The sequence below is a fragment of the Bradyrhizobium stylosanthis genome, assembly GCF_001641335.1.
GTDB lineage: Bacteria > Pseudomonadota > Alphaproteobacteria > Rhizobiales > Xanthobacteraceae > Bradyrhizobium > Bradyrhizobium stylosanthis.
Window position 1 is genome coordinate 1 of record NZ_LVEM01000010.1, and the last position, 55,809, is coordinate 55,809.

General features: G+C 62.1%; 59 protein-coding genes and 1 pseudogene (1 of these 60 only partly in view). 22 read left to right on the forward strand and 38 right to left on the reverse strand.

Features of this window, described 5'->3' with window-relative positions; all coding sequences use genetic code 11:
- The 5 genes from A7X65_RS39245 to A7X65_RS39265 form a co-directional block, all read right to left on the reverse strand.
- Nucleotides 1–546 (reverse strand): amidohydrolase family protein (locus tag A7X65_RS39245; protein ID WP_167358345.1); only part of this gene is annotated, 546 nt, incomplete at its 3' end.
- An 11-nt stretch (nt 547–557) separates the two neighbouring features.
- Nucleotides 558–1,289 carry a maleate cis-trans isomerase family protein gene (locus tag A7X65_RS39250; protein WP_063694771.1) on the reverse strand — a complete coding sequence of 244 codons (732 nt, stop codon included), beginning with the start codon at nt 1,287–1,289 and terminating at the stop codon, nt 558–560.
- A gap of 9 nt (nt 1,290–1,298) precedes the next feature.
- Nucleotides 1,299–2,075, reverse strand: a complete 777-nt coding sequence (locus A7X65_RS39255; RefSeq protein WP_063694772.1) for an ABC transporter ATP-binding protein — start codon at nt 2,073–2,075, stop codon at nt 1,299–1,301.
- Nucleotides 2,075–2,926: an ABC transporter permease gene (locus A7X65_RS39260; RefSeq protein WP_063694773.1), complete on the reverse strand. Its 852-nt coding sequence runs from the start codon at nt 2,924–2,926 to the stop codon at nt 2,075–2,077. The genes A7X65_RS39255 and A7X65_RS39260 overlap by 1 nt, the downstream gene beginning before the upstream one ends.
- Nucleotides 2,910–3,914: an ABC transporter substrate-binding protein gene (locus A7X65_RS39265; RefSeq protein ID WP_063694774.1), complete on the reverse strand. Its 1,005-nt coding sequence runs from the start codon at nt 3,912–3,914 to the stop codon at nt 2,910–2,912. The genes A7X65_RS39260 and A7X65_RS39265 overlap by 17 nt, the downstream gene beginning before the upstream one ends.
- Nucleotides 3,915–4,112: 198 nt before the next feature.
- On the opposite strand from A7X65_RS39265, the gene A7X65_RS39270 reads away from it, so the two are divergent.
- Both A7X65_RS39270 and A7X65_RS39275 read left to right on the forward strand, forming a co-directional pair.
- Nucleotides 4,113–4,820 (forward strand): GntR family transcriptional regulator, encoded by a 708-nt coding sequence (locus tag A7X65_RS39270; protein ID WP_063694775.1) that lies wholly within the window; start codon nt 4,113–4,115, stop codon nt 4,818–4,820.
- Between the two features lie 2 nt (nt 4,821–4,822).
- A complete protein-coding gene (locus A7X65_RS39275; protein WP_063694776.1) occupies nt 4,823–5,572 on the forward strand; it encodes an aspartate/glutamate racemase family protein in 750 nt (249 codons plus the stop codon).
- Here A7X65_RS39275 and A7X65_RS39280 read toward each other — a convergent pair.
- A complete protein-coding gene (locus tag A7X65_RS39280; RefSeq protein WP_063694777.1) occupies nt 5,569–6,960 on the reverse strand; it encodes an amidase in 1,392 nt (463 codons plus the stop codon). The genes A7X65_RS39275 and A7X65_RS39280 overlap by 4 nt on opposite strands.
- 88 nt (nt 6,961–7,048) lie before the next feature.
- Between A7X65_RS39280 and A7X65_RS39285 the strand changes: the two genes are divergently transcribed.
- Genes A7X65_RS39285 through A7X65_RS39300 form a run of 4 tightly spaced genes read left to right on the forward strand, consistent with a single transcriptional unit; the run spans nt 7,049 to nt 10,909 of the window.
- Entirely contained in the window at nt 7,049–8,143 is a 1,095-nt protein-coding gene (locus A7X65_RS39285) for an ABC transporter ATP-binding protein (protein WP_063694778.1), read from the forward strand.
- Between the two features lie 31 nt (nt 8,144–8,174).
- Nucleotides 8,175–9,221 carry an ABC transporter substrate-binding protein gene (locus A7X65_RS39290; RefSeq protein ID WP_063694779.1) on the forward strand — a complete coding sequence of 349 codons (1,047 nt, stop codon included), beginning with the start codon at nt 8,175–8,177 and terminating at the stop codon, nt 9,219–9,221.
- A 9-nt stretch (nt 9,222–9,230) separates the two neighbouring features.
- A complete protein-coding gene (locus tag A7X65_RS39295; RefSeq protein WP_063694780.1) occupies nt 9,231–10,094 on the forward strand; it encodes an ABC transporter permease in 864 nt (287 codons plus the stop codon).
- Nucleotides 10,094–10,909, forward strand: coding sequence for an ABC transporter permease (locus A7X65_RS39300; RefSeq protein WP_063694781.1), 816 nt, complete (start codon nt 10,094–10,096; stop codon nt 10,907–10,909). The genes A7X65_RS39295 and A7X65_RS39300 overlap by 1 nt, the downstream gene beginning before the upstream one ends.
- Here A7X65_RS39300 and A7X65_RS39305 read toward each other — a convergent pair whose 3' ends face one another.
- Nucleotides 10,910–11,245, reverse strand: coding sequence for a hydroxyisourate hydrolase (locus A7X65_RS39305; RefSeq protein ID WP_063694782.1), 336 nt, complete (start codon nt 11,243–11,245; stop codon nt 10,910–10,912). It lies immediately after the preceding gene.
- A 26-nt stretch (nt 11,246–11,271) separates the two neighbouring features.
- On the opposite strand from A7X65_RS39305, the gene A7X65_RS39310 reads away from it, so the two are divergent.
- Entirely contained in the window at nt 11,272–12,468 is a 1,197-nt protein-coding gene (locus tag A7X65_RS39310) for an MFS transporter (protein ID WP_063694783.1), read from the forward strand.
- A pseudogene (locus A7X65_RS39315) lies at nt 12,449–13,808 on the forward strand (amidase). The gene A7X65_RS39310 and the pseudogene A7X65_RS39315 overlap by 20 nt, the downstream one beginning before the upstream one ends.
- A gap of 459 nt (nt 13,809–14,267) precedes the next feature.
- Here A7X65_RS39315 and dctA read toward each other — a convergent pair.
- Both dctA and A7X65_RS39325 read right to left on the reverse strand, forming a co-directional pair.
- Entirely contained in the window at nt 14,268–15,653 is a 1,386-nt protein-coding gene (dctA, locus tag A7X65_RS39320; protein WP_063694784.1) for a C4-dicarboxylate transporter DctA, read from the reverse strand.
- A 54-nt stretch (nt 15,654–15,707) separates the two neighbouring features.
- Nucleotides 15,708–16,781 (reverse strand): 4-oxalomesaconate tautomerase, encoded by a 1,074-nt coding sequence (locus A7X65_RS39325; RefSeq protein WP_063694785.1) that lies wholly within the window; start codon nt 16,779–16,781, stop codon nt 15,708–15,710.
- A 118-nt stretch (nt 16,782–16,899) separates the two neighbouring features.
- On the opposite strand from A7X65_RS39325, the gene A7X65_RS39330 reads away from it, so the two are divergent.
- A complete protein-coding gene (locus A7X65_RS39330) occupies nt 16,900–17,832 on the forward strand; it encodes a LysR family transcriptional regulator (protein WP_063694786.1) in 933 nt (310 codons plus the stop codon).
- An 83-nt stretch (nt 17,833–17,915) separates the two neighbouring features.
- On the opposite strand, the gene aroQ is transcribed toward A7X65_RS39330, so the two are convergent.
- The 11 genes from aroQ to A7X65_RS39385 are packed head-to-tail and all read right to left on the reverse strand — an operon-like array spanning nt 17,916 to nt 26,192.
- On the reverse strand, nt 17,916–18,365 hold the full coding sequence (gene aroQ / locus A7X65_RS39335; protein WP_063694787.1) for a type II 3-dehydroquinate dehydratase: 450 nt from the start codon (nt 18,363–18,365) through the stop codon (nt 17,916–17,918).
- A 13-nt stretch (nt 18,366–18,378) separates the two neighbouring features.
- A complete protein-coding gene (locus A7X65_RS39340) occupies nt 18,379–19,125 on the reverse strand; it encodes an amino acid ABC transporter ATP-binding protein (protein WP_063694788.1) in 747 nt (248 codons plus the stop codon).
- A gap of 57 nt (nt 19,126–19,182) precedes the next feature.
- Entirely contained in the window at nt 19,183–20,010 is an 828-nt protein-coding gene (locus tag A7X65_RS39345; protein WP_063694789.1) for a transporter substrate-binding domain-containing protein, read from the reverse strand.
- 51 nt (nt 20,011–20,061) lie between these two features.
- Nucleotides 20,062–20,718: an amino acid ABC transporter permease gene (locus A7X65_RS39350; protein ID WP_063694790.1), complete on the reverse strand. Its 657-nt coding sequence runs from the start codon at nt 20,716–20,718 to the stop codon at nt 20,062–20,064.
- Between the two features lie 11 nt (nt 20,719–20,729).
- Nucleotides 20,730–21,398, reverse strand: coding sequence for an amino acid ABC transporter permease (locus A7X65_RS39355; protein ID WP_063694791.1), 669 nt, complete (start codon nt 21,396–21,398; stop codon nt 20,730–20,732).
- A 51-nt stretch (nt 21,399–21,449) separates the two neighbouring features.
- The gene (locus A7X65_RS39360) at nt 21,450–22,304 is read right to left on the reverse strand and encodes a shikimate dehydrogenase (RefSeq protein WP_063694859.1); all 855 of its coding nucleotides are present in this window, start codon (nt 22,302–22,304) and stop codon (nt 21,450–21,452) included.
- Between the two features lie 15 nt (nt 22,305–22,319).
- Nucleotides 22,320–23,147, reverse strand: coding sequence for a shikimate dehydrogenase (gene aroE / locus A7X65_RS39365; protein ID WP_063694792.1), 828 nt, complete (start codon nt 23,145–23,147; stop codon nt 22,320–22,322).
- 3 nt (nt 23,148–23,150) lie between these two features.
- Nucleotides 23,151–24,377 carry a CaiB/BaiF CoA transferase family protein gene (locus A7X65_RS39370; protein WP_063694793.1) on the reverse strand — a complete coding sequence of 409 codons (1,227 nt, stop codon included), beginning with the start codon at nt 24,375–24,377 and terminating at the stop codon, nt 23,151–23,153.
- Entirely contained in the window at nt 24,374–24,844 is a 471-nt protein-coding gene (locus A7X65_RS39375; protein WP_063694794.1) for a MaoC family dehydratase, read from the reverse strand. Before A7X65_RS39375 ends, A7X65_RS39370 begins: the two co-directional genes overlap by 4 nt.
- A gap of 12 nt (nt 24,845–24,856) precedes the next feature.
- On the reverse strand, nt 24,857–25,243 hold the full coding sequence (locus A7X65_RS39380) for a VOC family protein (RefSeq protein WP_063694795.1): 387 nt from the start codon (nt 25,241–25,243) through the stop codon (nt 24,857–24,859).
- A 4-nt stretch (nt 25,244–25,247) separates the two neighbouring features.
- Nucleotides 25,248–26,192: a ketopantoate reductase family protein gene (locus tag A7X65_RS39385; RefSeq protein WP_063694796.1), complete on the reverse strand. Its 945-nt coding sequence runs from the start codon at nt 26,190–26,192 to the stop codon at nt 25,248–25,250.
- Between the two features lie 102 nt (nt 26,193–26,294).
- Between A7X65_RS39385 and A7X65_RS39390 the strand changes: the two genes are divergently transcribed.
- On the forward strand, nt 26,295–27,275 hold the full coding sequence (locus A7X65_RS39390) for a LysR family transcriptional regulator (protein WP_063694797.1): 981 nt from the start codon (nt 26,295–26,297) through the stop codon (nt 27,273–27,275).
- Between the two features lie 1,280 nt (nt 27,276–28,555).
- Here A7X65_RS39390 and A7X65_RS39395 read toward each other — a convergent pair.
- The 3 genes from A7X65_RS39395 to A7X65_RS39405 form a co-directional block, all read right to left on the reverse strand.
- Entirely contained in the window at nt 28,556–28,771 is a 216-nt protein-coding gene (locus A7X65_RS39395; RefSeq protein ID WP_245324070.1) for a helix-turn-helix domain-containing protein, read from the reverse strand.
- A gap of 355 nt (nt 28,772–29,126) precedes the next feature.
- Entirely contained in the window at nt 29,127–29,519 is a 393-nt protein-coding gene (locus tag A7X65_RS39400) for a VOC family protein (protein ID WP_063694799.1), read from the reverse strand.
- Between the two features lie 20 nt (nt 29,520–29,539).
- Entirely contained in the window at nt 29,540–29,896 is a 357-nt protein-coding gene (locus A7X65_RS39405; protein ID WP_063694800.1) for a response regulator, read from the reverse strand.
- Between the two features lie 489 nt (nt 29,897–30,385).
- Here A7X65_RS39405 and A7X65_RS39410 point away from each other — a divergent pair, with 489 nt between their 5' ends.
- Complete coding sequence (locus A7X65_RS39410) at nt 30,386–30,619, forward strand: hypothetical protein (RefSeq protein ID WP_063694801.1); 234 nt, start codon at nt 30,386–30,388, stop codon at nt 30,617–30,619.
- Nucleotides 30,620–30,805: 186 nt separating this feature from the next.
- Here the strand turns inward: A7X65_RS39410 and A7X65_RS43760 are convergent, their stop codons facing one another.
- The 13 genes from A7X65_RS43760 to ku all read right to left on the reverse strand — a co-directional run bounded on the left by A7X65_RS43760 (nt 30,806) and on the right by ku (nt 44,823).
- Nucleotides 30,806–30,943, reverse strand: a complete 138-nt coding sequence (locus A7X65_RS43760; protein WP_347336402.1) for a hypothetical protein — start codon at nt 30,941–30,943, stop codon at nt 30,806–30,808.
- Nucleotides 30,944–31,086: 143 nt separating this feature from the next.
- A complete protein-coding gene (locus A7X65_RS39420) occupies nt 31,087–31,518 on the reverse strand; it encodes a pyridoxamine 5'-phosphate oxidase family protein (RefSeq protein ID WP_063694803.1) in 432 nt (143 codons plus the stop codon).
- A 167-nt stretch (nt 31,519–31,685) separates the two neighbouring features.
- On the reverse strand, nt 31,686–31,874 hold the full coding sequence (locus A7X65_RS39425) for a hypothetical protein (RefSeq protein ID WP_145658324.1): 189 nt from the start codon (nt 31,872–31,874) through the stop codon (nt 31,686–31,688).
- A gap of 95 nt (nt 31,875–31,969) precedes the next feature.
- The gene (locus tag A7X65_RS39430) at nt 31,970–32,152 is read right to left on the reverse strand and encodes a hypothetical protein (protein WP_063694805.1); all 183 of its coding nucleotides are present in this window, start codon (nt 32,150–32,152) and stop codon (nt 31,970–31,972) included.
- A gap of 911 nt (nt 32,153–33,063) precedes the next feature.
- Nucleotides 33,064–35,610 carry a response regulator gene (locus tag A7X65_RS39435; RefSeq protein ID WP_245324072.1) on the reverse strand — a complete coding sequence of 849 codons (2,547 nt, stop codon included), beginning with the start codon at nt 35,608–35,610 and terminating at the stop codon, nt 33,064–33,066.
- Entirely contained in the window at nt 35,607–37,097 is a 1,491-nt protein-coding gene (locus A7X65_RS39440) for an ATPase domain-containing protein (RefSeq protein ID WP_208608650.1), read from the reverse strand. Before A7X65_RS39440 ends, A7X65_RS39435 begins: the two co-directional genes overlap by 4 nt.
- Nucleotides 37,098–37,651: 554 nt before the next feature.
- Nucleotides 37,652–37,831 (reverse strand): hypothetical protein, encoded by a 180-nt coding sequence (locus tag A7X65_RS39445; protein WP_063694806.1) that lies wholly within the window; start codon nt 37,829–37,831, stop codon nt 37,652–37,654.
- Nucleotides 37,828–38,106 (reverse strand): hypothetical protein, encoded by a 279-nt coding sequence (locus A7X65_RS39450; RefSeq protein ID WP_245324073.1) that lies wholly within the window; start codon nt 38,104–38,106, stop codon nt 37,828–37,830. Before A7X65_RS39450 ends, A7X65_RS39445 begins: the two co-directional genes overlap by 4 nt.
- A 10-nt stretch (nt 38,107–38,116) precedes the next feature.
- Nucleotides 38,117–38,416: a hypothetical protein gene (locus A7X65_RS43485; RefSeq protein ID WP_082885235.1), complete on the reverse strand. Its 300-nt coding sequence runs from the start codon at nt 38,414–38,416 to the stop codon at nt 38,117–38,119.
- Nucleotides 38,417–38,492: 76 nt separating this feature from the next.
- Nucleotides 38,493–38,948, reverse strand: a complete 456-nt coding sequence (locus A7X65_RS39455; RefSeq protein WP_063694807.1) for an Hsp20 family protein — start codon at nt 38,946–38,948, stop codon at nt 38,493–38,495.
- A 432-nt stretch (nt 38,949–39,380) separates the two neighbouring features.
- The gene (locus A7X65_RS39460) at nt 39,381–39,845 is read right to left on the reverse strand and encodes a fasciclin domain-containing protein (protein WP_063694863.1); all 465 of its coding nucleotides are present in this window, start codon (nt 39,843–39,845) and stop codon (nt 39,381–39,383) included.
- Between the two features lie 296 nt (nt 39,846–40,141).
- Entirely contained in the window at nt 40,142–43,279 is a 3,138-nt protein-coding gene (locus A7X65_RS39465; RefSeq protein WP_167358346.1) for an acetoacetate--CoA ligase, read from the reverse strand.
- Nucleotides 43,280–43,896: 617 nt separating this feature from the next.
- Nucleotides 43,897–44,823: a non-homologous end joining protein Ku gene (ku, locus tag A7X65_RS39470; protein WP_063694809.1), complete on the reverse strand. Its 927-nt coding sequence runs from the start codon at nt 44,821–44,823 to the stop codon at nt 43,897–43,899.
- 167 nt (nt 44,824–44,990) lie between these two features.
- On the opposite strand from ku, the gene A7X65_RS39475 reads away from it, so the two are divergent.
- Genes A7X65_RS39475 through A7X65_RS39485 form a run of 3 tightly spaced genes read left to right on the forward strand, consistent with a single transcriptional unit; the run spans nt 44,991 to nt 46,561 of the window.
- The gene (locus tag A7X65_RS39475) at nt 44,991–45,368 is read left to right on the forward strand and encodes a hypothetical protein (RefSeq protein WP_063694810.1); all 378 of its coding nucleotides are present in this window, start codon (nt 44,991–44,993) and stop codon (nt 45,366–45,368) included.
- Nucleotides 45,369–45,386: 18 nt separating this feature from the next.
- Complete coding sequence (locus A7X65_RS39480; RefSeq protein ID WP_063694811.1) at nt 45,387–45,836, forward strand: hypothetical protein; 450 nt, start codon at nt 45,387–45,389, stop codon at nt 45,834–45,836.
- A gap of 2 nt (nt 45,837–45,838) precedes the next feature.
- Entirely contained in the window at nt 45,839–46,561 is a 723-nt protein-coding gene (locus A7X65_RS39485) for an SOS response-associated peptidase (RefSeq protein WP_063694812.1), read from the forward strand.
- Between the two features lie 38 nt (nt 46,562–46,599).
- On the opposite strand, the gene A7X65_RS42380 is transcribed toward A7X65_RS39485, so the two are convergent.
- The gene (locus tag A7X65_RS42380; RefSeq protein ID WP_145658318.1) at nt 46,600–47,025 is read right to left on the reverse strand and encodes a hypothetical protein; all 426 of its coding nucleotides are present in this window, start codon (nt 47,023–47,025) and stop codon (nt 46,600–46,602) included.
- A 240-nt stretch (nt 47,026–47,265) separates the two neighbouring features.
- Nucleotides 47,266–48,231, reverse strand: a complete 966-nt coding sequence (locus tag A7X65_RS41210; RefSeq protein WP_156528453.1) for a sensor histidine kinase — start codon at nt 48,229–48,231, stop codon at nt 47,266–47,268.
- A gap of 365 nt (nt 48,232–48,596) precedes the next feature.
- On the opposite strand from A7X65_RS41210, the gene A7X65_RS43490 reads away from it, so the two are divergent.
- The 8 genes from A7X65_RS43490 to A7X65_RS39530 form a co-directional block, all read left to right on the forward strand.
- Nucleotides 48,597–48,869, forward strand: a complete 273-nt coding sequence (locus tag A7X65_RS43490; protein WP_063694813.1) for a hypothetical protein — start codon at nt 48,597–48,599, stop codon at nt 48,867–48,869.
- 1,262 nt (nt 48,870–50,131) lie between these two features.
- On the forward strand, nt 50,132–50,869 hold the full coding sequence (locus A7X65_RS39500; RefSeq protein WP_063694814.1) for a DUF72 domain-containing protein: 738 nt from the start codon (nt 50,132–50,134) through the stop codon (nt 50,867–50,869).
- 137 nt (nt 50,870–51,006) lie between these two features.
- Nucleotides 51,007–51,573, forward strand: a complete 567-nt coding sequence (locus A7X65_RS39505) for a c-type cytochrome (RefSeq protein WP_063694815.1) — start codon at nt 51,007–51,009, stop codon at nt 51,571–51,573.
- On the forward strand, nt 51,570–52,580 hold the full coding sequence (gene coxB, locus A7X65_RS39510; RefSeq protein WP_430644010.1) for a cytochrome c oxidase subunit II: 1,011 nt from the start codon (nt 51,570–51,572) through the stop codon (nt 52,578–52,580). Before A7X65_RS39505 ends, coxB begins: the two co-directional genes overlap by 4 nt.
- Nucleotides 52,577–54,490 carry a cytochrome c oxidase subunit I gene (gene ctaD / locus A7X65_RS39515; protein WP_082885239.1) on the forward strand — a complete coding sequence of 638 codons (1,914 nt, stop codon included), beginning with the start codon at nt 52,577–52,579 and terminating at the stop codon, nt 54,488–54,490. Before coxB ends, ctaD begins: the two co-directional genes overlap by 4 nt.
- Nucleotides 54,487–55,089: a cytochrome c oxidase subunit 3 gene (locus A7X65_RS39520; RefSeq protein WP_063694816.1), complete on the forward strand. Its 603-nt coding sequence runs from the start codon at nt 54,487–54,489 to the stop codon at nt 55,087–55,089. The genes ctaD and A7X65_RS39520 overlap by 4 nt, the downstream gene beginning before the upstream one ends.
- Entirely contained in the window at nt 55,071–55,430 is a 360-nt protein-coding gene (locus A7X65_RS39525; RefSeq protein WP_156528454.1) for a hypothetical protein, read from the forward strand. Before A7X65_RS39520 ends, A7X65_RS39525 begins: the two co-directional genes overlap by 19 nt.
- 23 nt (nt 55,431–55,453) lie before the next feature.
- Nucleotides 55,454–55,809, forward strand: partial view of a cytochrome c oxidase assembly protein gene (locus A7X65_RS39530; protein ID WP_145660034.1) — the 5' portion only. Its footprint extends 478 nt past the window's final position; only the first 356 of its 834 coding nucleotides appear in the window; its start codon is at nt 55,454–55,456; its stop codon lies off the right edge, out of view.

A 55,809-nucleotide genomic window follows, 5' to 3' on the forward strand; every position in this document is an offset into this window, starting at 1 on the left:
CCTCCTCGCGTCCTCGCGGCGCGCGACCTCGAACACCTCGAGCAGCTGCTTGTCGGAGAGCACGAGGTCGTCATAGGTCATGAACACCTTGAACGAGGTATAGCCGTCCTTGACCAGGGCCGGCAGTTCCTGCCCGAGCACGACCGCAGTCGGATCGGAGATGATGAGGTGGAAGGCGGTGTCGATATAGCATTCGCCCTCGGCGAGCTTGCGATAATTCTCGACGCAGGTCCGTAGCGACGTCCCCTTCTCCTGCAGCGCAAAGGGCAGCACCATGGTGTTGCCGCCGGCGGCCGCCGCGCGCGTCGCCGAGGCGAAGTCGTCGGCCATCACCACGTCGGGGCCTGAGGCTTGCGAGATGTGGACGTGGCTGTCGATGCCGCCCGGCAGCGCCAGCAGGCCCGTCGCGTCGATCTCACGCGCCGCGCCCTCGATGCGCTCGGCGATGCCAACGATGCGGCCGTCGCGAATGCCGATATCGGCACGGAACTCGTCGCTGGCCGTCACGATAGTGCCGCCGCGAATGGCGAGATCGAGCTGCGTCACTGATGTCTCCGTCACTTGATGACTGGCATTGTCTGAAATATTCGCCCCCACGGCGCAAGGGCACGGATGTCGCCGCCGGCGAGACCAAGCGTCCGCCACAGCGTGACCGCGACCGAGTCGAGCACGGCGATGTCCAATTCCCGTTCGAGCGAGGCGGCCAGCGCGGCGCCGTCGAGATTGGTGCAGAGAATGACGACGGCGTCCGCGCCCTCCGCCGCCACCGCGCGGATCATGTCTGCGATCACCGCAGGCTCGACCTCTCCGAAGGAGAAATTGTCGCGCAACCCCAGGTGCCGCTCCGCATGCGGGGCGATCCCCTCCCCGGCCCAGACATCGGCGATGCGCCGCTGCACGTCGTCGGTATAAGGCGAGACCAGGCCGACGCGTTTGGCGCCGAGCGCGCGGGCCGCGTCGATGCAGGCCAGCGTCGACGTCGTCGACGGCACGCCCGTGCGTGCCGTGATCGCCTCGCACAGGCTCCGGTCGCGCCCGATGCCGAGCCAGCTTGCGGAGGTGCCGTTCCAGGCGATCGCATCGACCTTGGCGTCCGCCAGCAGGTCCGCCGCCGGCAGCATCACCGAGGCATCGAATTGGTTCAGCGCCGCTGCATCGAGTGCGATCTCGGTGACGCGAAAGCGCGAGAAATGGGCGGTGATGCCGGGGGCGCCGGCCAGCATCGCACTGGTGACGGGCTCGAGCACCGAGTTGGACGACGGCGTGATCATGCCGAGACGCTTGCGCATGGAGCGGCCTTACGACGCCTGTGCGAGGCGCGTCGACTCCTCCCTGATCAGGGACAGGATGTGCCGCTTGGCGTCATTGAATTCGGGGCTGGTGATGTCGCGCGGGCGCGGCAGGTCGAAATTGACGGCCTCGCGGATCCGGCCCGGCCGCTTGGTCATCACCACGATCTTGTTGCCGAGCACCAGCGCCTCGTCGACGCTGTGGGTGACGAACACGATGGTGGAGCGCCGCTTCTGCCAGATCGCGACCAGCTCTTCCTGCATTTCGAGCTTGGTCTGGGCGTCCAGCGCCGCGAACGGCTCGTCCATCAGGATCACGCTCGGGTTCATCAACAGGGCGCGGGCGATACCGACGCGCTGGTTCATGCCGCCGGACATCTCGGAGGGGTGGTGATGCTCGAAGCCGCGGAGGCCTACGAGATCAATGGACTCCATCGCCCTGTCGTAGCGCTCGGCCTTGGCGACGCCCTTGAGCTTGAGATGGAAGGCGATGTTGTCGATTGCCGTCAACCAGGGCATTAGTGTCGGCTGCTGGAACACGACGCCGCGGTCCGATCCCGGCCGTTCCACCTGCTTGCCGTCGACCAGCGTGCGCCCGGAGGTTGCCTGCTCGAATCCGGCGATGATGTTCAGGAGGGTCGACTTGCCGCAGCCGGAGGGGCCGAGCAGGCAGACGAAATCATTGGCCTCGATGTCGAGATTGATGTTGTCCAGCGTCAACAGATCACGGCCGCGCCGCTTGTCGGAGAATACCTTGACGATGTTGCGAAGCTCGATTGCCGCCATCAGCCCGCCCTGCCCTGCACGGTGGTTGCCTGCTGCCAGCGCAGCGTGCGCGCCATGATCGCTTTCAGGCCGAGATCGGAGAGATAGCCGAGCAGCCCGATCGAGATCATCGCGGCCAGCACGATGTCGTAGCGCAGGAAGTAATAGGAATCCCACAAGACATAGCCGAGACCGCTCTTTACCGCGACCATCTCGGCCGTGACCGTCAGCATCCAGGCCGAGCCAACAGCGATGCGCAAGCCCGCAAAGATCGAAGGCAGCGCCGCCGGCAGCACGATGTCGGTCAGCATCTGCCGGCCGTTGGCGCCCATCATCGCGCCGGCGCGCACAAGATTGTGGTCTACCGTCTTGACACCATGAATACTGTTCATCAGCACGGGGAAGAAGGCGCCGAGGAAGACAAGGAAGATCGCCGGCTTGTCGGCGATGCCGAACCAGATGATCGCGAGCGGAATCCAGGACACCGGTGGAATTGGGCGCAGCATCTGCAGCGTCGGCTCCAGCGTTTTCTCGAACAGGCGCGACCAGCCGATGGCGACCCCCGCGAGGATGCCGAGCAGGCTGGCCAGCGCAAAGCCGCCGAACACGCGCAGCGCGCTGGCGAGCGCATCGCGCAGCCAGTGACCGGAATAGGTCTGCGTGGTCTCGTCGAAGCCGAACACCCAATCGCCGAGCGCATGCAGCACCGCGCTCGGCGCCGGCAGCAGTGCAGGCGGCAGCATGCCGCTGCGGGCGAAGGCCTCCCAGCCCGCGATCAGCACCACAGGCACGACGAGGCGTTCGAGCCCCTGGAATGCCCGCGTCAGGCGAAACGCCGGCCTCGCCGGAGCCGTGTCAGTAACCGAGGTCATTCCTAGCCTTTCCCGTGGCCTGCTCCAGGAACGAATAGTCCATGTTCTTCTCCGCTTCTGCGGAGACGTCCTTCGAGATGTATTTGAGGTCGCGCATCATTGCAGCGATCGCCAGCGTCTGCGAGCGATGGATCGCGGGATCGGGAGAGGCATTCTTCAGCGCCTCGGTCGCCACATTCTTGTCGAGGCCGGTGAGCTTATTGATGACCTCGATCCACGGCGCCTTGTCGGCAATCAGCTTGTTGTCGAGCTCGACGACTGCGCTGACGACGCCCTGCACGCCGGCGCGCTGGCTCGCGATAACGTCGGAACGGGTGACGATCAGATTGGTCAGATTGCCCGCGGCCTGCTCATACGGCAGCACGAAATGCTTGCCGGCGCCGGCGAGCCGGATCTGGGAGGCGAACGGCTCGACCGAGCAGATCATGTCGACCTCGCCGCGCTGCAGCGCCGCGAGATGGTCGGACGGATTGGGAATGTTGATGAACTGGATGTCCTTGTTGGGATCGACGCCCTGCTTGAGGAACGCCCCGCGCATGTGGATGTCCTGCGCATTGCCGCGGGACGCCGCGACCTTGAGCGGCTGGCCGTCGCTCTTCGCCTTCGCAACGGTCGTCTTGAACGTGGCCCAGTCCTCAGGCGGAAGGTTCAGCTTCGCGGAGGACAGGCATTCCGAGCCGCCATTGATCTGGCCCGATACGGCGACGACGTCGAAACCTTTGTCGAGCGCAGTGATGTAGTGGAGATAGGTGACCTGCGCGACGTCGATGCTCTTCGACACCAGCGCGGTCAGCACGTCATTGCCCGAGTTGAAGCCGGTCGCCTCGACCTCGACGCCCTTCGCCATGCCCGGGATCAGCGACATCGGCAGGCAATGCGCGCATTTGGCGTAGCCGAGCTTGATCTTCGCGACTTGCGCGCTGGCCAGGTCGCTTCCGCCAAGCACCGCCGCCATCACCACGAGGCCCAGTCGCAAACTCGTCCGCATCGCTTACTCCGTTTCGAAGGCGCGGGATGTCGCGCGTCGGAAACGATCATCCGCCGCCCTTTGCCGCCGCGCAATCCGGTTTTTGCATGCTGCATACAATTTGCGCGCTATGCCATTGTTTTCAGCGAGATACGTCAGTATTTTGGGCAATCAAAAGGGCCGGAAGCGGCTAAGATCAACGTGAGAAGCGAGGCACGCGTGCAACCAAAATCGGAAGCGCCGAAGGGACGAAAGTCGCCCAAACTCAAGCGGATGGGCCTGCATGAGCGCGCCGCCGCGCGGATGCGGACGATGATCATTCGCGGCGAGCTGCCGCCGGGTTCGCAGACACAGGAGACCAAGCTGTCGAAGGAGCTCGGCGTATCGCGCACCCCCCTGCGCGAGGCCATGAAGGTGCTGGCCGCGGAAGGGCTGATCGAGCTTCGTCCGAACCGCAGCCCGCGCATTGCCGATATCGCGGTCGACGGCATCTCGGAATTGTTCGAGGCCCTTGCTGGCATCGAGCGGCTGGCCGCCGAGCTCGCCGCGGAGCGCGCGACCGAGCGCGATCTCGCCCGCCTCCGCACGCTTCAGACCCGGATGGAAGGTCATCACCGCAACGGCAAGCTCGACGAATATTTCGCCATCAACGGCGAGATCCACAACACCATCGTCCGCATGGCGCGCAATACGCCGCTGCGGGAGGCGCACGAGACGCTGATCTCCCGCGCCGAACGTGCACGTTATCTCGCGCTCGGGGCCGACAAGCGCTGGAGCAATTCAGTCAACGAGCACGCCGATATCCTTGCCGCGCTCGAGGCGCGCGACAGCGAGGCCGCAGGCCGCCTGCTCGGCGCCCATGTCCGCCAGACCGGCACCGCTCTGCTCGAGACCCTTGCCCCCAAGCCCAAGCTGACGGCGGCCTGACCATGAAGCTGCTGCTGCTCAACCCCAACACCAGCGCCGCAGTCACCGATCTGATGATGGGTGTCGGGCGGCGCGCGGCCTCGCCGGACACCGAGCTGATCCCCTGCACCGCGACCCGCGGCGTGCCCTACATCGCGACGCGCACCGAGGCGCAGATCGGCGGCGCCATCGCGCTGGAAATGCTGGCCGAGCAGCACATGAAGGTGGACGCAGCGATCATCGCGGCCTTCGGCGATCCCGGCCTGTTCGCCGCGCGCGAGACCTTCGACATTCCCGTGGTCGGCATGGCGGAAGCCGCGATGCTCACCGCCTGCATGGCCGGACGCCGCTTTGCCATCGTCACCTTCGCCCAGGCGCTGGGGCCCTGGTACGAGGAGTGCGTGCGCGCCCACGGGCTGTGGGAGCGCTGCGCCGGCATCCGCATGCTCGATACGCCGTTTCAGGCGATCTCCGAGGTCGGCACCGAGAAGGAGGACGTGCTGGTCGAGCTCGCCCAGCGCGCCATCGTCGAGGACGAGGCCGATGTGCTGATCTTTGCCGGCGCCCCGCTCTCGGGCCTTGCCGAGCGCGTCGCCGACCGGATCCCCGTCCCCGTGGTCGACCAGGTCGTCGCTTCAGTGAAGCAGGCGGAAGCGCTGGTTGCGCTACGCCTGCGCAAGGCAACCGCTGGTACATACCGCCGGCCCGCAGCCAAGCCCACCATCGGTCTTGCCGACGCGCTCGCCGCGCGGCTCGAGCATCGCGACAGCTAAGGGAGCGTTGGCCGGCGATGCGAAAAGCCCAATTCCTTTTCGATGGCACGGCCGAAGGCAAACAGACGGGATTCAGCGCCCGGCGGCGCGATGATCTGGATCCCGAATGGCAGCTCGTTTTCTACCCGGCGCACCGGCAAGGTCAGGACAGGGAAGCCGACCAGCGAGACGATGAAGGTGACGGCGAGATAGTCGATCGGCGTCTCCAGCACCGTGCCGTCGATCACAGTGACATCGCTGATCTCGTTCGGCCAGGGGAAGACGGAGGCCGCCGGCGCGATCAGGAAATCGGCGCGGGCGAACAACTCGCGAAAGCTACGATAGATCGCGGTGCGCCGCCGCTCGGCGTTGAGATAATCCTCGGCGGAGAGCTTTGCGCCCGCCTCGATGTTCCAGATCACGGTAGGTGTCAGCTCGGCGCGGCGCGTTCTCAGCAATTCGCCATAGCTGTTGGCAATATGCGCCGCGCGCAGCGTGCGGAAGGTTTCGATCGCGCCGCTGCAATCGGGCGAGGACGGCACGACATCGGCAATTCCCGCGAGCGCATCGCAGGCGGCGGCAAAACGCGCACGGACACCGCGCGCAACCGTCGCGACGCCGAAATCGGGGGTGACAGCGACCTTCGGACGTCCTCCGAGCGGCCGATCATCACCGACGATGCCAGCCGAGAGCGGATCGTTCGCATCGCTCCCAGCGCACACCGACAGCGCCAGTTCGAGATCCTCGACACCGCGGGCGAGGAAGCCGTGGGTGGCGAGCATGTCCCAGCCGAGCGGTCGGCGCGGCGACGGAATGCGGCCGGGCGTCGGCCGGATCGAGGCGACGTCGCAGAAGCTGGCGGGCGTGCGCACCGAGCCGCCGAAATCGGTGCCGTGCGCCAGCGGCACCATGCCGGCCGCGACCGCGACGGCGGAGCCGCCGGACGATCCGCCGGAGGTCAGCGCGGGATTGAACGGATTGCGCGTCGGCCCGCACAATCTATTGGTGCAGACCGCGCCGAAGCCGAACTCAGGCGTGTTGGTCTTGCCGAGAATGATCGCACCGGCACGCCGCAGCCGCGCGACCACGAGATCGTCCTCGGCCGGGACATGGTCGCGGAACAGCACCGAGCCGTAAGTCGTCGCAAGTCCGGCTGTGTCGGTGAGGTCCTTGATCGCGATGGGCACGCCATGCAGCGGGCCGATCGGCGCAGAGGCCGCATCGCACATCTGCGCGGCGCGGCGGGCGCCGTCCGCATCGACCGTCACGAATGCCGCCAATCGGGTGTCGAGGCTCGCAATCCGCGCAAGATGCGCTTCAATGGCCTCGCGCGAGGACAGCTCGCGCTGTGCAATGGCGCGCGCAAGCTCCGTAGCGGTGAGATCGCAGATCGATCGATCCAATGTCATGGGATCACCATGCCCGAGTGCACGCCGAAAAGCGACAGGCGCGGGCACGAGACTTGCTTTCTTCTAGGGGGTAACGGGAGGCAACATCATGGCTGAAACGCAAGGCGGCCGATCGCTCGTCGTCGACGCGGTCACCCACCGCTATCCCAGCGGCGCGCTCGCGGTCGAGAACATCAATCTCGACATCAAGGGCGGCGAGATCATCGCCCTGCTTGGCCCCTCCGGCTGCGGCAAGACCACGCTGCTGCGCATCATCGCCGGCTTCATTGCACAGACGCAGGGGCGCATCATCATCGGCGACGACATCGTCGATGCGCTGCCGCCGAACAAGCGCGCGGTCGGCATCGTGTTCCAGAACTACGCGCTGTTCCCGCACCTCACCGTCAGCGACAATGTCGGCTATGGACTGGCCGCCCGCGGCGTCGACAAGGCGACCCGCCAGCGCGAGGCACAGCGCCTGTTGGAGCTGGTGCAACTGCCGACGATGTCGGAGCGGCTGCCGCGGCAGCTCTCCGGCGGCCAGCAGCAGCGCGTCGCGCTCGCCCGCGCGCTCGCGATCAAGCCGTCGATCCTGCTGCTCGACGAGCCCTTTGCCGCGCTCGACAAGAACTTGCGGCTCGACATGCAGATCGAGATCAAGCGACTGCAGCGCGTCTCCGGCATCACCACGCTGATCGTGACGCACGACCAAGAGGAAGCACTGTCGATGGCCGACCGCGTCGCGGTGCTCAGCCACGGCAAGCTCGAGCAATTCGGATCGCCATCCGACGTCTACGATCGGCCGCAGACGCTGTTCGTGAACACCTTTGTCGGCTCGACCAACCGCATGCCGGGCGTTGTTGTCGCTGCGGACCGGACCGAAGCGAAGGTTCGCCTCGATGCCGGCGCGGAGATCATCGCACGGCCAGCGGGCGGCGCCCTCACCGAGGGCGGACGCGTCACGGTCTGCATCCGTCCGGAGCATCTGCAATTCGTCGGCGACGAGACCGGCTTTGCAGGCGTCGTCGGCATGTCGCTGCCGCTGGGGGCCACCGTCGTGCATGAAGTCACCACTGCCGATGGCTCCGGCGTCAAGGTCTCCCAGGCACGCATCGGCGAGACGCGCGCGCTGGAGAACGGCGCTGCGGTGCGCCTCGCGCCGCTCGCCCCGTCGCTCGCCAACGCCTTTCCCGCAACGCTTTGAAACCAGTTTTTTGTCCAGAGGGGAGTTCGACATGATCATGAATCGCAGAAGCCTGCTGACCACGGCGCTCACACTCGGGGCCATGAAGGCGTTTCCGGGCCTGAGCTACGCGCAGGCCCGCCCGCTGGTGTTTGCGACCTTCACCGGAAGCTGGGAGGAAGCGCACAAGGCCGTGCTGGTGCCGGCGTTCCGGAAAGCCAACGCCGACGCCGCGATGGTGCTCGATCCCATGCTGTCGGTCGACCAAATCGCAAAGGTCAACGCCGCCAAGGCCAATCCGCCGATCGACGTCATGCTGCACGATCCCGGCCCGGCCCTCGTCGCCATCGGCCAGGATCTGGTCGAGCCCTATCCCGTCGAGAAGAGCGCCTACTACAAGGACCTGATCACTGAAGCGCAGGAGCCGATGGGCCCGGCCCCGTTCTTCCAGGTCGTCGGCCTCACCTACAATCCGGAAGCCGTCAAGACGCCGCCGACCTCCTGGGCCGATCTCTGGAAGCCGGAGTTCAAGGGCCGCGTCGGCATCACCAATCTCAACTCGACGCTCGGCACCGGCTGGCTGGTCGAGATCGCCAAGATGCGCGGCGGCTCCGAGGCCAATGTCGATCCCGGCTTCAAGGCGCTGGAGGAGCTCAAGCCCAATCTCGCCGCGGTCGCGGCCAATCCCGGTGCGCTCGCGACCCTGTTCCAGCAGGGCCAGATCGACATCTCGCCCGGCAATTTCAACGCCATCCAGATCCTTAAAGCGCGCGGCGTGCCGGTCGAGTTCGTGGCGCCGAAGGAAGGCGCCATCGCCTTCAAGACCACGATCCACATCGTCAAGAACTCTCCCAACCGCGAGCTCGCCTTCAAGCTCATCGAGGCGTCGCTGACACCGGAAGTGCAGACCACGCTGATGAACCCGCCCTATCTGATCGTGCCGACCAATTCCAAGGTGACGATGGGCGGCGAGATCGCGCGCGTGCTGGCCAAGGACACGGCCGAGCTGAAGCAGAAGTTCGTGTTCCAGGACTGGAAGAAGATCAACGAGCAGCGCTCGGCCTGGATCGAACGCTTCAACCGCGAGATCAAGATCTAGGACGCGACCATGGGCGCAGCACCGGCCTCACGGGACGTCACGTCCTACGGAATGGGATTGGCAGCGCCGCTGGCGCTGTTCTTCCTGCTCTTCTTCGTCGCGCCGCTGCTGCAATTGCTCTGGCTCTCGCTGCACAACGACACGACCGCGCTCCATTGGGGGCTCGGCCAATACCTGCACTTTCTCACCGATCCCTTCAGCCTGAGCGTGCTCGGCTCGACGCTACTGTTAGGAGCCGAGGTGACGGCCGTCTGCCTTGTGCTCGGCTTTCCCATCGCCTGGTTGTATCAGCGGGTCGGGCCGAAGCTGCAGACCATCATCATCCTGATCGTGCTGCTGCCCCTTCTGACCAGCGTGGTGGTCCGCACCTTCGCCTGGATCGTCATCCTGGGACGCCAGGGCATTATCAACGCCACGCTGCAATCGCTCGGCATCATCGATACGCCGCTAAAGCTGCTCTATACCCAGTTCGGCGTGGTCCTTGCACTGGCACAGGTGCAGATGCCCTTGATGACGCTGCCGCTGATCACCGCGCTCGGCCGGATCGACCCCAATCTCGACGACGCCTCATGCTCGCTTGGCGCGGGGAGCTGGCGCACCTTCTTCCGGATCGTGCTGCCGCTGGCGCTGCCCGGCGTCATCGCCGGCTGCACGCTGACCTATGCCGCCGCGATCACGGCCTTCATCACCCAGTCGCTGATCGGAGGCGGTCAGATGCTGTTCATGCCGATGTATCTCTACCAGCAGGCCTCGACGCTGCAGAACTGGCCGTTCGCGGCCGCGATCTCGATCATTTTCCTGCTCGCCGTGCTCGCGGTCGTCTCGGTCTTCACCACGCTCGGACGCATGTCGCGCGGCTATGGAGGCGCATGATGAGCGGACGCAAGCGCACCCTCGAGGCGATGAGCTTCGAGCTCTTCATGACGGCGGTCGCGGCGATCGCGCTTGTCATCATCATCGCGCCATCGCTCGTGGTGCTGATCGTCTCCTTCACCAGCGGCTTCTCGCTGCGCTTCCCGCCGCCCGGCTATTCGCTGCGCTGGTACGCCGAGCTGTGGAATGCCTGGCAGCTGCATTTCGCCGCAAAGAACAGCCTGATCGTGGCGCTGTGGGCGACCGGACTATCGGTTGGGCTCGGTGTCGCCGCGGCGCTCGCGATCTCCAGGTCACGGGCCTTGTCGGCGCGGCTGCTCGATTCCCTCTTCATGTCGCCGCTGGTGCTGCCGGCACTGGCCTTCGGCCTTGCCGCCCTGATGCTGTTCTCGCTGGTCGGGCTGCCGGTGTCGCCGCTGACGCTGGTGATCGGCCACACCGTGGTCTGCGTGCCCTATGTCGTGCGCAACACGGTCGCAGCGCTCGCCCAGCTCGAGCCGACCCTGCTCGAAAGCTCGGCCGTGCTGGGCGCGAGCCGCCTCTATACTTTCCGCCGCGTTGTGCTGCCGCTGATCCGGCCCGGCATCATCGCCGGCGCCTTCATCGCCTTCATGTCGTCCTTCGATAACGTGCCGGTCTCGCTCTTCCTGCGCGACGCCGCGACCGACATGCTGCCGATTAGGATGTGGCAGGACCTCGAGGGCAAGCTGGATGTCACGATCGCGGCGCTGTCGGGTGTGCTGATCATCGCCACCGTCGCGCTGGTCGCGATCATGGAGCGGGTCACCGGCCTGTCGCGGCGCTTGACGAACTGATCAGGCGCCGCGAAACAGCAAATACCCCCAGCGCGTGAATTTCAGCGGCAGATGAAAATGCTCGTCAACGTTCTTGATGCGGAAGCGGAACGGCGTCACCGTCAGGAAACCGTCGCGCTCGCCAAAGAACTCGCCGAGATGAAACAGCACCTCGTACTCGCCGGCCGTCACGTCGGCGCCTTGCGCAACCGCATGATCGAGCGCGCCGTTTGCGCCGATCCGCCCGTCGGCGATGCGCTGGGAATCCGGATAGAGCCGCCAGATTTCGACGCGCAAGCCCTGCGCGGGCCGCCCTGTCGCCACATCGACTGCGTGAATGGAAATGCCGCCTGCCACTCTGTTTCTCCCATGAGCACGCTGCCATGGTAGACGGAAACACCGCCACTCGGCCAGCGCCCGCGTTGCTGCCAGCCCTGGGGGCGATGACCGCGCTTCAGGCCCTCGTGGCGCTGGCCTTGTTCGCGCCCGGAGTGGTCGCGCCCCGCGCCCATATCGAGGTCTGGCAGCTCTCGATGTTCTCGTGCGCGGTGTTCGCGGTCGGCATCCCGGCTTCGTTCTGGGGCGGCGGCCTCATCGCGCGGCTCGGCTCGATGCGGATCGCGAGCCTGTGCGCGGCGGCCATCGTCGCCGGCATGGCCCTGGCTTCGCTCGGATCGAGCGTCGCCCTGCTCGCCGCAGGCCTCTGCCTCGGCCTTGCCATGGGCCCGGAAACGCCCGCAAGCGCGGCGCTGCTGTCGCGGCTCGTCACCGCCGAGCGGCGCGCCTTCGTGTTCTCGGTGCGCCAGACCGGCAACCAGATCGGCGCGGTCAGCGGCTCGCTGGCCCTGCCTGCGATCGCCATCGCGTTCGGGCCGGCCTGGTGCTATGCGGCCGTGGGCGTCTGCGCACTTCTCGCAATCGCGGTGTTCGAATGGTTGCGTCCGGCCTATGCGGGCAAGGTCGCCCCGCCGCCAAAGCTCGATCTACGTGCCCGGCTGGCGCTGGTGACCGCGGACCGGCGGATCGCGATGCTGGCGCTGGCCTCGATGCCTTTCAGCGCGATGCAGGTTTCCCTCAACACGGTCTTCGTCACGCTCGGCACACGCGCGCTTGGCCTCAGTCATATCGAGGCCGGCATGGCGCTCGCCTGCGCGCAAGCCGGCGGCCTCGTCGGCCGTCTCGGCTGGGGCTATGTCGCGATGCGCCTCGACGCCTCCCGCACCGTCCTCGTCGTCATCGGCCTCGGCATGGCCTTCTGCGCCGCGCTGCTGGGCCTTGATGGCGCATCGCTCGGTCGCGCCTGGCAGTTCGCCGTTGCCGCATTGTTCGGCCTGACCGCGTCCGGCTGGAACGGCGTCTTCATCGCCGAGATCGCCCGCCTCGCCCCGCAGGACCGGATCGGCGAGACTACAGGCGCAGTGCTGACCGCGTCCTATGCCGGCCTGCTGGCGGCGCCGGCCGTGGTGTCGATCTTCGATGGCGTAAGCGGCCTCGGCGCGGCGTTCTTTGCTCTGGCTTGCCTAGCCCTCTGTGGCACAGTGGCACTGATCTGGGGGGGCCATGACAAGGCCGGCACATAGCGCGCGCGAGATTGCGGCCGATGTCGCGGCTGGACGGACGAGCGCCATCGAGGCCGCCAAGGCCGCCCTCGGGCGGATCGAAGCGGCCAGGGCGTTGAATGCAATCGTCACGGTCGACCTTGAACGCCGATGCCGCAACGGTCGATGCTCGCCTGCGCGCCGGCGAGATCATGCCGCTCGCCGGCGTTCCTATCGTCGTCAAGGATAACATCTGGGTCGGCGGCTGGCGCGTGACGCAGGGCTCGCGCCTGTTTGCCGATTTCGTCGCGCCGCAAGATGCGATCGCGATCGAGCGGCTGCGCAAGGCCGGGGCCGTCGTCGTCGGCATCGGGGCAACCTCGGAGTTCGCGAGCAAGGGCGTGACGGCCTCACCGCTATTCGGGCCGACGCGGCACCCGCTCGACCCTGCGTTGACTCCCGGTGGCTCATCGGGTGGTCCGGCTGTCGCCGTCGCTGCCGGCCTCGTGCCGCTCGCGATCGGCACCGATGCGGGCGGCTCCAGTCGCAGGCCGCCAGCCCATGTCGGTGTCGCCGGCTTCAAGCCGTCCCACGGCGTAATTCCTTATGGACCTGGCTTCGCCGAGCCGTTCTTCGGTCTCTCTGTCATCGCGCCGATCGCCACCGACGTCGTCGACATTGCGCTTGCGTTCAAGACCATGGCCGGCGCCGATCGGCGCGATCCCGATTCTGCCATCATCGCGCAAGAGGCCAGCGACATCGCAGGCCATCGCATCGCCTTCTCGCCGCGCTTCGGACTTGATGTCGCAGTTGACGACGTCGTCGCGAACGGACTGTCCGCCGCCATCGCCCGCCTCTCCGCCGCAGGATTGCGCATCTCGCAGCGCGATCCGGTCTGGCCGGCGGGCGCGACGGAAGACGCCATCATGCCGCTCCAGCATGCCGGCCTCGCCGCGCTGCATGGAGAGGCCTTCCGCAGGGACCCAACCGTCCTCGACCCTGATATCGCCAAGCAGATCGAGCGGGGGCTGTCGTGGTCAGGCGCCGATGTGGCCGGAGCGCTGGTCGCAAGCGCAGCAATCGCCAAGGCATTTGCCGCTTTCTTTAGCGAGATCGACCTGCTGCTGACGCCAACCGTCCCATGCGTCGCGTGGCCGCTGGCGCAGCTCGGCCCTGACATGATCGGCGGAAAAGCCGCCAGCCAACGAGCCCACGCGGTGTTCACGCCTTTTGTCAATCATGCGCGCCTGCCGGCGATTTCGATTCCGTGCGGAGCCGATCGGAGCGGACTTCCCTTCGGCCTTCAGATCGTCGGCCCGCGCGGACAGGACCTTATGCTGCTCGAGGCCGCGCGAGAGATCGAAGCCATCTTGCGAATGTGACCTGCCGTTACACATCTCTTCCCAAAGGCCTGCTTAGATTTGTCGATCAAAGCCTTTTTCTCGATCTGCCCGTGCACTCGTCGTGCACACGCCGCTTTCCGACCGGCTGAAAGACTTGAACTCTCTTAAAATCTATCTCGGGGGCCACAGAAACGCTATTGTCTCGCAATTTCAATTATTTACGAAATGAGCACACCGACGCGCGCTTGAGTTCCCTTCTAATGACGTGAGTTCGCATCGGAGGGCTAGCACCACTGGTGGGACGTCGTGCCCTCCGATTGCAAGTCCCGCGATCAGCGCCCGTTTGGCGCTTGTCCCTCAGTTGGTGCCGATGGCAACTTCAACGCTTTCTCGCGGCGGGCCCAGATCAGAGAACCTGGGCTCGCCGACTTCGATTGAGCCGGCCAAGCCTGCGGGTTCGCCGCGCGAAAACCAACGCCGACTAAGTAAATCCCTCGCTCAGGCGGCCGATTGCGGCGTCGGCACCCAGCTTTTGTCCTCTTGCACCACCGGTGCCGCGGCAACCTTTGATCGGGCCGCAGGTTCGGGAGCGTTAACCTGTCCCAGTTCACGGGCCAGCACCTCGCGGTCACAGGCGTCTTCCCACAGCGAAACGGAGATGGCCGCGACACAGTTGCTGATCATGCTGGTTAGGGCCCGCGCCTCTGACATGAAACGGTCGATGCCAATGAGCAAGGCCACGCCGGTCACGGGTAGATCCGGCATCACCGAGAGGGTCGCGACAAGCGCCACGAAGCCGCTGCCGGTGACGCCGGCCGCCCCTTTGGAGGTCAGCAGCATCAATCCGAGCATCGTCGCAATCTGCCCCCAAGACAGATGAATGTCGCAAGCCTGGGCAATGAAGATGGACGCCAGGGTAAGATAAATGGCGCTGCCGTCCAGATTGAACGAGTAACCCATCGGCAGCACGAGCCCTGACACCCCCTTCCGACACCCAAGCTGCTCAAGCTTGCGCAATGTGCCAGGCAGAGCCGGCTCCGACGATGACGTGCCGAGCACGATCAGCAGTTCTTCCTTGAAGTAGCGGATCGTCTTCCACAGGCTAAAGCCGTTCAGCCGCGCCAGCGTGCCAAGCACGACGACCACGAAGACGGAGCAGGCGATATAGAATGTCAGGATCAGCAGTCCGAGCGAGCCAATCGAACGGATGCCATAGCGGCCCACCGTGAAGGCCACGGCGCCGAAGGCGCCGAGCGGGGCAAGCTTCATGATGAAGCCGAACGATACAAACAACACGTGCGAGAACGAGGCGATTGCTTTTGTCACCACCACACCGTCGTCGCCGGCACGGTTTAACCCAAAAGCGACGAGGATCGAGACCAGCAGGACCGGCAGCACTTCACCATCGGCGAAGGCTCCAAAGAAGGAATGCGGAATGATGTGCAGCATGAAGTCTGCAAACCCGGAAGTCGCCGCCTGTTTGGTGTATTTCGCGGCGACCGACGGATCGAGCGTGTTGACGGCAACGTGCATGCCGACGCCCGGTTGGATCAGCGATACGGCCATCAGCCCGGCCAGCAATGCGAGCACAGTCAGCAAGTAGAACAGCGCCATGGATTTCACCAGCGTACGGCCAACCCCGCGGGAATCGCTGATACTGTTGATGCCGCTCACGATGGTGCAGAAGACGATCGGCGCGATCATCATTTTGACCAGCTTGACGAAGCCGTCGCCGAAGGGCTTCAGCGCAGCCCCGAATTCGGGCCAGAAATGGCCGGCGAGGACACCCAGCGCGAGACCGATCAACACCTGGACGTAGAGAATCCGGTAGAATGGCTTGCGTGCCTCGACGTTCGTAGACTCAGCCAGCGCCTGCGTGTGCATTCTCGTTTCTCCCATGTCTTTGATTTTTATCGATGGCTCTAAGGCGGATAAAGTTCAGGCCGCCAGAATTGAATGAGGCACGTGCGCTCGCCGAACGAAGACTTGACCCTGGAAAATTCGACGAGCCGTCCGTTGCACCTGTGCAATGGGGCCGGGCTCCAGCCGAACCACGAGCTGGCCGGAGGGATGGGCGAGCGTGATCGGCACCGGCGGCGCCAGCGGTCCGACCATCTCTGCGGCGATCGTGCCAGGTGTCACACAGGCCGTCGCAATAGCGACCGCGCCGGTCACCGCCAGCGCGCTATGGCAATCGTGCGGCATGAAGTACCGCGTGTTCAGCGTCGCCTTGATCGCAGGTGCAATCAGGACGGGCTTCGGAATCACCATCGACGCGGAGTTCGGAAAGCCCATCCGGCGCCCGGCCTCGATGCGCAGGTCTTCGAGTCGCGCGCGGAAGCCGCTGTCGGCGAACTCCGAAGGCTCCTCACGGCCGGTCCATCCCAGATCCGCCGCGCGGACCAGCATGACGGGCATGGCTGCATCGATGCAGCTGACATCGATCCCTTCGATACGGTCGACCGCTCGTCCTGTCGGCAGGAGGCGACCGGTGCGTGCGCCGGCCGCGTTGGGGAATGACAGTTCGATGGGCGCGGCCGTTCCCGGCACCCCGTCGATCCGCGCCTCGCCTTCATAGGTCACCCTCCCGTCAGGGGTGGAAACCGTCGCGTCGATCAACTTGCCGGTGTTGACATTGTGGATGCGCACCTGGGTGCGATCTGCGGTGGCGGCGACCAGACCGGCCTCAATTGCGAAAGGTCCCACCGCGGCCAGCATGTTCCCGCAGTTCGGCGAGGTATCGACGATCCCTTCACGAACCCGCACCTGGGCGAACAGATAGTCGACATCGGCGCCGGGGACCGATGCAGGTCCAATGATCGCGACCTTGTTGATGACGGCATTGCCGCCGCCGATTCCGTCGATGCCCAGCTCGTGCCCGCCCCCCATTACCGACAACAGGACCGCATCGCGCGCCCTGGGATCGGCCGGGAGATCTCTGGCGAGGAAAAAGGGTCCGCGCGAGGTTCCGCCGCGCATGACCACACATGGAATGGCAATCTGACCGTTCATTGGAGCTGTTCCGTTCGGCGACATCTTCGCGCGAACCGAGCATGGGCTCTTGTAACTCTTCTGTAAAATGCAAATATCTGAAGTATTAATGCACCATTCGGTATAATTGGAGCCAGCCATGAATGCAGAATTGCTCGACCTCAAGGCGTTCATTACCGTCGCCGAGACGGGAAGCTTTGTCCGCACCGCCAAGGCGCTCAACCTCTCGCAGCCGGCGCTCAGCCGACGCATCCAGAAGCTCGAAGAGAGCCTCGGTGCGCCGTTGCTCGAACGCTCCACGCGTCACGTCAATCTCACCATGACCGGCCGCGACTTCCTGCCGAAGGTCCGCCGTCTCATCGACGAGTTCGAGACCTCGGTGCTCGCCATCCATGATATCGGCGCGCGAAGTTCAGGCCTGGTCTCGGTGGCCGCGGTGCCGACAGCGGTGTTCTATTTCCTGCCGCGTGCGATCGGCCGCTTTGCCGAGACGTATCCGCGTATTCGCATCCGGATTCTGGACATCGGGGCCAACGAAGGATTGGAAGCGGTCGCGCGCGGAGAAGTCGAGTTCGGCATCAATTTCATCGGTGCTTCGCATGCCGAAATCGAATTCGAGAAGCTGGTCGAAGATCCCTTCGTCCTAGCCTGCCGCCACGACCATCCGTTGGCATCGCGCAAACAGGTAAGCTGGTCGGAGATCGTATCGCACCGGGTTATTACCGTCGGTCGCAACAGTGGCAACCGCGCGTTGATCGACAATGCGCTGGCGCGACACGGCCTGCAACTGAACTGGTCCTATGAAGTTGCTCACCTCTCCGGTTCGCTCGGTCTCGTCGAAGCGGGGCTGGGCATCGCCGTACTGCCGAAGCTCGCAACGCCGGCCTCCGGCCATCCGATCATTCACACCGTTCGGCTGGCCGAGCCTGAGGTATCCCGGACGATCGGAATCGTGCGCAGGCGAGGATCGACGCTATCCCCTCATGCCAGCCAGTTTCTCAAAATGCTGCTCGATGCATGGCGCTCGCCGTCCCGGACGACTATTCGCAGCAGGCTGCGCCCCAGATCCTAGAGGGAAAGGCACCACCGAATTCACTGGCATCTCCTCATTGCGCCCCGCCGTCGATCTGCCACCCTCCGATGAGACCCGTTCCCCTACCCCTTCTTTTCATCGAGCAGCTTGGCCACGCGACGCAAGCCGAGCAGATAACCCTGGGTACCGAAGCCTGCGACCACCCCATCAGCTCGTTTGGAGACAAACGAGTGATGGCGGAATTCCTCCCGCTTGTGCACGTTGGAAATATGCACCTCGATCACGGTGCCTTCGAACGTGTTTAGAGCATCAAGGATGGCGATTGACGTATGGGTGAAAGCCGCGGGATTCATCACGACTCCGGCAGCCGTCTCGCGCGCCTCGTGGATCCAATCGATGATCTCGTATTCTCTGTTGGATTGATGAAAGCGGATTTCCAGGCCGAGTTCCTTGCCTAGCGCCCGGCAATCCCGCTCCACGTCCGCAAGCGTCTCGTGACCGTAGATGTGGGGCTGGCGCCTTCCGAGCAAATTGAGATTTGGTCCGTTCAGGACGTAGACAAGACGACTCATGGAACTACTCCGTTCAGTGATGCGCAAGGATTTCGCCGAGGAACTGCCTCGTGCGGGCATGCTGTGGATTGCGGAAGAAAGCGTCGGGCGTACCTTCTTCGATAATCTGGCCTTCGGCCATGAAGATGACCCGGTCGGCAACCTGGCGGGCAAAGCCCATCTCATGGGTGACGCAAATCATGGTCATGCCGTCGTTGGCGAGACCGATCATCGTATCGAGCACTTCCTTGACCATTTCTGGATCGAGCGCCGAGGTCGGCTCGTCAAACAGCATCACCTTGGGCTGCATGCAGAGCGCACGCGCGATCGCGACGCGCTGTTGCTGGCCGCCCGAAAGCTGAGCCGGGTACTTTTCTGCCTGATCACCGATGCGTACGCGCTCGAGATATTTTCGCGCGATCGCTTCCGCCTCGCTCTTGCTGATGCGGCGCGCGCGGATGGGTGCGAGCATACAGTTCTGCAAGACCGTCATATGCGGAAAGAGATTGAAGCTCTGAAAGACCATCCCGACCTCCTGACGGACGATATCGATAGCCTTGATGCTGTCGTCAAGCCCGTGACCGTTCACCACGATGCTGCCCTGCTGGATCGGCTCGAGACGGTTGATGCAGCGGATCAGCGTCGATTTGCCTGAGCCGGACGGGCCGCAGAGCACGATCTTCTCGCCCTTGCGCACGGTGAGATCGACGTCGCGGAGAGCTTGGTACCCGCCGTACCACTTCTGCACGGCTTTCATTTCGATCAGGATCTGGTTCTGCATGCTGGTCTCCGCCGTGGGGCGGCGGCCAACGTGGATCGCGTCGGCCGCTCGCAGTGGCTACTCGACGGTGAAGGGAACGCCGGGGACGGAGTCCGGAAAGACCGGGACCGGGACCTTCATCCATTTGGCATAGAAACTGGCCAGCTTGCCGTTCGACTTGATCTGGTCGATGAACTTGTTGGCCGTCTCGTTCCACTCCTTCTCGCCCAGTCGTGTGCAAGCCCCGTTGTAAAGGGCGGTGAAGTGAAGCTTGGGCTCGAACCCCAGTTCCGGCTTTGCGGCGTTGAGACGCTGCGGATAAAATAGATTCGCGCCGACTGCCTGGACTTGGCCAGAGAGCAGCGCCTGAATGGTGGCGGCGTCGTCGTCGAACTTGCGGATCTCGGTGCCGGACGGGGCGTTGTTGGTCACCTGAGTGTCCTGCGTGGAGGACCTAGGAACGCCGATGACGAATTTGCTCATGTCGGCATTGTCATTGATCGGCGTCGCCTGGGCTGCGACCAGTGTAATCTCATTCGCGACGTAGGGTTTGGAATACTGCACCGCCTTCGCACGCTCCGGCAGCATCGCCATGGTTGCGAACAGAATGTCGACCCGCCCCGTGGTTAGCGCCGGAATACGATTGGCCACTGCCAGCGGAACGAACTCGGCTTTCACGCCAAGATATTCAGCGAAGGCCCGTCCCATGTCGGCGTCGATGCCATCCTGCTTTCCCGAGCTGTCGACATAGCCCCAGGGAGGATTGTCGCCCTGAATGCCGATGACGACGACGCCCTTCTTCTTCACGTCTTCCAGAGTTCCGGCCTGCGATTTGCCTCCGGTGGCGATAGCCGCCAATGCCAGCAGCGCGATGCCGAGCTGGCGACGGTTGGGTGAAAAAAACATGAGTATCTCCTCCTGGTGATGGCTATTTGTGATTGAGTAGGTGCGCCGTTCCTACCTTTGACTGGCCAGGGCGAGCCTGGCCTCCATCCGACTGCCCCACCACGACAGTGGCCAGCAGAGGATGAAGTACATCGCGCCGACCACGCCGAAGACGAGCAAGGGCTGGAAGGTCTGGTTCGATACGATCTGACCGGCACGGGCGAGTTCGATGAAGCCAACGATGGCAGCGAGCGAGGTGCCCTTGATGAGCTGCACGAGATAGCCGATGGTCGCCGGCAGCGAGATGCGGATCGCCTGCGGCAGCACGATGTCGCGCATGCGGGACGAATAGTGCAGTCCGAGCGCCATCGCCGCCTCGGTCTGGCCGCGCGGCACGGCCTGTATCGCGCCGCGCCAGATCTCGCCGAGGAAGGCGGAGGCATTCACGGTGAAACCGATCGCCACCGCGACGAAGGCGTCGAGCTTCAGCCCGGTGAGCGCCAATCCGTAATACACGACGAAGAGCTGCAGCAGCAGCGGCGTGCCCTGGAACATCCCGATGTAAATGCGGGTGATCCATTCCACGCCCTTATGACCACAGGTACGCAGCAATGCGACAGCCAGCCCCGCCGTGCAGCCGCCCACAAATGCAACCAGCGTCAGCAGCATCGTCCACTGCAGACCACGCAGCAGGAAACCGAACTCAGGAAGACCGAAATGCGGAGTCATGATCGCCTCCCTCAGCGCATCGGATAAGAGAAGAATCGGTGAGAGACGACCGCGAAGCCCAGCATCAGAAGCCAGGAGATCGCGAGGTAGAGGAAGGTCACGAAGAAGTAGACCTCGAAGCTGCGGAACGTGTCGCTTTCGATGCGCTGCGCAACCGATGTCAATTCGTAGGCCGATACCGCCGAGCAGATCGACGAGGTCAGCGTCAGCATGATGAACTGCCCGGTAAGCGAGGGGTAGATCGCGCGAAGCGCGGGTTTGAGCACGATGAACCGGAACACCTGCCCTTTGTGCAGTCCGAGCGCGTAGCCGGCTTCCACCTGTCCCTTGTGAATGGACTGCACCCCGCCGCGGATGATCTCGATGGCATAGGCGCCGCCATTGACACCGAGCGCGATAATGGCGGTGGCGGTCGGATTGAGCTTCAATCCCACGAGCGGCAGGGCGAAGAACAGAAAGAAGATCTGCACCAGGAAGGGCGTATTGCGCACGATCTCGACGAAACCGATCACGATGGCCCGCAACCAGGCCGCCCTCGAATCGCGTGCGGCGACGCCGGCGACGCCGATCATCATTGCCAGCGCCATGCCGGCAAGCGCCAGGCTCAATGTACCCACGCACCCCCACAGCAGTGCGGGCATTGCATGCCAAACCACCGAGAAATCGAGCGTATAGCCCATCTTGCGTTTCCTCTCGGGCGTTGTGCGAGCCGCTCGCCCATCGGCCTGACGTCACCCTCCCAGGGCTGCAAAAGTCGCGAAGAAGACGGCTGGATCGGGTGAGATGCCCGTGAACAGGCGAAATGCTTCCGTGCCCTGGAAGATCGCCATGCCACCGCCGTCGACGGTGCGGCAGCCGAGGGCACGCGCTGTACGCAGCAATGCGGTCTCCAGCGGGAAGTAGACGATCTCGGCGACCCAGAGATCGGGACGCAGCAAGGTCGTTGGCAGCGGCGTGCCAGGATATTTGTCCATGCCGATCGGCGTGGCGTTGACAATTCCGTCTGCGGCAGCAACGGTGGCCACAACATCGTGGCCGATCTTCAAGCGCCCCTCTGCAAATCGGGGGGACAAGCTATCCACCAAGCTCTGCGCTTTGGTCAGGTCGACGTCGATAATAGTCAGCTCCTGCACGCCGAGCTTCATCAGCGCGAAAGCAACCGCTGCGCCTGCGCCGCCCGCGCCGAACTGGACGACGCGACCGAGCGATGCACACTGCATGTTGCGGCGAAAGTTCTCGGCGAAGCCGAACCAGTCGGTGTTGTGGCCGGTCATTCGACCGTTCCTGACGACCACGGTGTTCACGGCGCCAAGCGCCTCCGCGTCAGGCGAAAGCTCGTCCAGGAGTGGAAGGATCGCCTGCTTGCAGGGATGGGTCACGTTCAAGCCGTCGAAGCCCATCCGCTTTGCCGCCGTCAGCAACTCCGGCAGCGCTTCGGCTCCAAGTTTCAATTCAGTCAGATCGATCTTCTTGTAGAGATAGCGGATGCCCGCAGCGTCAGCGGCCGATTCGTGCATGGGCGGGGTGCGGGACGCAGCAATGCCGCTACCGATCAGGCCGACGAGAAAGCTGGGCTTGGGTTGCATGTTCGGCATCGCCCGTTAGCGTAATGGGACGGTCAGTTCCGCTATGACCTGAGCCGTGCCCGGTCGAACGCCGCGCCACCAGGCAAAAGCTTCCGCCGCCTGCTCCACCAGCATGCCGACGCCGTCGGCGAGCTTGGCTACGCCTTCCGCTCGAGCCGCTTGCAGAAAGGGTGTCAATCCCTTGCCATAGGCGAGTTCGTACGCGAGTTCTGCACCGCGGAAGACATTGCCTGGAAGCGGCGGCATTTCACCGCGCAGACTGGCAGACGTCGCGTTGACGACGACGTCGTAACCTTCCGCGAGATCGGCCAGCTCGGCGTAGCCACTGACGATAAGGGGACCACAGCCGGCAGACTCGTCGGCCAATGCCACGGCTTTCGACAGCGTTCGGTTGACGAGGACCAGCTCCGAGGGCCCCTGGCGCAGGAACGGCAGCAGTGCGCCTCGCGCCGCGCCTCCGGCGCCAAGCACGAGGACGCGGCGGCCGGCCATCTTGACGCCGAGATTGACGGTGATGTCGCGCACAAGGCCGATCCCGTCGAAATTCTCGCCAATGATCCGATCGCCGTCGAACTTCAGGCAGTTTGCGGCGCCTGCTCGTTTGGCGCTCTCCGAAAGCTCGTTTGCATAGGCGAAGGCATCGAGCTTGAACGGGGCGGTTATGTTCAGCCCCTTGGCGCCCTCCGTCCGAAATTGATCGACCCGTTCGCCGAAGCCATCGAGGGGACCCTCGATCGCCTCATAGACAAGGTCCTGTCCCGTCAGTCTGGCGAAAGTGCCATGGATGAGAGGTGATTTGCTGAAGCCGATCGGATTGCCGATCACCGCATAACGGTCGCTCATCGCTCACTCCTGCACTGCGACTTCATTATAGAGGACACCGTCACGCACCATCGCCTCGACGAGTTCGGCCGAAAGTCCCAGCGACTCTGCAATGCGGCGATTGTCCTGACCGAGCAGCGGCGCCGGCGTGCGCACCGTGGTGTCGCAATCGGAGAAGCGGAACGGCAGGTTTGGCAGCGTCACCTTGCCGAGGACAGGATGCTTCTGCTCGACCAGCATGCCACGCGCGTGGATCTGCGGATCCTGCACGACCTCTTCGATGGTCTGCACGGGAGCGGACGGCACACCTGCTGCCTCAAGTGCCGCAAGGCAGGCGTCCCGAGACGGCTGCGACAGCGTCCAGGTGCGCACAATCTCCATCGCCTCAGCATAATGGGCGTTGCGCGCAGCAGGCGTGGTGAAGCGCTGGTCGGATGCCAGCGTGTCTCCTCCGATCAGGCTGGCCAATCGTCGCCACGCATCATCAACTTGCGCGGCGATGACGAGATTGCCGTCCTTGGCCGGAAAGACGCCGTAGACGGTCGAGTCCGGCTGCCCGCTGCCGGTCTGCCGCGGCAGGTCGGTACCGCCGGAGAGGAAGTAGCGCTGCACCGCATAGTCGTGCATCGAGACCATGCAATCGTAAAGGGCGAGATCGATATGCTGGCCGCGCCCGGAGGACGCGCGGCCGACCAGCGCTGCATTGATCGCAGCCACGCCATGAATACCGGTATACATGTCCGCCAGCGGCATCCGCAGCAGCGGCGGCGCTTCGCCGGGGGAGCCCAGTTGCGCCAGGGCGCCCGACATTGCCTCCGCGATCAGGCCGAAGCCGGGACGGTCAGCACAGGGACCGGTATGGCCATAGGCGGAGACGGAGCAGTAGATCAGTCCAGGATTTCGCGCCGACAGCGCCTTGTAACCGAGTCCCAGGCGTTCGAGCGCGCCCGGGCGGTAGTTCTCGATGAAGACGTCGGCCGTGTCGACCAGCTTCATCATCATGTCGAGACCGCGCTTGTCGCGCAGATCGATGCACAATCCCTGCTTGCCCATATTCTGCTGCAGGAAGTAGCCGGATTGTCCGTCCTTGAAGTAGCCGTGGGCGCGGCCCGCATCGCCTGCCTTCGGACGCTCCACCTTGATGACGTCCGCACCCATCGCGGCGAGGCAACGGCCCATGAAGGGCCCGGCGAGAAAATGGCTGTAGTCGATGACGCGAATACCCTTGAGCGGCAGATCTTGCGCGGTCATGCCTGCCCTCCTGCGGCGCTAGCCTTCGGGCGCATCGGGATCATGAGCCGGTGCTCACCGAGTTGCAGCACCTCCCCGCGCTGATTGATCAGCTCGGAGGGGAGCACCACGATGCCCCACCCTTCCCGCTTCGTGGCGCGCATTGAACCAACGCGGAACTTCACATGCACGGTGTCGCCGAGCTTGATCGGCAGCTTGAAATCCCACGTCCAGCCCAGCGACATTCCCGGAAGGAAGCGGTAGCCGGCGCGGGTCTTCAAGCCATCGGCCAGCGACAGGCCAAACAACCCGTGCGCGACGCGCGTACCGAATGGTGTGGTCTTGGCGTATTCCTCGTCGACATGAACAGGCGTGAAATCGCCCGTCAGCTCGGCATAGGCATTCACCATCGCTTCGGTGACCGTTACCGAGGGAGTAACGCATTCGTCGCCGACCTTGGCATCGTCCCAGTAGCGCTCATCCGTCATGTCGCGTATTCCTTAGGCCCGTGGATCGATCGCCAGCGCCGCTTCCACGGCACCTGCACTGGCTTGCAAGATTTCGACGTTGAGCCCGCCCGGCAGCTCGAGCCAGTTCGGCCCGGCGGGCAGTGCTTTGGCGCCCCACGCGTCAGCACGGGCGAGCACACCATCGTAATCGTCGACCATGATTCCAAGATGGGCGAGACGCCCCTCTGGCCCGACGAAATTCGGGTCGTCAATGAGCTGCACGCTTCCGAGCACCCACACCTGACGCGGACGCGCGCCATCGGCCGGTTGCTCGTCGCGAATAGTGAGACCAAGCACTTCACGAAAGAATCCGACATGACGATCAACGTCCGACACGCGGATCGCAACGTGTTCGACATAAGCGCGGGGTAGTGACATCGTCTCAGGCCTTTCCCGGATAATCGCGGCCGGCGTATTCGAGCCCTTTGACCAGTGCGACGAGGGTGGAGTTGACGGGGGTCGGCACGTTGAGCTTGGCGCCCCAACGCACGACGGAGCCGTGAATGTAATCGACCTCGGTCAGATTGCCGGACTGCAAGCTCTGCAACATCGACGTCTTGAACTCGGGCGGTAGCCCGGCGGAGGCCATCGTCCAGGCAAGGCGCGGATCGGCAATCGAAATCTTCACGCCGGCAGCTTGCGCCACCGCGATGCCCTCCGAGATTGCGGCCAGCGCGCAATCCTCCAGGATCGGCAGCGTATAGAGACCGCCATAAGTCAGACCGGTAACGGCGGTGATTCCGCCGCCGGCAACGTTGATGAAGAGCTTGTCCCACATCGTGCCCAGGATGTTGTCGCTGAGCAGCGTGAGAACGCCGGCACGATTGAACGTCTCGGAAATCCGCTGTGCGCGCTCGGTCAAGCGTCCATCGAGCTCGCCGATGATGGTTTCCTTGCCGACGACGCCGGAGCGAACATGACCGGGTCCGAGCAGCACGCCGCCAACATAGGTCTTCCCTGCCATGACCCTGTCACGACCGACTTCCTCCGAGAGGATGTCTTCGTGGCCAAGGCCGTTTTGCAGCGACATCACAACCGTCTGCGGTCCGATGATCGGCGCCGCGGCCCGGATCGCATCCCGCGTGTGATAGGATTTGACGAGGACGATGACGAGGTCCGCCACGTTGCCGACCTGGTCCGCGGAAATGCAGGCAGAGACCTTCACGACGGTCTCGGCGCCACTTTCGAGCAGCCGCAGACCACCGGCATTGATCGCGTCGACATGAGCCTGAAACGGATCGATCAACCAAACCTCGGCACCGCCGCGCGCCAGCGTGCCGCCGATGGTCGAGCCCAAGGCTCCCGCTCCGACAAAGCAGATCCTCATCCGAACGCTTCTCCCTCGCCGATTTTGGCGTTGGAAACGTGCTAGCAAGATGGGTTGTATTTGGATATGCTATGATCCTTATAACCATTATTGCAGTTCGCAATGAAGCACTTAGGCCCGTCCGAGACGAACCTGCTGGACCCGCGCCTGCTCAGGCTGTTCGACGCATTGTTCACCACGGGCAGCGTCACCAAGGCAGCAGAAAAGCTCGGGCAAAGTCAGCCGACTGTTTCGATCTGGCTGGCCCGCCTGCGAAAGGAATTGGACGATCCGCTGTTCATCCGCTCGGCTGAGGGCATGTTGCCGACCCCGCGCGCCGAGGCTCTCATCGGCACGGCCAGACAGGCATTGGAGATGCTGCGTCGTCTGGCGGAGCTTCGCTCTACGTTTGATCCAGCGAGCGCCAAGCGCCGCTTCGTCATCTGCATGACCGATGCGAGCCACATCACGCTCCTGCCCGCCATCCTCGCGCACGTTCGTCGCGTTGGTCCCGGCGTCCGCATCGAAGCAGCACAGATTGGTGCCGACACCCCCCGGATGCTGCAGTCAGGCGAGGCCGATCTGGCGCTTGGCTACATCTCGGACCTCGACGCCGGACACTTCCAGCAGGCACTGTTTCCGCAGGATTGGGTCTGCCTCGCTAACGCAAAACATGCCCGCATCCGCGACAGCATCACCACAAAGGATTTCAGGCGTGAGGCGCACGTCCTCATTCGCTCCGGCACCGGACATCAGTTGCTCGCGGACGCTCTAAAGGAGCAACGGATAGTCCCTGACGTTGCTCTTGAGCTCCCCGGCTTTTTGGGGCTACCCGCAATCGTCGGGACGACTGACCTGATCGCCACTCTGCCAAGGCACATCGGCGAAACCTTGGCTCACTACTACGGACTGCGCGTGCTCGATTGCCCGCTGGCGATCACCGGCTTTACCGTGAAACAATATTGGCACGCCCGCTTTCATCACGACCCGGCAAGTCAATGGTTGCGTGAGGTCTGCGGGGAACTCTTTCAACAGCAGCAAGTGCGGGGTCTACATCGGTCCGGTCGGCCAAAGAAGCGAATGCCACGCGATTTGCCGTCGTAATGGAGCGCTGCTTAATTCAACCCTCTTCACCGTCGGCGCCAGGTTTGCGGGAAAGAGCTGTCAATTTGGTGGTCCTTATCATCAGGCAGAAATGCAATTTGCGCGTCCGAAAATCCAGATTTACTTCTGGCACTTGGTCGCCCTGTACCAATGGGTCTGTTCGCGGTATCTCGTGAAACACAGGGAGAGTGGCGAACCTGCAATTTTTGACCTTTCCGCCTCGAACATCTGAGGCGGCATGTAAACACTCGCCCGCCTCCTGCTCTCATGAGTTCAGATCCCGCGGATGCGCGACAAGTCTGCTCACGCTGGACTGTGATGAGATTTTTCTTGATCTCCCGGCGCACACGTCGCGCACACGGCACTCTCTAACCGATTGAAAACCTGAAACTCTCGCTCCAGTCCATCATGGGGAAGTTTGAGCTAGCCCCAGCTACACAAACACACCTGGGTCGAAGTTCAGCAAGCCACGTCTTTCGATTGGTCGCAGCCCAATGGCATCAAGGAAAGATGATCGTTATGCTCTTCTTCGATCTGTTTGTCGCAAGATGGCCTCCTGTACCGTCTATCTTCGCCATGGTCCTCCACGCTTTACGCTCCCTTTTCAGGGGTCAAAGAGGGCACGATTTCGGTTACCGACCCGCTCGGGCCAAGAGATACTGGACTCCCCAGTCGGCACCCCGCCAATCTCTGGATTGCTTGCGCTTTTTGAAACGGAATGCCCCTCCACCTCCCTTTTCCGGGATGAACCCGGATCCCCCTTTTGCTGGGCCGCACCAATACCTTCCTAGGTCTCGGGCCGACCGCTTTGCACTCGGCGCCAGCCCCAAGCGGCTCGGAGGCTTCCCTCAACTTGAGGGGTCTTGGGTGGAGGCGTCGTGGCCTAAGGGATGGACCAACCGGCGGGCGGTGTGTAGCTCACTCGCTTCAACATCCCGAAAGGGACCAGAGCGATTTCGAATGTCATCTTGGGCAAGGCTCGCCCCCGCGCAGGAGCCAGCGCACCAGACGGCCTACTCAGGGAGCTCAAGGGAACAGAAAGGGTCGAAGGGGCCCCCTTTGCCCTAGGCGCCCTCCGAACTCGATCGGACCTTCGACCAAGGCTGCGACCAGGTAAATACGCGCATTAGTCACGCTTAAATCGGCTTACGAGGGCCTGCGCGTCAAGGTAGCCGCCTCATTCGTAGAGGCAAACAAGCTCAACATGCGTACACTTTTCCGCGCGGCCCAATTCGCGGATACTCTGCTCGGAATCGAGGAGGACCTTTGACCATTCTCAGTTAGCCCCGGCTCTTTTTTTCAGGGACAAGCAACTGATCCGGGGTGGTCTGTAGCGCCCGAGCCAAACGAGCCAGCACGACAATGGTCCAATTGCGCGTGCCGCGTTCGACCTGGCTGATGTAGGTCCGATCCAGCCCAGCCTCCAAGGCGAGGTCCTCTTCAGATTCCCAAAGCTCTGCACCTGCACCGGAATGCGTCGGCGGTACCCGGGACACAAGTCCTATGGCCTCGGCCAGCTCTGTGCGGCCTATGGCATCGCACTAGAAAATCACCACCGTGCGCTTTGCGACGCGCGCGCCTCGGCCGCGCGGCTGAATCTGATTAACCTCAAGCGGGACGAAGCGGCGGACCAGGCGAAAGCGGCTTAAGATCCGTTGATATTCACTCGCTCCCCATGGATGACGGGCTCGGGACGACCTCTACGCTCCGTAAGATCATCTACATCGCACTTCATCTCCCGGCAAAGGGGCGGCACTGACACGTTGCGCTACCCGTTGGGAGTTAGGCCCAGCAGGGCCGGCGCCCTCTTGCGTTGTTTTGCCGTCGGATGATGCTTTCGGCTTGGGCTGCCTAGAGACCGAAGCTCTCTCTCGCCGTGTAAGTCACGGCTTCGATCTTATTCCCATCTGGATCGCGCACGAATGCGCCATAGTAGTTGGCGTTGTAGTTGGCGCGGATGCCCGGCGCGCCTTCATCATTGCCTCCATGCGCCACAGCCGTTTGATGGAAGCGCCGAACTGTCTCGCGGTCAGGTGCCTGAAAGGCGATGTGGACGCCGTTGCCTGGAGCAGCAGGGCGACCGTCAACCGGCGTCTCGATGCTGAACACAATATCGGATGCCCCATAGTGCAGAGATGAGGCGGACGATTTGAGCAGTCGAAAGCCGATCAACGACATCAGCGGGGCGTAGAAGGCCTTCGCACGCGAAATGTCGTTGCTGCCAATGGACACGTGGTGGATCATTTGGTCATCGCCAGGCTGCGTTAGTTCACCTTTGCGACTAAGGTCTCCATCGCCTCACGCAGCTTTGTGACCTCAAACGGCTTCGTAAGAAGCGGAGACTTTGAAAAGCCGTCCGGAAGGCCGTCTGCCTTGTATCCGCTCATGAACAGGATCGGCAGACCTCGCGCCGCCACACTCTGCGCAACAGGCAGAATGTTCTCGCCGCCGACATTGATGTCGAGCAGCGCCACTTCGAAATCGGCCGAACAAGCAAGCGAACGCCCGTGGGTGACGTTGCCAGCTTCCGCCACTACCCGGTGACCAAGCTCCTCTAGCATCTCGACGATCATCATGCGAATGAGTGCTTCGTCTTCCACCAGAATCACTGCAACGCCCATGCAATCTCCCAATTTATCGGACGTTTAAGCGCGTCAGTCCGCTACTTCCAGACTTCCTCCCGGCATCTATCGCACTTATAGATCAACACGTTTCTGTCCTGCTTTATGTCGAACAGGGACGTCAAGTAGCGCGCCGGGATATTGCAGTTTGGGCACGGAGGCGCTGCGGGTAGCGGCGCCGCTGAAGGCCGCAATTCCTGCTGATTGGTCATAACTAAAACCTCGGTGATCCGAGGGTTCCTAAGTACCAAACTGCACATTTGTTCCAAACGGGTAAAAATGGCAGCGAACCTAACAAATGTTACAGAACGCGTAGTCAGTCACGAGCAACAACGCGATATGCAGGTGAGCGTGAGTCGCTGCATAAAAACGCCCCGCCATCGTCAAACCAGCCCCGGCGATGTGCGGGGCTTCTCCCATCCATCAACGGTTCACCACGCTCAAGGCATCAACCGGGCATATGGTCCAGCGCTTCATGAGGATTTTTGAGTGGACTATCGCGCCTTCACCAATGACAGCCTGACGATGTTGTACGAGAGCGTTCGTGGGGCGCTGTTGTCCGATGATGCGCAAAAGGCCGCAGGCGAGCCACCGCGCTTCCGAATTCGTGAGACGCCGGACTGGAAGCAGCACGCCGGAAATCTTGAAGCCGAGATGCTGAAGAGAGGAATGTATTTCGACATTATCGATTGGTCAGAAGACCAAGGACGATTGCCTCTTTAGAGCCGGGACCGCCGAAGAACTTAGGCTTCCCGTGTCACTTCGCGAGGGTCCTCGGGAGCGCGCAGAAGGGCGTCCAAGACTACGAGAACCGTTTGACGGGCCGCTTATGGCGCTCTCGTACGATGAACGAGTTCAAGATGAGCGGCGCGACGGGATACAGATATTTTGTCGCCGCTCTCTTCGGCCTCACGGCAGGAAGGCGGTTGCGAGCACGTAGAAGGCTACTGCCGTACCGAGGCAGCGCCGCCAGGGATTCACGCCACGCAAAATCTCGTCGGAGGCCCAGACCAGCAGCCCACCTTTGAAAGCCACCATCAGTGCCATGCTGAATCTACCGGCCGAAGGCCATACCCAGAGCAGAATGCCGGACGCAATGACCGTCCATAAGACGAGATTGGGCCACTGCGCGATTGTGATCCCACCCGTCTTACGGTCGCGGAAGAACCAGTCGAGGATCCGCCATCCGCTCAGAGCTCGGCCTCACCCTCTTCCCGCCCCTTCCAGTAAGTCACGCGGTTCGCCTTGATCTTGATCAAGACGATGCCCGGCGTATCCAAGCCTTGGTCGAACCACTTATTGAGATCGCTCGTCCAGTGCTGTTCGAAGGCCGCCTTATCTCGGATTAATTCCGCAGTGCCTTCGACGGCTACGTAAATCCCTTTCGAAAAAAGCCCGGACTCGGACGAGAAGCCGAGCGCCACCTTTGGATTTCGTTGGATATCCGACACCGCCCGGGCTTGTTCGTAGGTGAAATAATAGGACGTGCCGTCGTAGGTCACGTCGCCATTGTTGCTCATGGGGCGATTGGCTATTTCACCGTTTTGAGTATGCGTGGATAAGATCGCGATATCGATCCCGGCCATTTCCTTTGCGATATCAGCGAGTCTTCTCTGCTTCATATCAGTCTCTCCGTGTACAAACTCAAACCACGAGGAGGCCCGCCCGTTCCTGACCCACGAGATCTGTCCAATAGGCTGGGTCGTTGGTGGTCGCGACATCCGAAGGGCGGTGCGTCGCAATACGAATGGTACGTGGCCCGTACCGACGGCGGCCACCTGAGGCGGCCTCACTGCATCGGCCCGCGACGTTCATCGTCGGCAATCTCTTTGAGAAGATTATATTGGCTGGCAAGCCCGACAAAGCTGCCAGAGATGCTCCTGAGTACGCTCGCCATCCTTGGCGAGACGCCGGATTTGTTGGCTTGATCTTGGTACTGTCTTGCGAGCTTCAAGCATTCTTCTGCGGTTTTCATCACGATCCAAACACCCTGCACGGTGCAAAAGCATACCGCTATGGTGGCGGCCGTGCGCGGGCCTCTGGCCGCCCGGAGCACGACGACTTAGGCGGACCCTATTCTGCAGCCTCTTTGGCAGGCCGGATTCGCTCTGCTCGCCGAGCAAGGTCGTTATAGCGTTCGGCGACCTTGCGGAGCGTCTCTTTAGTCCGCCCCTCCTCGACATTGTCGGCCTTCAGCTGGAACTGCTTTGCCCGCTTTTGCCAGTATGCGGGCGAGTGCATTCGTTCGATGCCCATCAACCACGCCGTAAGCGCTTAATCCATAGCTGCTATTTCGGTTCAAAAAGTAACTTAGGATACTCATGATAATGCTTAAATCGACTGTCAGCCTAAGAGTTCGACGACCTGTGGGCCATTGACGAACTTCCGTTTGCGGAAAGCCTATCTCGCCGGGCAGAGGCAGTTCGGGATTTGGTGCGGCGCGGACATGCAATTGGAACCCCAACGGGCGGACTAACGCGCTTCTCGCGGGACCAAGGCGACAGCTGCGGTCAGACATAACTTAAGATAATCTCGGAACTCCGGGGATCTTTCCGAGTTTTCCCGATACTGGATGAGGACGAATGACGCACCACTCGGGAGGTGGTCGGCCCCAGCTTTTCGCGGAGCTGGGGCCGTTTCGTTTCAGGATGACCGTCAGGAACTAGCTGCTGGCGGCCTGCTTATGTCTGCGGTGACTGCCTCTGTCCCACGAGGCGAGAGCCTGTCCGCGTCGGCCCAGCACCAACCAAGCCCCCAGGCCCGGTGCTGGGTCTACCGGACGACAGACTGCAGCCAAAGATTTGTTAGAGCACGCAATGAGCCTCGGGGCGAAGGATGCGCCCTGGCGCGCAGAGTTGAGTCAGTGCGTTGCGGTCCCCACGCTCTCCTCGCGACCAGCCTCGGAAGGCGCTCGGGCCGCTCAACTCCGAACTTGACGTACCGGTTCGGCAAAGGCTTGGAAACGAGCCTCCATCGATGGGTAGGTCCCGTGGAGCTTGACGAACACAATTCACGCATTGGTCGATAGCAACGGAGCGCCAGGCCGGCTGGCGCTCCGCCGCTCAGCACTGCCCCGAGTTCATTTTTAACCTCGGAGGGCTGCCTTGACTGCGGGCGCGATCGCAGGATGCTTTCCGATGGCGTCACTGCACGCAAACCACCTATTTCTATCTGGCATCTCGGATACGTTTAACCCGCGTCACTCGCCGCAAAACCCGCGACAGTTCCTCGGCCGCATAGGGCTTCTGAACGAGGTCGAACCCATGGCGGCCCTCTTCGGCGAGGACCTCGCTATAACCCGAGGTCAGAACAACCGGCACTTGGGGGTGGCGGCGCCGAATCTCTCGACCAAGGTCAACTCCGTTCATTCCTGGCATGATCACGTCGGAGAACACCACGTCGAACCTGTCGGCTTCGTCGAGAAGCTTAAGCGCCTCTGCTGCATTCGTCGCAAGGGTCGTGTCGTAGCCGAGGTCGGCCAGGATCTGGGTGGAAGACTGTCCAACTTCTATATTATCTTCCACGACTAGCACTCGGGGACCGCGGTCGCTTTCCGTCAGCGTGTCGACTTGATTGATGTTTATCTCGGGTCGCTCTTTTTCAGATGCTGCACCGCCCGCGGCGCGGGGAAGGTAGAGAGTAAAAGTGGTGCCCCGGCCCACTTCGCTTTCGACTGCGACATCGCCGCCCGATTGCTTGGCAAAGCCGTAGACCTGGCTAAGGCCCAGGCCCGTTCCCCTACCCACTTCCTTCGTGGTGAAGAACGGCTCGAAGACGTGGGCGAGCTTGTCCATTGGGATGCCTGAGCCCGAATCAGTCAGCGACACGGCGACGAAAGGATTGGGACTTCCGGCGTGGCCGCGTACGGGCGGCATCGCGGCGATCTCGTCGATCCGGATCTGCAGAAAGCCCTCGCCGTTCATCGCGTCGCGCGCGTTCACAGCCATATTGACCAGCGCGGTCTCGAATTGACTAGCATCGGCTTCGATGAGGCAGTCCTCACACGATATCTCCGTCTCGATACGAATGCGCGATCCGACGATCGTCCGGAGCATATCGGTAATGGCATGCACGCGATCGGCGGCGTCAAACACCTCCGGTTTGAGCGCCTGACGCCGGGCGAAAGCGAGAAGTTGACCGGTGAGCTTCGAGGCTCGATCTACCGTATCGGAAATCGCGTCCACATAGCGGCGCCGGCGCTCCTCAGCGAGACCGGGACGACGTAACAGGTCAGTGGAGCTCTTGATGATAGTGAGCAGGTTGTTGAAATCGTGGGCTACGCCGCCCGTGAGTTGACCGACTGCCTCCATCTTCTGAGCTTGTCGCAAGGCCTCCTCGGCCTGCATCAGTTCGGCGGTACGTTCGGCAACGCGTTGTTCCAGGTAGGTAGCGAGCTCCCGAATCTCCCTCTCAGCACGCCTGCGCTCGACGGCGGTTCGCGTGCGCTCAGCGACTTCGCGGATCAACTCGAGTTCGTCGAGCGTCCACTCGCGCGCCGTTGCGTGATTTAGGTAGAGCAATGCGACGAACCCGCCCTGTTCGGTTACAGGCATGTTGACGACGGATTGCGCGCTGATCGCTTTCAGAGCTTGAGCGGTCGCCGCGGTGCGTGGGTCCTTTTCTGCATCGGGGAACACCACCGTTTCGCCACGCTTGAGGTCCTCGATATACGAACCATAGTCCCGAAAGCGCAGTACGCCGGCGAGACTCCTGATTCCAGGCGCGTTCCAGTCACGCTCGATTCTGATAGTCTCGGCCTGTTTGTCGATCGTGCCGTAGCCTGCCCGGCTTACGCCTAGCGTTCGCCCCAGTATCTCGGCCGCGGCGTAAGAGAGTTCGGTCGGATCTTCAACGTCACGAATGCGGTCAGATAGCTCAAGCAGCGCGACACGGCGCGCTTCGGCCAATCTTCGGTCCGTCTCGTCCCGCGCAATCTTAATGAACCCTCGTTCGCGCCCTAAGTCGTCACGAGGGAGGGCCCGCATTGACCCTCTCAGGAACACACGCGAGCCGTTGGCTCGCTGATGCCAACGCTCGTCAGCGGCGATGCCGTTGCTACGTGCGGTGTCAATCTCAGCTTCGGGCTGCCTCGATGCGCGGTCTTCGGGCGTGAAGATAGTGTCGGCTGAGCGACCCATCATCTCGGTAGCCTTCCAGCCGAAGATCGCCTCCGCACCTACTGACCAGCTGGTCACGCTGCGCTCTGGGTCGGTGGTAATGATGGCATAGTCCTCGGCGCTGTCGACGACGAGCCGTAATCTTTCTTCACTCGCCCGCAGCGACTCGAGCCTAGCGCGGGCCTCGTACTGACGGTGCCGGCTCCGCAGGGCCGCGCGCGCGAGGCTGACGAGGGTCGTCGGATGAAAGGGACGCTCCAGAAACGTAACGTTGCCCAGCAGTTCGAGAAAACGCTGCGCGGCCGGATTGCGCTCCAGACCGGCGCCTCCAGTCGTCAGCAGCACAAAGGGCATATCCGACCAGTCTTCTTGATCGACCAGCCAGGCACGGAGAGGCGCGAGGTCTGCCGTAGCTAATGCTTCCTCGGTGACAACGACGAAGCCGGCGCCAGCATTCAGTTCCGCGATGAGCGCGGGCAACGACGGACACGTATCAGCGGTAACTCGCGCCTCGCGCAGGATCGTCGACGCAAGTAGCGCGTCGCGCCCTCGCGGCGCAAGTACCAGTCCTCGCTCCGAGATAGTGCTACGTTTCACGATTTCTCCGCCTTGAGCAGCTGCGCCTCCTCGCCGACCAGCGCGGGCACACCACTCAAGACACCCTGGAAGTTCGTCAGCGGGCCGCCCAACGTGAGGCCGCGCCGATCGATGAGGAACTCCCTGATCGTGTCCTCATGAGAACCGGTCCGCTTCTTGACGATCGAGATGGCCCGGCGCACACGACCAAGAGCCTCGAAATAGCGTAGCAGGATTACGGTGTCGGCCAGATAGGTGACGTCCACTGGCACCCGCGTGTCACCGACGAGCCCGTGCTGAGCAACGATGAGAAATGTCGTGGCACCTTGGCGGTTCAGGTACTGCAAGAGCTCATGCATATGAAGAACCAGGGCGTGCTCGCCGGGCATCGCGGCTTGGTAGCCGTTGAGACTATCAATTATAACCGTCTGAGCGCCGTGTATCTCGACGCAGCGCCGTACGCGGGAGGAAAACTCGCCCGGCGTCAGTTCGGCTGCATCGATTTGCTCGATAATGAGATGGCCGGCATCGACCATCGCCTGCAGATCGACATTAAGTCCTTTCGCGCGTTTGAAAAGGATGCCCAATTCCTCATCGAAGACGAACATGGCTGCCCGCTCGCCGCGATTGGCTGCGCCTTGGACGAATGTGAGAGCAAGTAGCGATTTGCCCGTACCTGCTGGTCCGAGAACGAGGACGCTCGAACCACGCTCCACACCACCGCCCAAAAGAGCATCAAGTTCGCCAGATTCAGTTTTGAGAACATCACGAGAGTACGTCGCTTGGTGCTCGGCCGATACAAGCCGCGGGAAGACTTGAACGCCCCCTGTCGCGATCGTGAAATCGTGGAAGCCGCCGCGAAAACGTCGCCCGCGATACTTTATAACGCGCATGCGTCGCCGCTCGGCGCCGTATTCGGGCGCGGTTTCTTCGAGCCGGATCACGCCATGTGCAACGGAGTGTACCGTCTTGTCATTCAGATCAGTGGTCAGATCGTCTAGAAGGAGAACGGTCGCGTTGACGCTTGAAAAATAGTGTTTAAGGCTCAGGATCTGGCGCCGGTAGCGCAGCGAGCTCTGGGCCAGCAGCCTTATCTCGGAGAGGCTGTCAAGCACGACCCTTTCCGGCTTCACTCGCTCGACGGCTTCGAAGATGCGCTTCGTCGTCTCGCCGAGCTCCAGATCAGAGGAATATAGCAGGCTCTGCTGCTGGTTCTCGTCGAGGAGGTTCTCTGGCGGTATGAGCTCAAAGACCTCAACGCCCGACAAATTCCACCCGTGCGAGCCGGCGCCGTCGCGCAACTCGGTCTCGCTTTCTGATAGGGTTATATAGAGGCAACGCTCTCCAGCTTCAGCGCCCGCTATAAGGAACTGCGTCGCGACTGTCGTCTTTCCAGTGCCTGGTGCTCCCTCAAGGAGGAATGCCCGCCCACGCTGAAGGCCTCCCCCGAGCACATCATCCAACCCCTGAATACCTGTCTTAGCTTGATCTTCGATCCGTCGCGACACACGGTTGCCCTGTTTCCTGCTGCATTTGCATAAAGTACCGGAATCGACCAGGCATGAGTGCCAAGCGGAAATGAATTTGGTGCACCAGCGACCCCGGAATTGGCTGTCTAATGGAAGGCTGGCGAGAGCCTAGCCCACGAGCACAAACGCCCTCGCCGCGACCTCGGTTCCCGCGGGCCTGTGGCCGCAACGATCGGACGCCTAGCGCTTCTACCTTGAATTAATTAACTCAGTGAAGCAATTTGATCGCCACAACCACCGTGGCCGGACAAGAGTCTTGGTCAGTCCGGCGCAAGTGGCAACCTCAGGCCCTCGTCCGATTAATCGTCGATGTTTTTTGGGGTTTAACTCTCTCAGCCATCGCCGGCACAATTGCGCAGAGCAGAAGAAACAGAGCGCGCGCGGCCTTGTACCGGGCCGCCGCGCGACTGCATCAGAGCCGGACATCACGACCCCTCCACCGTTCGCCCGTACAGCCCACTTCCAACGACTGCGTCCTCGACGTTTCGTCACGATGTCGAACGCCGTAAAGCCGTCGTCGTCGTTCACCCAACTCATGCAGCCATCCGCTCTGACATACCGCGTTGCAACTGATCGAGAAGGCGCTGTTCCCGCTCGATGCGGGTCAAATAGAGGTCCCTCTCCTTTTCGGTCCTGGCCCGCGTCAGAAGAAGGCGGTAGTGGTCGATGATCTTTTCGCTGCCGCGGATCAAGACGGCCCGGAGGTCTGTCATGACGCCGCCTCTAGGCTCGCCGGCGGCTCGGCACTGGCCCGCGCCGTCAAGGCGACCTGATAAGAGCTGGAGGTCAAAGCCTCAAGCGCGGTCTGCTCCTCCGAAAGACGCCTTTCAACGAACTGGCGCTCACGATCAGACAGATGCGTCGCGGCGAGTCGCCGATAGCGCTGGATATTATTGCGGTGCGCCCGGATGCGAGCGAGTTGTTCATCGAGCATCCTTGTTTCGAGATAGCGTTCGGAAAGTCCGGCGGACCGATGAATCATCTCCATGACCGGCCTCCTAGGCTGCAGCGCGCTCTGTCCGGCGCAGTCGCATGGGTTTCCCGCCTGGCGGATCGCGAGGGACATGGTCCAGCGCGCAGAGCGCTTCGAGGATTTGGTCGATTGTCACGGGAGCCTTTAATTCCTGCGGCGCCCGCAAGGACGGACAGGACGGCATGGCGGAAGCGTCTGAGGCCCATGACGCAAGGATCGCCCGCTTCTCGGCCAAGCACAGCGTCGGATGTGATACGATCTCGCAGGGACTTTCGAAGACGGCGTGGAGATCGACAATTTTGTCGTGAGCGGTCGTCGGCCGCATGGTTACCTCCGTTTCTATGACGAGTGGGGTGCCACGCGGGGCTCGCCCGCGCGGCTCGATTGATCGGTCAGGCCGTTCAGGCAGCTTCGGATTCAATCTGAGTCAGATTGCCCTGCGAAGAGCCGCCGATGGTGATGCGCCGCGGCTTCTTCGCCTCCGGAATCTCCCGCTGCAGGTCGATGACGAGGAGGCCGTCTTCGAAGCGCGCGCCCTTGACCTCGACGTGGTCGGCGAGCGTGAACTGTCGCTTGAAGCTGCGGGTCGAGATGCCGTGATGCAAGAAGGTGCGGCCCTCCTTGTCGCCCTTGCGGCCCTCGAGGGTGAGCACGTTCTGCTCGACCGTAAGATCGACCTCGTCCGGCCTGAAGCCGGCGAGCGCGACCGAGATCTGGAAGCGATTCTCGTCGAGGCGCTCGATGTTGTACGGGGGATAGCTTTCCTCACCCACGCGTTGGGCGGCTTCGGCAAGGTCGAAAATACGGTCAAAGCCGATGGCCGACCGGAACAGGGGCGAAAAATCTACAGTGCGCATAGCCAGATCCTCCAGGGAGCAAAATGGTTACGAGCGGCACCGGACACGACCGGTGCCCGTCTCAACTACGGGACCCTGACGGCATCCCGATCATCGTTTGATGACGCCCATAGAATTGAAAAAGTCGAAAAAAGTTTCAAGGGGCCAAGCAAAAAAATTTTCGCCCCCCGGCCAAGACGGTTAACTGGGACAGGTCAGCACTCGCCCTTTCCGGTGCGAGCCGAAGCGGTCATTGCAAAGAACGCTGTCGCCGCGTTCGATAGGCCGCCTTATGGCCCCCTCTGGATAGGCCTATGCCAATTCAAATGTCTCCAAATCGGCAGCACGCCAGGCAATACTCGCTCCGGCTGCGGATTTTGAGTTGAAGCCGAAGCCGCTCGAGGCCGGATCGTAAACTGGCAGCCGCGGCGGCCAGTTATCATTCGGCGAGCCCTAGTGGTGCATCTTCTTAGCGCGCTCCGGCGGCAGCAGTACCGCATCGATGACATGGATGATGCCGTTCGACGCTTCTATGTCCGGCTGGATGACGTGAGCATCGTTGACGCGAACGCCGAGACTTCCATCCACGCTGACGGACTGGCCCTGAACTGTTACGACCTTCAGCGACTTACCGGAAACATCGGCAGCCTTCACACGCCCCGGAATGACGTGATACTTCAGAACAGCCGCCAGTTTGGCTTTGTTCTTCAATAGTGATTCGACGGTGCCTGGGGGCAGCTTCGCAAACGCTGCGTCGTTTGGCGCGAACACAGTAAACGGCCCCTTGCTCTTGAGGGTATTCACAAGACCTGCGGCTTTCACTGCCGTCACCAACGTAGTGAAGGAGCCGGCGGATACCGCCGTATCCACGATGTCGGCGGCACGTGCAGCGGACGGACCAAACAGAGCAGCGGCCATGGCCACTCCGGCCACCAATGAGCGGATTGCGGGCGTCATCAAATACTCCAGATGTGGGAGGCGAGCCGAGGCAATGGATGCACCCCATCGCGCATCCATTGTCCGATCGATTTCGATCGGCCCAAATGATACGAAGGCTCGCGACGGCTGGATCACTGCCCTTCGATAAATTTAACGGATCAGATGATCGAGACGCTGCGCCGAAGCATCATCGTTGGCAGCCGCGCCTGACGGGCCGCTCGCAACTTCGCAGATGGGCCAAGCCGAACATTGATGATTGAGGCGAATATCTTCCTTCATATGGGCAGGAGCACAATTTCCGAATAAAGCCTGTCGAGTTCGCTGGCGACGGTCAATGGCGAGCGGAAGCACGTGCTCATCGGAAGTACCACGCCACGTGGCCGGACTGGGAAGAGTCGCGTCTCCGCGACGAGTGCTGCCGTTCGCTGCCGGCGCAGGATCGCGAGCTTGACGCACTCGAGATGCCGCATCAAAAGAGCCGGTGCACTACAATGCAGAATGTCCGAATAGGGGATTAGCCGCGGCAGAAACCGTGCCAGCCCTCCCAACCGGCTCGCTGCAAGACGATGTTCGCGGCGCTTCACCACGAGATAAGCGTGATCGGGCCCGTCGATGATGACGAGTTGCAGGCAATCGTAGGGCGCGTGATCGTCGAAGATTTGCTTTTGGTGGCTGGTCAGTTTCTCGCGGACCAGCACCGGATCGAAGCAGACCAGCGCCCGGGTCGAGGCGAACAAGGTCGCGGCCTGCAGCAATGGCGGCATGGCAATGCGTTGCGATTCCAGCGGTTTGAAGCGCTGCGCCATGAGGGCAGCCCAGGATGACGGCTGCGCGGTAAAGCACGTATATGTGGCGTTCGCGTCGTCCAGGATCGAGGCGAGCAATGCCATGCCCCAGCCGCGGTACTGCGCGTTTACAACCCAGGAAGACAGATTGCGGACAAGGATCGTCGCGTCGTTCACCTGCCGCGAGGCTGCAACAGCCCCGATGAACCCGACCAGGGCGCTGCCGTCGAAGAGCATGAAGCCCCGCTCGTGATCCGACCAGCCATGATTGAACAGGCGGCGCCATGACGTCGCCTCGATGCGCGACTCGCAAAACGCTTCTTCAAGAAAGCGGCAGACCCGCTCCACGTCCTCAGGGCCCACGGCACGGACGTACAGGCCCGATCGCCCAAGCTGCCGATCCGTCAGAGCTTCCGCGCCGGAGAGGACTGCAGACAGCCCTTCGATTGACGGCGCGCACAGAAAGGCCGAAAGCGGCACTGGCTGCCCCGCATAGGTTTCGATCTCGAGGAGTAGGCTCACCAAGGCCAGGGAGTCAGCGCCTGAGTCCAGAAGGTTGTCGGACAAGCCGATGGGAGCAATGTCCAGCACGCGCTCGCAGATTGCCCGCAGGTCTCTCGGCAGCCGCTCGGGGTCGGGGATCATCCGGCTGGCCGCGGCCGGCTCCGGAGACGCGCTGAGGGTTCGATGTCCCCTGAGAACCGGATGGTTGCGAATGGCACCAAGGCATTCCGGGTTCTGCAGGGCATCCCGATTCCGTACAGAGCGGCCATTCAGCGCATCTCGCGCTGCGACTTCGGAACGCTTGCCGTTAAAGGTGACGGGAAGCGCCTCGACCTGTGCGACACAGGCCGGCACGAAAGCCGGCGAGCCACAGCGTGCAAGCTTCGCGCGGATGTACCTGGTCAATGGCTTGTCGAGCACCACGTCTTTGCGCAGCACGAGCAAAAGGACCATGCGAGTGCCGCCTGGCTCGTCTGCGGCTTGTTGCTCGACCGCCATCGCCTCGACGATCCCATCGATGTCATCGAGGATGCGGTAAATCTCCGCCGTTCCGATGCGGATGCCGCGCACATTGAGCACGCCGTCTGAACGACCGTGCAAGCGCCAGCCCCGCTGAGGCGTGGCCTCGATCAGATCGCCATGTGTCCAAAAGCCTCGGTTCTGAGCAAAGTAGGCGGCGTGGAAGCGCGTGCCGTCGGCATCGCCCTGAAAGCCGAGTGGGCGCGAGGGAAAAGGATTGGCACAGACCAGCTCGCCAATTCTTGCCTGCGGATCGTCGGGGGGCGGCAGCGAGCGGACATCAAGGCCGAGGCTGCGGCACTGTACCTCGCCGCGATGGACCGGCAGATCCGGATTGCCGAGGACGAAGCAGCCGATGATGTCGGTGCCACCCGAGATCGACTGCAGTGGGATTGACGTCTTCACTTTGCTGCTGACCCAGTCGTACTGGCGCGGATACAGGATGGAGCCAGTCGAGAGCATGGCGCGCAAGGCGGAAAGGTTGAACACTTGGCCGGGGCAGAAACCCCTCTGCTCGCAGAAGTGCAGATAGGCAGGATTGGTGCCAAAAACGGTCACGTGCTCCTCGGCAACGATCCGCCAGAACGTGTCTGCCGCCGCGAGCGGTCCGTCATAAAGGACAATCTCGGCGCCCGAAGCCAACGCGGAGAGCTGCCAATTCCACATCATCCAACCACAGGAGGTCTGGAAGAACAGCTTGTCACCGGGCCTGAGATCACAGTGCAGCCGGTGCTCTTTCAGATGCTCCAGCAACGTGCCGCCGGTGCCGTGCTGGATGCACTTCGGCGGGCCCGTGGTGCCCGAAGAGAACATCGTGAACAGCGGATGGTTGAATGGGTGACGGGGCCAGCGTGGCTCATCATTGCCAACATCTACATCACAAAGCAGGTCGGTAAGACTGTGCAGCGGTGCCATCTCCTCGTCGAGATCAAGCGAGCCATCGTCCAGCGCAATGATCGCCGCGAGGCTCGGCAAGTCGGCCGCCGCTTCGAGGACGCGGTCGGCGACGGGAACTCCAGCATCCCATCGCTCCGCTCGAAGGCAGCCGAAGAGCACCACGGGCTTGAGAAGGGCGAAGCGCGCCATGATGGCAGGCACGCCCATGTCCGGCGCGCAGCTGGCGAAAGTCGCGCCAATGGCGGTGGTCGCCAGACAGGCAATGACCGTCTCGGCATTATTGCGTGCGATGGCAACGACGTGGTCGCCTGGGCGCACCCCTAGGCCCTGCAACGACTTCGCCAGTCGAGCAACGGTGAGGCGCAACGCACCATGCGTGAACCGCTCGCAGCTGCCGTCGGCATGGCACGCGGTCAGGGCCGGCTGGTCGGTACTGCCGGTGAGGAGACACTCTACGTAGTTGAGACGGAGACCCGGGAAGAAGCGCGCTGTCTCGCAGGCATCGCCGACGCAGACAGGCTCGGCTGCACCGTCCCGCGGCAAGTCCGACCATTCGAGGAAGTATCGCCAGAAGCCGCGGTAGTCCTCGACCGAGAAGCGGTCCATCGCAGCGTGATCGCGCAGTTGCCGCCCCGTTCGGACCTCACACCATTGGCGGAAGGCTGTGAGCTGAGACTGTGCGACGCCATGCGCATCGGGACGGAACACTACTTCCTCCCCCCTCACCCCGAAGGCACGGAACAAGAAACCTTTGAGGTACCTGAACGTCAGGATAGGCTTCCCATCCCGTGAAAAAATCATCCAGATGGGGTATTTGTCGGATCGACGCAACGAGCCCCAGGCTGGCGGGAGTACTCCGTAATACCGACAACAAGTCGCATTCTGGATTTGGTACAGGCCGGAGGCCTGCGGCCTAAGGCGCGCGACACTTAATTCGGGTGCGCGGACATCACGTACTTCACGTTTTGCGTGACCCATGACTTACCGGCAACCGCCGATAGACCATGGGAAATGACGAGACTTCGCACTTGCAACATGGAATATGTTTGAGCAGACCCGATTGGGCGATTATCGTCGCCGTCCCTTGAGTAGAGAGTGGGGCGAGCAATGAGTGGTTTCCAAGCCAAGTTGGAACGTTTTGAAAACCTCGCCGCGGAGTGCGATCTGATCGCTAGTCGATCGGAAGGAAGCAATCGCGAGCTATACCAGCGGGCGGGCCAACACTATCGCGATTTGGCCAATGACGTACGCGCGTTAATCGCATCGTTCGATCTTGCCGCTTAGGCTTTTTGCAACGCCATTGACCAGGCTACAGCGCCGGGCCGTCAGGCCGACTTACGCTGTGACCTGCTTGCCGCCTTTTTCGCAGCCGTTTCCTTTGCCGGCTTCTTGCCGGCTATCGGCATCAACATCTCCTTCTGGCCGGCAGCAGCCTTCTTCGCCTTCTTGGCGGGCTTACCTCCATTCGCTGGAGCGGCTTCCCTACCCACGCTCTGTCGTAAGGCCTCCATCAGATCCACGACGTTCTCCCCCTTCGGCCGCTCCTTCGGACGGATTACCTTTCCGGCTCGTTTCTCGTTAATCAGTTCGACTAGTGCACTCTCGTAGTGGTCCTCGAACTTCTCGGGATTAAACGTGCCCGCCTTTTGGTTCACAATGTGCCTGGCGAGGTCGAGCATGTCCTTTGTGACTTTGACGTCCTGGATCTCGTCGAAGTATTCCTGTTCGCTGCGGACCTCATAGGGGTAGCGCAGCAGCGTTCCGACGAGCCCCTTGTCCATCGCTTCGAGAGCAATGATGTGCTCGCGATTGGTCAAGACCACGCGGCCGATCGCGACCTTGTTCATCTCACGGATGGTTTCGCGGATCACAGCGAATGCGTCGTGGCCGACCTTGCCGTCAGGACGCAAGTAATAGGGGCGGATCAAATAGCGCGGATCGATGTCGGTCTTATCGACAAACTCGTCGATCTCGATCGTGCGGGTAGACTCAAGCGCAACCTCTTCCAGCTCTTCCTTGGTGACCTCGATGAACTGGCCTTTCTCCAGCTCATAGCCCTTCACAATGTCCTCGTTTGGCACCTCGTCGCCAGTGTCCGCATCAACCTTGAGGTACTTGATGCGGTGGCCCGTCTGCCGATTGAGCTGGTTGAAGGAGATTTTTTCGGACTCTGAAGTCGCGGGGTAAAGCGCCACAGGGCAACTCACGAGGGACAGACGAAGGAAGCCTTTCCAGTTGGCGCGGGGGGCCATGTACGCGGAACTCCAGTTTTGGACGGCTTGGATTCAAGACGATCGAAAGCGGTCGGTTCCGACACTGCCGTAGACAAATAAATCGATCAGCCACTCTGAGCAGGACTCGACTTTCGTTCTCATTATGTTCTAATTCCGACATGAACGATCGACCTGCGAGTTGGCGCATGCCCACCCCAAAACAGATGGAAAAGCTTGCGAGGTCAATGGGTCGAGAGATCGCGAGCCAGCGCCCGTTTGGGCCGAGTGATGACATGCCGGATGAATATTGGCGCGCATTACTCGACGATGCCCAAGTCCTGATAGCGGATGCGGGACGTTCGAGCCCTCGCCCGCGCCTCTGCGAGCTTCCGCAGCACGTCCTGCGCGTTTCCTGCCACAGGTGCGAACGCATCGTTGAAATCCAGAAGGTGGACGCGGTCCGCCTCTACGGGCCGCAGGCCGGTTGGAAGGAGGTCGCGCGGCGATTGCTGGACAGCACTTGCCAGAACCGTACTGGCCGCCACGAGGAGGACGGCTGTTGGCCGGCCTTCTGCCCCGTTTGACCACCCACCTGCGCGCTCATGGCTCCGAAGCACCACCCGACGCCCCTATCCGGCGGCGACCGCAAAGCCCTTGGCAAGGAGCTCGGCAAAGCACGCGCGATGACCACTATTCTGGCAGCGAAGTCTTCAGCGGCTCGCGCCCAAGGTGAAGCGCTGATCAAGCAAGCAGACCGCCTCCTGTGTGAGAGCTGGAACGAGCGCATGTGGGCAAACGGCGAGCCAATCGATCCCTCGCCGACCATCGACCAGGCGATCAACGGTGGCTACTCTTGGCTTGAGATCCAATGCTCGCGCTGCAAGACGCGACGTGACGTTGACCTCGCTGTGCTACCGCATGCCGCCACCACGTTTGTCCATGACCTGTCCAGCAGGCTCCGCTGCAACAAATGTGCTAAGGCGGGACGCCGTCCTGCCGCGACGTTGCTCCAGCTCGCGCAGCGCCCCCGCCCCGCTTCTTCCGAGACGTGACGATGTGCAATCTTTACTCGATCACCACTAACCAGAATGCGATCAGCGCGCTATTCCGCGTCGTCAACCGCTACGTCGGCAACCTGGCCCCGATGCCCGGCGTGTTTCCCGACTATATGGCGCCGGTCGTTCGGACCGGCGCCGACGGTCGCGAATTGACCACAGCGCGATGGGGTATGCCTTCCTCGTCGAAGGCACTGATGGACGCGACCAAGAAGCGGGCAGAGAAGCTCCAAGCCAAAGGCAAGACCGTCGACTTCAAGGAATTGCTCCGGATGGAGCCCGACAGCGGCACCACCAACATCCGAAACGTGAAGAGCAAACACTGGACTAGGTGGCTAGGCCCCGAGAATCGCTGCGTTGTCCCATTCAACTCGTTCAGCGAGTTCAACAAGGCCGAAGGCGGCGACATCTGGTTCGCGCTCGACGAAAGCCGGCCTCTCGCCTGCTTCGCCGGCATTTGGACGAATTGGACCTCGGTGCGGAAGGTCAAGGAAGGTGAGACATGTAACGACCTCTATGCCTTCTTGACCACGGAGCCGAACGCCGAGGTCGGCGCCATCCACCCGAAGGCGATGCCCGCGATCCTGACGACGCCGGAAGAGGTCGAGACGTGGATGACGGCGCCGGCGGACGAAGCACTCAAGCTGCAGCGACCGCTGGCGGACGGTGCGCTGAAGATCGTAGCTCGCGGCATTAAAGAAGATCCTGCCACCAAAACTTGACGCAGCCTAATGGTCCCACCTTCCTGCGTCGATACCTGCTACGGCGCAGTTTCGCGCCTTCTCCTCTTCGGCTCGCTCCGACAGGATGTCCAACGTCTCTCGATCGATTTTCCCCATCGCCCAAAGACGATCCAGCGCTTTTGCGACCTCCAGCGCTTTCCTCCGGACAGACGCTGGACCTGGGCGGCTGTCTGCCATTCCACGCTCAAATGATTGATCAAGTTCGCGTCGCGCAGACCGCTTTTATTGCCTTTGTCCATCAAGTCTTCTGTAACGCCACTGCACCTGGCCGAACCGGAATAGCCGCTCCACGATCCCGCTCCCCGCGTCGGCTGCAACCGCCCAACGCCGGCGGCATGTTTGTCGTGCACGGTGACGGAAGCCCTTACGGCGCCGTTCGCCGCGACGTTTCCGTGAGATCGGACCAGATTCGGATGAGTGATGACGCCCTTCGAGATGGTCACGTCGAACTCTTAGGTGGGGTCACAACCACCGGTCCGGGTCTGGCGACTTGATGATCGAGCTTGGCAAGCCATCAGCAGAAGCTCGCTCCAGATCATCGAGTGGCTTCGACCGATCGAACGCATTCGTTCATCATGACTTCCTGAATTGAGCAGCCGACAACAATTCACATTCACGTTGGTTCCGGTCGGGAAAGCGAGGCAATCACAGGGGCGACCGCGACAAACCGTTCACCCGGGCCGTCAGTGCGATCCGCCTAAGCCTGACCGCGCCCGCACCATAACGCGCAGACCCGGATCCAGACGCTGATAGGTTAACTCGGCCTCAAGCTGCTGCGTGAGTAACTGAACAATTGTCGAACCCAATCCCACCGACTCCGTCGTTTCGTCAAACCCGATCCCGTTGTCGGAGACTGCCAAATTGAGTCCTTCGTTTTTCGACAGCTCCACCGTCACGTAACCCGCCTTCTGGTCCGGAAACGCGTACTTCAGCGCATTCGTAACGAGCTCGTTCACGATGATGCCGACCGCCAAAGCCTGATTGTGCGGCAGGGAGAAGTTCTCGCAGAGCACTTTGAAGGCTACGGGTCCGGACGGCGCCAAGGATTGGAATACCTTTTCGACGACATCGTTCAGAAAATAGCGCATGTCCACAGAGCGCGATTCCTCCTTGATCGCGAGGTGATCGTAGACCTCCGCCATAACCTGCACCCGACGTGAAGTGGCCTGAAGTGCCGCAGCGACCTCGGGCCCGCCGTGCCTCGCTTCCAGGCGGATCATGCCGCCGAGTATGGCAAGGTTGTTCTTCGTCCGATGAGCCATCTCTTGGAGAAGCAGGGCCTTGGTCTTGTCTGCGAGCATGACGCGCCTAAGCTCGGCGCGCTGAAACTCGGCGACGGCAGCCGTTCCTGCGGCGGTGATCGCGAAGAGCACGTTCGCGGTGAGGAAGTCGAGCCCCACTGCGCCCGCGTAGCTCAGATACGCTCCCGCCGAAACTGCGATTACGGCCGCCAATACACCTGAGCCACGGTCGAAAACCAGGCCGGAAACAAACACGCCGGGAAGCAAGAGAAAATATCCCGGCCACCCGGTCTGCATCTGGAGCGCCAATTGGAAAAGAGCACAAACCACCATGACGCAGCAGGAGATGCCATATCGAATCGCAGTCGGAAGCCGATGCTCCAATACCAGCGGATAGAGCCTGTTCATGGGAGTGAAACCGCCGGCTTAGCGATGCCGTTCCCGACGCATCCGCAGCAATCGTCCGGCCACCTTAAAATGCCTTTCAAGGAACCGATTTGCCAATGATCCCACCATCGGAAATGCGAGGATGTCTCACGCAGGTCCTTATGCCCGACTTCTACTTTCACCTCAAAGCACAAATACTGCAGAGTTCCTGACCCATCGGTATGGCTGGGCGCTCGCCGGAGAAGAACAGGGTTTGCCCGCGTTGTGCGGGCTGCGCGGAACACGTGGACAAGCTTCAGCCTTGCCGTTCCGAATCCCTGCTACGTGCTAACCGCTAGGAACACAACGGTGGGCGGAAGGATTCGTCCTCTGCTGGAGCGATCTCGATGCTGATGACGAAGGAACGGCGGCCGACAGTCCGCACGCTGCGGGGATGGGCCATCAGCTTGCTGCAAGACAGTGGCGCCATCCTCGAGTGCGAGGAACACGGCTGGGCAAACGATCGAGCCGACCCTCATGCGCGAGAGCGCGCCATCGATCTCGCCCGTCAGTATCCACCCGCGGGTCTTTCGCCGGAAGAGGCAGTCGCGGAGGTACGGAATGTTCTCGATTCCGTGGGGGACACCTGCCCCGAGTGTTCGCCGGAAACCGCGAGATAGCGCGGCCTTTGCCGGACATCACAAACTGCTCCACCAGCCTCGCAAACCACAACCTCCGCCGGCCGGAGCCGCGCTGCTTCAGGACGATATCGAAGCCCGCGTCGCGATTCATATTCGGCCTAGAAGCTCGTGTTTCTATCCGTCCCCGCAAACCGTTCTTCAACTCGCTTCGATAGTATTCCTCGAACTGCTCCGGATCGAAGTCATCCAAGGGGCTTTTAGCAACCAGCGCGCTGACGATGAGTTGTCGAACGCACATGCCGGGTGACAACCGGACGCTATGGGGATGTTGGACGCGGAGCATTTTTCCGGTTTCTGCCCGCGACATCAACGCATCGGTACGCGCTGACAACTAACCTGTTCCCGGCATGTGCACCGCCAAGGAGGTGACACGTCAGAAATCAAGGAGCACATGAAGATGTTGGCAAGGATGGTGTGGAGGTCGGTACTGTCGATACATAAGCGCGGGGTCTGCCGCTGGCATATACCGCGCGCGTTGGGGGCCTCTTGCGAACAACGGTGAGATCGCACGGATTCCATTAGCTTCCCGAAATAGTAACATGTCCCCAACGATCATGGCCGTGGGGTCAGCCGTTTCCATAACGGGGTGGTTCAGGCTCGATCCGGCGCGTTTTCCTTAACCATTCATTTTTGGACACGCGAGGAAGGCGCCGGAAGCCAGCGTTCTCGCAGCCGCGAGCTGAGCGATCCCGCGGACCGAAAGTGGCTCTTTTCGTGAGAACAGGAACAACGCCATCATCGGTCCGTTTAGCTGGTCGAGGGAGATGCGCCATGACCGAGAGCCAATCCGGAGAACCGTCGACGTTTTCCAAGACAACCGCGGCCGTACGAGACGCCGCGCATGAGATTCGGAACGCGCTGGACAACGGACAACCGCCTGGCCAGTGGAAAGTCATCCTCCGCAATGCTGTCCGGGAAGCACCACTTCCGGCATTAGCGGTAGCTTTCGTGCTTGGAGTTCTCGTGGCGCGCCGGTAGGCGCCATCTGCAAACCCTCATCGCCCTAGTGGTGGCTTCCCAGAGTGGAGAAAAATGCATCTTCGGGCGCGGTGCTCACGGCCGATGTCGAACTGCGATCATCCAGCGATCCAAGGCTACGTTTGATGGCTCATGCCATACGGCACGACAACAAGGAGAGATCGCGCTGATGAACAACCTCCGCGGATTCGATGCGGTGCGACTGCCGATTCGCGACACGCTCGCCGACAACCTCCGAGGGCTTGATTAAAGAGGTTGCCCGAATGGCGCAGATCTTGGTTGGTACATCCGGTTGGCATTACGACTCCTGGCGAGGCCCGTTTTTCCCGGCGGACCTTCGCCAGAAACACCAACTGCCGTATTATGCGAGCCAATTCGATACGACCGAACTCAATGGTGTCTTTTATCGGACGCCAACCCGCGAAGCGGTAAAAGCCTGGCACGATCAGACGCACGCAGGCTTTGTTTTCGCTTGGAAGGCCTCGAAGTTCATTACGCACTGGAAGCGTCTCTCGGATAACTCCGAAAGCAGCCTAGAGCTACTCGAGGACCGGATCTCCGTCTTACGGGGCAAGATCGGTCCCATTCTTTTTCAGCTTCCTCCTCAATTCAAAGCCGATGCCAACCGCCTCGCATCTTTCTTCAAACTATTGTCGTCCAAGCGTAGGTATTCCTTCGAGTTCCGTCACCCGAGTTGGTATCAGCCGAACATCTTTCGCATGCTTGCCGACGAAAACATCGCGTTATGTCTATCTGACCACCATGATGCCCCGGCACCTTGGAAGCGAACGGCAGACTTCGTGTACTTGCGAGGTCACGGCCCATCCGGACGTTATCATGGGCGTTATTCGAGGAGGACACTTCAGGAGTGGGCCCGCCGCATCAAGTCGTGGCGGCGGCAAGGCTGCGACGTCTTCGTGTATTTCGACAACGATCAAAAAAGCGCCGCTCCGGCGGACGCACTTGCGCTCAAGGCTCTGCTGTCGGTCGGGCGCAGGTGATCGAAATGCCTTATCTGGGGTTGGTCCGCAATCCTCGCCCTCGCTGCACGTGTCTTCAACATCCACCGAAAATGGCTCTAGGAACCTTGATCCGTTTGATCGATTGAGCGCTTCAGCTTCTTAATTCAAACGAACAGATGCATAGGATTGTTGGAGTCCTCCTTGGTCTTGTGACCGCTTTGGCGGGATGCCAGCGGGAGGAGCGACAGTTGCGGCTCGATCCCCCGGTCGCCGAGGCGCTCGACAAAATTGCCCTCATGCAGAACCGCATCGGGGGTACGCCGCCGGAGGTCTATTTCAAGCTCGGCAAACCCTATGAAACCAACGCCTATAATCTCAGCCAGGGCAAGCGACTGTACTCGTGGTTCGGCTGCAAGCGCTGCCACGCCGACGGCCAGGGCGGCAGCGGACCCGGCTTCCTCGATGGCTGGTGGTATTACGGACCCGAGCTCGTTTCCATCTTCGCCTCGATCCGAGACGGGCGGCCGCACGGTATGCCTGCGTTTGGCAAACAGATGACCACGGATCAGATCTGGCAACTCGCCGGCTATGTGCAGACCATCGGCGCCTATGAAGGGAAGACTGCCGCACCGAGCCGCAACGACGACAAGCAGACGCGGCCGGCCGAAAACCGTGCGCCGGCCAAGCTGCTGTTCGATGAAGGCCCCTCGCCCGTGCACTCCGACCAGGGACCGACACCGTGATCCGCGGCGCGTGCAAAGCCGGTTCGGGCCCCCTGCTCGCCGCTCCCTTGGCCGCCTGTGGCGGCAATTGGCAATCCGCGCTCGATGTCTACGGCACCGCAGCGATCGGCTTGAAGCAGCTGATCATCCTGATAGTCGCGGTCTGCTCCGTAGTCTGGATGCTGGTGATGATCGCTTTGATCGTTGCTTTGTGGCGCAGACGCGATGCGCAGGCGCAGGCGCCCGAACCGACGCGTGAGCGACGCATGACCGTGGCCATCATGGGCGCCGTCGTCGCCACCGTGCTTATCATCGGCACCTTCACCGTCATGAGCTTCATTGCGACCCGCGCGCTCAATGTCGCCGGTCAGGACGATCTGACCATCCGGGTGCGCGGGTTGCAATGGTGGTGGGGCCTCGAATATGTCGGCCCCGATCCGTCCCAACGATTCGAGACCGCCAACGAGATCCACATTCCCGTCGGCCGCAATGTGCGCCTGAAGCTCGAAGGTCTCGACGTGATCCATTCGTTCTGGGTCCCTAGCCTCGCTGGCAAGCAGGATCTCGTTCCAGGCCGTCCCAACGAGCTCACCATCCGCGCCGAACGCGCCGGCGTCTATCGCGGTCAATGCGCCGAGTTCTGCGGCATGCAGCACGCCCATATGGCGCTGCTGGTGATCGCCGAGCCGCAAGACGATTTCGATAAATGGGCGAACGCTCAGCGGCAGGCGGCGACGCAACCAGCCGAAGAAGAAGCTGCCTCCGGATTGCAGACATTCCTGGCAAAGCCCTGTGCCGCCTGCCACACCGTGCGCGGCACCGCAGCCGCGGGCACCACGGGACCTGATCTCACCCATGTCGGTGGCCGCCGCGCCATCGCGGCCGGCCTGTTCGAGACCACGCGCGGCTCGCTCGCAGCCTGGATCGCCGATCCCCAGACCATCAAGCCAGGCAACAACATGCCACTAGTGCCGCTTACACCCGAGGAGTTGCGCGCGGTGTCCGCTTATCTCGCGAGCCTGAAATGAACGGCCCTCCGACAGCGCCTGATACGCGCGACGCCGATATCGAGCGCACGCGCCTGCCGAGTGTGCTGGCGGAAACCTGGAAGACGCCGGTCGGGTTCTGGGGCGCGCTCGTCACTGTCGACCACAAGATCATCGGTCGCCGCTATATCTTCACCGCTTTCGTCTTCCTCGCCATCGGCGGCGTGCTCGCCGCCCTGATGCGAATCCAGCTCGCCCAGCCGGAGGCGCGTCTGTTCGGTCCGGACCGCTACAACCAGATCTTCACGATGCACGGTGCGAATATGATGTTCCTGTTCGCGGTCCCAGTGATGGAGGCCGTGGCGGTCTATCTGGTGCCGCTGATGGTCGGCACCCGCAACATCGCCTTCCCGCGCTTGAATGCCTTCTCCTACTGGATCTATCTCGCCGGCGGTGTGCTGCTCTGGACCGCTTTCGCGCTCGACATGGGGCCCGACGTCGGCTGGTTCGCCTATGTGCCGCTCTCCGGTCCGCAATACGGCGCCGGCAAGCGCGCCGACATCTGGGCGCAGATGATCACCTTCACTGAGCTTTCCGCGCTGGCGGTTGCGGTGGAGTTGGTCGTCACTATCTTCAAGCAGCGCGCGCCCGGCATGACGCTCGACCGCATCCCGGTGTTCGTGTGGGCCATGCTGGTGACGTCGTTTCTGGTGATCATGGCGATGCCGGCAATCATGATCGCGAGCACCAGCTTGATCCTCGACCGTCTCGTCGGCACGCACTTTTTCAATCCGGCCGAAGGCGGCGACGCGCTGCTGTGGCAGCATCTGTTCTGGTTCTTCGGCCATCCTGAGGTCTACATCATCTTCCTGCCCGCCGCCGGCATGGTCTCGACCATGATCGAGCCCTTTGCGCGGCGACCGGCCTTCGGCTATCTCGGCCTCGTGATGGCGCTGATCGCGACCGGCATCCTCGCCTTCGGTCTGTGGGTGCACCACATGTTCGTGGCAGGTCTGCCGCGACTCGGCGACAGCTTCTTCACCGCATCCAGCATGGCTATCGCGGTCCCTGCAGGCATCCAGATCTTCTGCTGGCTGGCCACCCTATGGGACGGCCGGCCGGTGTTCAAGACGCCGCTCCTGTTCATCATCGGCTTCGTCGTCACCTTCGTCATCGGCGGGCTGACCGGGGTGATGGTCGCATCGGTGCCTTTCGATACCCAGGTACATGACACCTATTTCGTGGTCGCACATTTCCACTACGTGCTGATCGGTGGTGCCGTGTTTCCCCTGCTTGGCGCTGTCCACTATTGGTTTCCAAAGCTGACAGGACGCATGATGAGTGAAAGACTCGGGCAGTGGTCGTTCTGGCTCATCATCGTCGGCTTCAACGCGACGTTCTTTCCGATGCACATCCTCGGGCTGGAGGGCATGCCGCGCCGGATCTACACTTACCAACCCGATCTGCCTTGGCACGGCCTCAACCTTTTCATCAGCCTCAGCGCGGTGATTCTCATCGCCGGCTTCCTGCTGTTCTTCATCAACGCGATCCGGAGCGCGCATTTCGGCGAGGTCGCACCGGACAATCCCTGGGACGCGCCGACGCTGGAATGGGCCTCGACGTCGCCTCCTCCCAGCTATAATTTCGCAATGATCCCGGTCGTTAGCAGCCTGCATCCTCTGTGGGACGATCGCGAGACGCTTCCCGTCGCCGCTGGACTACGCACCGACCGCCGCGAGCTGGTCGTGACCACGTTGGCCGGCGCCGAACCGCAGGCGCGCGAAGCTTCGCCGCGGAATTCGATCTGGCCGCTGTGGGCGGCAATCGCAACCACGATCATGCTGATCTGGTCGATCTTCTCGCCTTGGGCCGTGATCTGGGGTTCGATCCCCGTCGCTGTCGCCCTGATCGGGTGGTTCTGGCCGAAGGGCACGCCAGAGGACGAGTCATGAGGGAAAGGATCGTACTGGGTCTTGGCCGATTGCCGCTGCACGGAATGGGAGCGGCGAGCGTAACCTGGTGGGGCACGCTCGCTTTCATGCTGATCGAAGGTACGGGCTTTGCGCTCGCGATCGCTGTCTATCTCTACCTGATGAACCTCGCGACGGTCTGGCCGATCAATGCGCCGCCCCCCGATCTGCTTCCGGGCACACTGATGACGTTGATCCTTGAAATCAGTCTCGTGCCCAACATCCTGCTCTCGCGCTGGGCCGAGCAGCAGGACTTGCGCAAAGTACGGGTCGGGATCGTGATCATGTCGATCCTTGGGATTATCCCGCTGATCGTGCGCATCTTCGAGTTTCCGGCCCTGAAGGTGAGTTGGGACAGCAACGCTTACGGCTCCGTCGTGTGGACGCTGCTCGGCCTGCACACCACTCACATCATCACCGACGTCGTCGACACGCTGGTATTAGCGGTGCTGATGTTCACGCGCCACGGCCTGAACCTCCGCAGATTCGGCGACGTCCAGGACAACGCCATGTATTGGAACTTTGTCGTGGCAACCTGGCTTCCAATCTATGGCTGCATTTATTGGCTGGCACGGCTATGAGCACATCAAGGCTCCTCACCCGTCTTTCGATTTGGGCCGGCCTCTGGTTCGCCGCCTTTATCTGGGCAGTAAACATGCAGCTCGGGCAGATCCTGCCTTATACCGACTGCGGCTCTCAGCTCCATTGGTCCGCGATCACCTCGTTTTTCGGCGCGGCGCTCGCGATGGCAGCAGGGCTCGTCTCCTGGCTCGCCGCACGAAACGCGACCCGCGATTCCGATGCAGCGCAGGGCAATACTGATCTCGGCCGCACCGTCGGTGCGCTCTCCGCAAGCATCTTCACATTCGCTCTGCTGATGCAGGGCGTCGCAGCAATCGTGTTGACCGGATGCGAAAAATAATCCTCGCCACGATCGCCTCGTCGATGCCGCATGCTATCCACGCGCACAGCGCGGCGCCGGAGGCTGCGGTTCCGCACTGGACGTTTGATCCGTGGATCGTGCTGCCGCTCGTCGCGTTTGGCCTCCTCTACGGCGTCGGAAGGCTGGTGCTGGCGGCAAAGGGCCACAAGCGCTTATGGCAAGACATCGCCTGCGATGCGGGCTGGCTGACTCTTGCCGGCGCACTGATGTCGCCGCTGCACTGGCTTGGTGAACGCCTCCTTGCGTTCCACATGGTCGAGCACGAGATCCTGATGGCCGTGGCGGCGCCGCTACTCGTGATCGGACGTCCGGTCGGGCCACTGCTCTGGGCCCTACCGCAGGCGGCGCGGCGAGCGAT

Excerpts from the sequence above, each read along its gene's own strand:
- A7X65_RS39505 (WP_063694815.1), top strand. The coding sequence starts at position 51,007 with ATGCATAGGATTGTTGGAGTCCTCCTTGGTCTTGTGACCGCTTTGGCG.
- A7X65_RS39480 (WP_063694811.1), top strand. The coding sequence starts at position 45,387 with ATGGCTCCGAAGCACCACCCGACGCCCCTATCCGGCGGCGACCGCAAA.
- aroE (WP_063694792.1), bottom strand. The coding sequence starts at position 23,147 with ATGAGCGACCGTTATGCGGTGATCGGCAATCCGATCGGCTTCAGCAAA.
- aroQ (WP_063694787.1), bottom strand. The coding sequence starts at position 18,365 with ATGAGTCGTCTTGTCTACGTCCTGAACGGACCAAATCTCAATTTGCTC.
- A7X65_RS39265 (WP_063694774.1), bottom strand. The coding sequence starts at position 3,914 with ATGCGGACGAGTTTGCGACTGGGCCTCGTGGTGATGGCGGCGGTGCTT.
- A7X65_RS39385 (WP_063694796.1), bottom strand. The coding sequence starts at position 26,192 with ATGAGGATCTGCTTTGTCGGAGCGGGAGCCTTGGGCTCGACCATCGGC.
- A7X65_RS39445 (WP_063694806.1), bottom strand. The coding sequence starts at position 37,831 with ATGACAGACCTCCGGGCCGTCTTGATCCGCGGCAGCGAAAAGATCATC.
- A7X65_RS39450 (WP_245324073.1), bottom strand. The coding sequence starts at position 38,106 with ATGGAGATGATTCATCGGTCCGCCGGACTTTCCGAACGCTATCTCGAA.
- A7X65_RS39400 (WP_063694799.1), bottom strand. The coding sequence starts at position 29,519 with ATGATCCACCACGTGTCCATTGGCAGCAACGACATTTCGCGTGCGAAG.
- A7X65_RS39420 (WP_063694803.1), bottom strand. The coding sequence starts at position 31,518 with ATGAAGCAGAGAAGACTCGCTGATATCGCAAAGGAAATGGCCGGGATC.
- A7X65_RS43490 (WP_063694813.1), top strand. The coding sequence starts at position 48,597 with ATGCTGATGACGAAGGAACGGCGGCCGACAGTCCGCACGCTGCGGGGA.
- A7X65_RS39290 (WP_063694779.1), top strand. The coding sequence starts at position 8,175 with ATGATCATGAATCGCAGAAGCCTGCTGACCACGGCGCTCACACTCGGG.
- A7X65_RS39285 (WP_063694778.1), top strand. The coding sequence starts at position 7,049 with ATGGCTGAAACGCAAGGCGGCCGATCGCTCGTCGTCGACGCGGTCACC.
- A7X65_RS41210 (WP_156528453.1), bottom strand. The coding sequence starts at position 48,231 with ATGAACAGGCTCTATCCGCTGGTATTGGAGCATCGGCTTCCGACTGCG.
- A7X65_RS39460 (WP_063694863.1), bottom strand. The coding sequence starts at position 39,845 with ATGGCCGCTGCTCTGTTTGGTCCGTCCGCTGCACGTGCCGCCGACATC.
- A7X65_RS39280 (WP_063694777.1), bottom strand. The coding sequence starts at position 6,960 with ATGACATTGGATCGATCGATCTGCGATCTCACCGCTACGGAGCTTGCG.
- A7X65_RS39310 (WP_063694783.1), top strand. The coding sequence starts at position 11,272 with ATGGTAGACGGAAACACCGCCACTCGGCCAGCGCCCGCGTTGCTGCCA.
- A7X65_RS39295 (WP_063694780.1), top strand. The coding sequence starts at position 9,231 with ATGGGCGCAGCACCGGCCTCACGGGACGTCACGTCCTACGGAATGGGA.
- A7X65_RS39375 (WP_063694794.1), bottom strand. The coding sequence starts at position 24,844 with ATGACGGATGAGCGCTACTGGGACGATGCCAAGGTCGGCGACGAATGC.
- A7X65_RS39340 (WP_063694788.1), bottom strand. The coding sequence starts at position 19,125 with ATGCAGAACCAGATCCTGATCGAAATGAAAGCCGTGCAGAAGTGGTAC.
- A7X65_RS43485 (WP_082885235.1), bottom strand. The coding sequence starts at position 38,416 with ATGCGGCCGACGACCGCTCACGACAAAATTGTCGATCTCCACGCCGTC.
- A7X65_RS39405 (WP_063694800.1), bottom strand. The coding sequence starts at position 29,896 with ATGGGCGTTGCAGTGATTCTGGTGGAAGACGAAGCACTCATTCGCATG.
- A7X65_RS39345 (WP_063694789.1), bottom strand. The coding sequence starts at position 20,010 with ATGTTTTTTTCACCCAACCGTCGCCAGCTCGGCATCGCGCTGCTGGCA.
- A7X65_RS39520 (WP_063694816.1), top strand. The coding sequence starts at position 54,487 with ATGAGGGAAAGGATCGTACTGGGTCTTGGCCGATTGCCGCTGCACGGA.
- ku (WP_063694809.1), bottom strand. The coding sequence starts at position 44,823 with ATGGCCCCCCGCGCCAACTGGAAAGGCTTCCTTCGTCTGTCCCTCGTG.
- A7X65_RS39255 (WP_063694772.1), bottom strand. The coding sequence starts at position 2,075 with ATGGCGGCAATCGAGCTTCGCAACATCGTCAAGGTATTCTCCGACAAG.
- A7X65_RS39380 (WP_063694795.1), bottom strand. The coding sequence starts at position 25,243 with ATGTCACTACCCCGCGCTTATGTCGAACACGTTGCGATCCGCGTGTCG.
- A7X65_RS39430 (WP_063694805.1), bottom strand. The coding sequence starts at position 32,152 with ATGGGCATCGAACGAATGCACTCGCCCGCATACTGGCAAAAGCGGGCA.
- A7X65_RS43760 (WP_347336402.1), bottom strand. The coding sequence starts at position 30,943 with ATGGCACTGATGGTGGCTTTCAAAGGTGGGCTGCTGGTCTGGGCCTCC.
- A7X65_RS39500 (WP_063694814.1), top strand. The coding sequence starts at position 50,132 with ATGGCGCAGATCTTGGTTGGTACATCCGGTTGGCATTACGACTCCTGG.
- A7X65_RS39300 (WP_063694781.1), top strand. The coding sequence starts at position 10,094 with ATGAGCGGACGCAAGCGCACCCTCGAGGCGATGAGCTTCGAGCTCTTC.
- A7X65_RS39350 (WP_063694790.1), bottom strand. The coding sequence starts at position 20,718 with ATGACTCCGCATTTCGGTCTTCCTGAGTTCGGTTTCCTGCTGCGTGGT.
- A7X65_RS39455 (WP_063694807.1), bottom strand. The coding sequence starts at position 38,948 with ATGCGCACTGTAGATTTTTCGCCCCTGTTCCGGTCGGCCATCGGCTTT.
- A7X65_RS39360 (WP_063694859.1), bottom strand. The coding sequence starts at position 22,304 with ATGCAACCCAAGCCCAGCTTTCTCGTCGGCCTGATCGGTAGCGGCATT.
- A7X65_RS39250 (WP_063694771.1), bottom strand. The coding sequence starts at position 1,289 with ATGCGCAAGCGTCTCGGCATGATCACGCCGTCGTCCAACTCGGTGCTC.
- dctA (WP_063694784.1), bottom strand. The coding sequence starts at position 15,653 with ATGCACACGCAGGCGCTGGCTGAGTCTACGAACGTCGAGGCACGCAAG.
- A7X65_RS39330 (WP_063694786.1), top strand. The coding sequence starts at position 16,900 with ATGAATGCAGAATTGCTCGACCTCAAGGCGTTCATTACCGTCGCCGAG.
- ctaD (WP_082885239.1), top strand. The coding sequence starts at position 52,577 with ATGAACGGCCCTCCGACAGCGCCTGATACGCGCGACGCCGATATCGAG.
- A7X65_RS39260 (WP_063694773.1), bottom strand. The coding sequence starts at position 2,926 with ATGACCTCGGTTACTGACACGGCTCCGGCGAGGCCGGCGTTTCGCCTG.
- A7X65_RS39275 (WP_063694776.1), top strand. The coding sequence starts at position 4,823 with ATGAAGCTGCTGCTGCTCAACCCCAACACCAGCGCCGCAGTCACCGAT.
- A7X65_RS39325 (WP_063694785.1), bottom strand. The coding sequence starts at position 16,781 with ATGAACGGTCAGATTGCCATTCCATGTGTGGTCATGCGCGGCGGAACC.
- A7X65_RS39475 (WP_063694810.1), top strand. The coding sequence starts at position 44,991 with ATGCCCACCCCAAAACAGATGGAAAAGCTTGCGAGGTCAATGGGTCGA.
- A7X65_RS39390 (WP_063694797.1), top strand. The coding sequence starts at position 26,295 with ATGAAGCACTTAGGCCCGTCCGAGACGAACCTGCTGGACCCGCGCCTG.
- A7X65_RS39370 (WP_063694793.1), bottom strand. The coding sequence starts at position 24,377 with ATGACCGCGCAAGATCTGCCGCTCAAGGGTATTCGCGTCATCGACTAC.
- A7X65_RS39485 (WP_063694812.1), top strand. The coding sequence starts at position 45,839 with ATGTGCAATCTTTACTCGATCACCACTAACCAGAATGCGATCAGCGCG.
- A7X65_RS39355 (WP_063694791.1), bottom strand. The coding sequence starts at position 21,398 with ATGGGCTATACGCTCGATTTCTCGGTGGTTTGGCATGCAATGCCCGCA.